36 protein-coding genes and 1 pseudogene are annotated in these 44,076 nt (G+C 40.4%); 34 read left to right on the top strand and 3 right to left on the bottom strand.

All coding sequences use genetic code 11. The features are described 5' to 3' along the window. The first annotated feature begins 198 nt into the window (after nucleotides 1-198). The 18 genes from AC3E9F_RS08085 to AC3E9F_RS08170 all read left to right on the top strand — a co-directional run bounded on the left by AC3E9F_RS08085 (nucleotide 199) and on the right by AC3E9F_RS08170 (nucleotide 16,070). Nucleotides 199-1,473, top strand: a complete 1,275-nt coding sequence (locus tag AC3E9F_RS08085) for a glycosyltransferase (protein ID WP_263394132.1) — start codon at nucleotides 199-201, stop codon at nucleotides 1,471-1,473. Continuing rightward, complete coding sequence (locus AC3E9F_RS08090; RefSeq protein WP_263394131.1) at nucleotides 1,470-2,450, top strand: NAD-dependent epimerase/dehydratase family protein; 981 nt, start codon at nucleotides 1,470-1,472, stop codon at nucleotides 2,448-2,450. Before AC3E9F_RS08085 ends, AC3E9F_RS08090 begins: the two co-directional genes overlap by 4 nt. Beyond that, nucleotides 2,425-3,240, top strand: coding sequence for an MBL fold metallo-hydrolase (locus AC3E9F_RS08095; protein WP_263394130.1), 816 nt, complete (start codon nucleotides 2,425-2,427; stop codon nucleotides 3,238-3,240). Before AC3E9F_RS08090 ends, AC3E9F_RS08095 begins: the two co-directional genes overlap by 26 nt. Continuing rightward, a complete protein-coding gene (locus AC3E9F_RS08100; protein WP_263394129.1) occupies nucleotides 3,218-4,480 on the top strand; it encodes a F390 synthetase-related protein in 1,263 nt (420 codons plus the stop codon). Before AC3E9F_RS08095 ends, AC3E9F_RS08100 begins: the two co-directional genes overlap by 23 nt. 14 nt (nucleotides 4,481-4,494) lie before the next feature. Then, on the top strand, nucleotides 4,495-5,439 hold the full coding sequence (locus AC3E9F_RS08105) for a 3-oxoacyl-[acyl-carrier-protein] synthase III C-terminal domain-containing protein (protein ID WP_263394128.1): 945 nt from the start codon (nucleotides 4,495-4,497) through the stop codon (nucleotides 5,437-5,439). 172 nt (nucleotides 5,440-5,611) lie between these two features. Continuing rightward, nucleotides 5,612-7,144, top strand: a complete 1,533-nt coding sequence (gene cls / locus AC3E9F_RS08110) for a cardiolipin synthase (protein ID WP_263394127.1) — start codon at nucleotides 5,612-5,614, stop codon at nucleotides 7,142-7,144. Nucleotides 7,145-7,400: 256 nt separating this feature from the next. After that, the gene (locus AC3E9F_RS08115) at nucleotides 7,401-7,691 is read left to right on the top strand and encodes a thiamine-binding protein (protein ID WP_263394126.1); all 291 of its coding nucleotides are present in this window, start codon (nucleotides 7,401-7,403) and stop codon (nucleotides 7,689-7,691) included. Beyond that, nucleotides 7,654-8,412, top strand: a complete 759-nt coding sequence (locus tag AC3E9F_RS08120; protein ID WP_263394125.1) for an ABC transporter permease — start codon at nucleotides 7,654-7,656, stop codon at nucleotides 8,410-8,412. Before AC3E9F_RS08115 ends, AC3E9F_RS08120 begins: the two co-directional genes overlap by 38 nt. Before the next feature lie 35 nt (nucleotides 8,413-8,447). Further along, on the top strand, nucleotides 8,448-9,455 hold the full coding sequence (locus tag AC3E9F_RS08125; RefSeq protein WP_263394124.1) for an ABC transporter substrate-binding protein: 1,008 nt from the start codon (nucleotides 8,448-8,450) through the stop codon (nucleotides 9,453-9,455). Beyond that, nucleotides 9,455-10,183 carry an ABC transporter ATP-binding protein gene (locus tag AC3E9F_RS08130; protein WP_263394123.1) on the top strand — a complete coding sequence of 243 codons (729 nt, stop codon included), beginning with the start codon at nucleotides 9,455-9,457 and terminating at the stop codon, nucleotides 10,181-10,183. The genes AC3E9F_RS08125 and AC3E9F_RS08130 overlap by 1 nt, the downstream gene beginning before the upstream one ends. Before the next feature lie 106 nt (nucleotides 10,184-10,289). After that, nucleotides 10,290-10,634, top strand: coding sequence for a hypothetical protein (locus AC3E9F_RS08135; RefSeq protein WP_263394122.1), 345 nt, complete (start codon nucleotides 10,290-10,292; stop codon nucleotides 10,632-10,634). 50 nt (nucleotides 10,635-10,684) lie between these two features. Further along, the gene (locus AC3E9F_RS08140) at nucleotides 10,685-10,960 is read left to right on the top strand and encodes a hypothetical protein (protein ID WP_263394121.1); all 276 of its coding nucleotides are present in this window, start codon (nucleotides 10,685-10,687) and stop codon (nucleotides 10,958-10,960) included. A 151-nt stretch (nucleotides 10,961-11,111) separates the two neighbouring features. Further along, the gene (locus tag AC3E9F_RS08145; protein ID WP_263394120.1) at nucleotides 11,112-11,372 is read left to right on the top strand and encodes a hypothetical protein; all 261 of its coding nucleotides are present in this window, start codon (nucleotides 11,112-11,114) and stop codon (nucleotides 11,370-11,372) included. 149 nt (nucleotides 11,373-11,521) lie between these two features. Continuing rightward, on the top strand, nucleotides 11,522-11,761 hold the full coding sequence (locus tag AC3E9F_RS08150) for a hypothetical protein (RefSeq protein ID WP_263394119.1): 240 nt from the start codon (nucleotides 11,522-11,524) through the stop codon (nucleotides 11,759-11,761). Nucleotides 11,762-11,788: 27 nt separating this feature from the next. Continuing rightward, complete coding sequence (locus AC3E9F_RS08155) at nucleotides 11,789-12,100, top strand: DUF7675 family protein (protein ID WP_317852509.1); 312 nt, start codon at nucleotides 11,789-11,791, stop codon at nucleotides 12,098-12,100. Nucleotides 12,101-12,325: 225 nt separating this feature from the next. Beyond that, nucleotides 12,326-12,784, top strand: a complete 459-nt coding sequence (locus AC3E9F_RS08160; protein ID WP_263394117.1) for a CtsR family transcriptional regulator — start codon at nucleotides 12,326-12,328, stop codon at nucleotides 12,782-12,784. 6 nt (nucleotides 12,785-12,790) lie between these two features. Further along, nucleotides 12,791-15,223 carry an ATP-dependent Clp protease ATP-binding subunit gene (locus tag AC3E9F_RS08165; RefSeq protein WP_263394116.1) on the top strand — a complete coding sequence of 811 codons (2,433 nt, stop codon included), beginning with the start codon at nucleotides 12,791-12,793 and terminating at the stop codon, nucleotides 15,221-15,223. Between the two features lie 73 nt (nucleotides 15,224-15,296). Further along, the gene (locus tag AC3E9F_RS08170; protein WP_263394115.1) at nucleotides 15,297-16,070 is read left to right on the top strand and encodes an NUDIX hydrolase; all 774 of its coding nucleotides are present in this window, start codon (nucleotides 15,297-15,299) and stop codon (nucleotides 16,068-16,070) included. Between the two features lie 42 nt (nucleotides 16,071-16,112). Here AC3E9F_RS08170 and AC3E9F_RS08175 read toward each other — a convergent pair. Then, nucleotides 16,113-16,344 (bottom strand): annotated as a pseudogene (locus AC3E9F_RS08175) (hypothetical protein). A 282-nt stretch (nucleotides 16,345-16,626) separates the two neighbouring features. Here AC3E9F_RS08175 and AC3E9F_RS08180 point away from each other — a divergent pair. Both AC3E9F_RS08180 and AC3E9F_RS08185 read left to right on the top strand, forming a co-directional pair. Continuing rightward, complete coding sequence (locus AC3E9F_RS08180) at nucleotides 16,627-17,313, top strand: hypothetical protein (RefSeq protein WP_263394114.1); 687 nt, start codon at nucleotides 16,627-16,629, stop codon at nucleotides 17,311-17,313. A 122-nt stretch (nucleotides 17,314-17,435) separates the two neighbouring features. After that, the gene (locus AC3E9F_RS08185) at nucleotides 17,436-18,122 is read left to right on the top strand and encodes a YoaK family protein (RefSeq protein WP_263394543.1); all 687 of its coding nucleotides are present in this window, start codon (nucleotides 17,436-17,438) and stop codon (nucleotides 18,120-18,122) included. A gap of 52 nt (nucleotides 18,123-18,174) precedes the next feature. On the opposite strand, the gene dusB is transcribed toward AC3E9F_RS08185, so the two are convergent. Next, the gene (gene dusB, locus AC3E9F_RS08190; RefSeq protein ID WP_263394113.1) at nucleotides 18,175-19,155 is read right to left on the bottom strand and encodes a tRNA dihydrouridine synthase DusB; all 981 of its coding nucleotides are present in this window, start codon (nucleotides 19,153-19,155) and stop codon (nucleotides 18,175-18,177) included. After that, nucleotides 19,142-20,014 carry an Hsp33 family molecular chaperone HslO gene (hslO, locus tag AC3E9F_RS08195; RefSeq protein ID WP_263394112.1) on the bottom strand — a complete coding sequence of 291 codons (873 nt, stop codon included), beginning with the start codon at nucleotides 20,012-20,014 and terminating at the stop codon, nucleotides 19,142-19,144. The genes dusB and hslO overlap by 14 nt, the downstream gene beginning before the upstream one ends. Nucleotides 20,015-20,269: 255 nt before the next feature. Here hslO and AC3E9F_RS08200 point away from each other — a divergent pair, with 255 nt between their 5' ends. The 14 genes from AC3E9F_RS08200 to AC3E9F_RS08265 form a co-directional block, all read left to right on the top strand. Continuing rightward, nucleotides 20,270-20,428, top strand: coding sequence for a teichoic acid D-Ala incorporation-associated protein DltX (locus AC3E9F_RS08200; protein ID WP_490672990.1), 159 nt, complete (start codon nucleotides 20,270-20,272; stop codon nucleotides 20,426-20,428). 15 nt (nucleotides 20,429-20,443) lie between these two features. Then, nucleotides 20,444-21,994, top strand: a complete 1,551-nt coding sequence (gene dltA / locus AC3E9F_RS08205) for a D-alanine--poly(phosphoribitol) ligase subunit DltA (protein WP_263394110.1) — start codon at nucleotides 20,444-20,446, stop codon at nucleotides 21,992-21,994. Continuing rightward, complete coding sequence (dltB, locus tag AC3E9F_RS08210; protein WP_263394109.1) at nucleotides 21,991-23,235, top strand: D-alanyl-lipoteichoic acid biosynthesis protein DltB; 1,245 nt, start codon at nucleotides 21,991-21,993, stop codon at nucleotides 23,233-23,235. Before dltA ends, dltB begins: the two co-directional genes overlap by 4 nt. A gap of 13 nt (nucleotides 23,236-23,248) precedes the next feature. Beyond that, entirely contained in the window at nucleotides 23,249-23,488 is a 240-nt protein-coding gene (gene dltC, locus AC3E9F_RS08215) for a D-alanine--poly(phosphoribitol) ligase subunit DltC (protein ID WP_049495407.1), read from the top strand. Then, on the top strand, nucleotides 23,481-24,749 hold the full coding sequence (dltD, locus tag AC3E9F_RS08220; protein ID WP_049495404.1) for a D-alanyl-lipoteichoic acid biosynthesis protein DltD: 1,269 nt from the start codon (nucleotides 23,481-23,483) through the stop codon (nucleotides 24,747-24,749). Before dltC ends, dltD begins: the two co-directional genes overlap by 8 nt. A gap of 247 nt (nucleotides 24,750-24,996) precedes the next feature. Further along, entirely contained in the window at nucleotides 24,997-25,437 is a 441-nt protein-coding gene (gene adcR / locus AC3E9F_RS08225; RefSeq protein WP_214262903.1) for a zinc-dependent transcriptional regulator AdcR, read from the top strand. Beyond that, on the top strand, nucleotides 25,437-26,141 hold the full coding sequence (locus AC3E9F_RS08230; protein ID WP_214262902.1) for a metal ABC transporter ATP-binding protein: 705 nt from the start codon (nucleotides 25,437-25,439) through the stop codon (nucleotides 26,139-26,141). Before adcR ends, AC3E9F_RS08230 begins: the two co-directional genes overlap by 1 nt. Beyond that, nucleotides 26,134-26,940: a metal ABC transporter permease gene (locus tag AC3E9F_RS08235; RefSeq protein ID WP_263394108.1), complete on the top strand. Its 807-nt coding sequence runs from the start codon at nucleotides 26,134-26,136 to the stop codon at nucleotides 26,938-26,940. Before AC3E9F_RS08230 ends, AC3E9F_RS08235 begins: the two co-directional genes overlap by 8 nt. Nucleotides 26,941-26,949: 9 nt before the next feature. Further along, nucleotides 26,950-28,452 (top strand): zinc ABC transporter substrate-binding protein AdcA, encoded by a 1,503-nt coding sequence (locus AC3E9F_RS08240; RefSeq protein ID WP_263394107.1) that lies wholly within the window; start codon nucleotides 26,950-26,952, stop codon nucleotides 28,450-28,452. Between the two features lie 130 nt (nucleotides 28,453-28,582). Beyond that, entirely contained in the window at nucleotides 28,583-29,437 is an 855-nt protein-coding gene (locus tag AC3E9F_RS08245) for a VOC family protein (RefSeq protein WP_263394106.1), read from the top strand. A gap of 175 nt (nucleotides 29,438-29,612) precedes the next feature. Further along, nucleotides 29,613-31,625 carry a DUF2079 domain-containing protein gene (locus tag AC3E9F_RS08250; RefSeq protein WP_263394105.1) on the top strand — a complete coding sequence of 671 codons (2,013 nt, stop codon included), beginning with the start codon at nucleotides 29,613-29,615 and terminating at the stop codon, nucleotides 31,623-31,625. Between the two features lie 363 nt (nucleotides 31,626-31,988). Continuing rightward, nucleotides 31,989-35,591: a DNA-directed RNA polymerase subunit beta gene (gene rpoB / locus AC3E9F_RS08255; protein ID WP_490672991.1), complete on the top strand. Its 3,603-nt coding sequence runs from the start codon at nucleotides 31,989-31,991 to the stop codon at nucleotides 35,589-35,591. 32 nt (nucleotides 35,592-35,623) lie between these two features. Then, nucleotides 35,624-39,271 carry a DNA-directed RNA polymerase subunit beta' gene (gene rpoC / locus AC3E9F_RS08260; RefSeq protein ID WP_490672992.1) on the top strand — a complete coding sequence of 1,216 codons (3,648 nt, stop codon included), beginning with the start codon at nucleotides 35,624-35,626 and terminating at the stop codon, nucleotides 39,269-39,271. 257 nt (nucleotides 39,272-39,528) lie between these two features. Beyond that, nucleotides 39,529-44,076: CshA/CshB family fibrillar adhesin-related protein (locus AC3E9F_RS08265; protein WP_490672993.1), on the top strand; the 4,548-nt coding region annotated here is incomplete at its 3' end.

Genomic DNA, 44,076 nt, shown 5'->3' on the forward strand with positions numbered 1-44,076 from the left:
GTCAACATTTTGATTGAGGCAGATGCCTTTTTTTATTTTTAAATAAAAAGTAATTATGTTCTTAAATCATCATTTATCTGTAAAATTACATTACATTTCCTTATATGTTTTGTTTCGTTTCCATTTCAAAAACTAATAATCTGGTGAAGAATTATCCTAATGATAGTTCTTTTTTTTTATTTTTGGTATTCTAGACATATGAAAAGAATCAGAATTGATGTTGTTGTTGTTCCTTTAAGTGGACATTTGTATCCAACAATGAATTTATTAGTACCTTTACTGAATAATCCTCAGTATGAGATTCGTTTATTCACAGGTCCTCAGAAAAAAGAAGTTGCTGAAGTTGCTGGTTTCACTGTTGTTCCTATACTAGAGAATCACATCGAAGAGTTTGAACGCGCAGCAAATAATGATCAGCAATTAGGAGTTTTGTCAGCCTATCATCAACTTTCTGAAAGTATTGATTTAATTAATTTAGTTTCGGATCAATTATTAGAAGAGTGGAGTAAAAATCGACCAGATATTGTTATTGCTGATTTTATTACTTTGTCTGGTGGTTTGGTGGCTAATCAACTTGGAATTCCCTGGATAACTACTATGGCTACACAATTTGTTTTAGAAACTACTGATGGGCCTCCTTGTTTTATTGGTGGCATGGGGAGTCCAAAGAATTTTTGGCAGGCTACAATACAATTTTTGGGGAGAAAAGCAACTCGTATAGTGAAACGTATTGTATCTTTTTCATTCCGTGATCGTTTAAAGAGATATAAATTCAAAGTATATAACCAACTCGGTCAGGAGACAATTTATTCTCCTTATTCCATTCTCGCTATTGGCATGAAAGAATTAGAACTTAAAAAGGAATTTCCAGAGCATTTTCGTTGGGTGGGCCCATCAGGAGCTTCAGTTGAGGCAGGAGAGGATTATCCTTTAGATTTGTCTCCTTTTATGGAGCGAAAGAAAGTTTTGATGACTTGCGGTACACAACTAGCTTGGGCAAAAGAAAATCTTATTTATCAAGCTAAGCAACTTGCAAAAGCTCATCCTGATTGTCACTTTTTTGTAACTCGTGGTGTAGGTGGAGAGGCCTTCCAATGTGAAAAACTCATGGAGAATCTGTCCCTTGTTTCTTATCTCCCTTATAAGGAGTATATCCCTCAGATGGATTATGTCATTCATCATGGTGGAGCTGGAATTTTTTATCAATGCATTATTTATGGTAAGCCAGCTTTGATATTACCTCATGATTATGATCAATTTGATTATGCCGTTCGTGGGGTTGAGGCCGGTATTGCTTTTACAGCTAAAAGAGATAATAGCGAGGCCATTGGACAAGCCTTTGAGAAACTGTTAGCTATAGAAAATTGGCCAGAATTAGAGACTTTGCGCCAGGCAGCACAGTCTTATCATCCGACGGAAATTTTGGAGAGTGAAATTCATCGTCTGCTAGCGGATAAGGAGAAAGAAAAATGAAAACAGTTTTAGTAACTGGAGCAACAGGTTTCTTGGGTAAATATGTAGTAGAAGAATTAGTAGATCATGGTTATCTAGTGCGAGCTTTTGGCAGAAATAGAAAAGTTAGTTACTCCTTAGAGAATTCTTCAGTCAGTTTTTTTAAAGGGGATTTGACCAAAGCTGAGGATGTGGCAGAAGCTTGTAAGGGAATGGATATGGTCGTTCATGCGGGAGCTCTGTCAACAGTTTGGGGCCCGTGGGAAGATTTTTATCAGGCCAATGTTTTAGGGACTAAACATGTTCTTGAAGCTTGTCGTCAAGCTGGAATTCAGCGCTTAGTCTATGTATCCTCGCCAAGTATTTATGCTGCTCCCAAGGAGCAGTTGGCTATCAAAGAAAGTGATGCTCCAGAGGAAAACAATCTCAATAACTATATCCGTAGTAAATTAGCTTCGGAGAAACTCTTTAAAGATTATCCAGATGTTCCTAGTATCATCTTGAGACCTCGTGGACTTTTTGGGATTGGGGATACCAGTATTTTGCCACGGGTGATCAACCTTAGTCAAAAAATAGGAATTCCTTTGATTGGAGATGGGCGTCAGCTCATGGACATGACTTGTGTGGAAAATGTAGCTTTGGCAATTCGTTTGGCTTTGGAAGCTCCAGAAGCAAAAGGTGATATCTATAACATCACTAATGGCGAACCAAGAGCTTTTAGGGATTTGCTGGAGGAAAGTTTGACAGGTTTGGGTTATCCAATCAAATATAGAAAAATTCCAGCAACTCTATTATCGGGAATTGCCAGTAGTTTAGAGTTTCTTTATAAGACTCTGAATCTTAAAGGGGAGCCAGCCCTGACACGCTATACCTATTACCTGCTTCGCTATAGTCAGACTCTTGATATTAGTAAGGCTGAGAAGGAACTGGGTTATCATCCAAAAATAAGTATTTCAGAAGGGATTGAGCAATATGTCCAAGATTATCGAAAGCATTGAGTATTTCCCAGCAGGATATTGTACAAGTTATGCTGGTTTGCTCTTTAAGGGTGTCAAGAATAGAAAGATGACTTTTCCAGCGGGTGTCTTTTTAATCAAGCATAAGGAAAAGGGCTATCTGCTTTACGATACTGGCTATCACTATGATATTAAGAGGAAACTTCGTTATGGTTTTTATCGTCTAGGAACTCCAGTTCAAATGACGGAGGAGGATCAGATTTCACATTTGCTGGAAGCTAAAGGAATAAAGCCAGAAGACATTAACTATGTCTTGCTATCTCATTTACATCCAGATCATCTAGGAGGGGCTAGCTTCTTTCCTCATGCAAACTTTATCCTGACTCAGGAAGTGTATGATGTTTATAAGAAACCAAAACTAAAAGATTTAATTTTTAAAGAATTTTTACCGGCTACTTTTGAGGAGAGGTTGACAGTTATTAAGGCAGATCAGCAAAATGCTAACTTTAACTATCGGCCTACCAAGGATCTTTTTGGAGACGGAAGTATCCTTGTAGCTTCGATAGATGGTCATGCCAAAGGGCAAGCTTGTCTCTTTATTCCAGACTATCATCTCTTTATCGCGGCAGATCTTTGTTGGGGAATAGACCTCTTGCCTTATACCAAGCAGATGCATCTGATTCCTTCCTTGGTTCAAGATAGCAAGACTGACTATATCAAGGGAACAGAGTTACTGGAAGAAGTCTTGAGAGACGGCATTGAGGTAGTTGTCAGCCATGACCCTGTAGAAAGGATTGAGCGGATTTTGTATGAAAAAAATAACCTTTCTTAAAACGTTTATCCAAACTCGGTGGCTTCATCATTTTAAATCTCGAGACGCTTTAGAAAACTATCAGAAAAAGCAACTAGCTGCCTATATGGCCTTTCTTAAACGTGAGTCGCCTTATTTTAAAAATGGGGTACCTAGCGACTTTGACCATATGGACAAAGCTTTTATGATGGCTCATTTTAATGAGCTCAACACCCAAGAAGTGGATCGAGACGAGGCCTTGGCTTTGGCTATCGAAAGTGAAAAGACTCGAAATTTCACAGAACTTAAAGGAGAAATAGCTGTCGGTCTTTCTTCAGGGACATCCGGGCATCGGGGAATCTTTATTACAACCGAAAAAGAGCGAAGTATGTGGGCGGCGGCAATCCTAGCCAAGATGTTGCCTAAAGGTCAACTTTTTGGACACCGCATCGCCTTTTTCCTCAGAGCGGATAATGAACTCTATCAGACAATCAATACGGCACTCATTCGTTTAGAATACTTTGATATTTTCAAGAATACAGATGAGCATATAGAGCGTCTCAATAGTTATCAACCGACTATTGTAGTGGCACCTGCTTCTATGTTGATTGAATTGAGCAAGCGCCTAAAAGCCGGAGAGCTAAAGATTCATCCGCAAAAAATCGTATCGGTGGCAGAAATATTGGAAGATAGTGATAAAGAACGGATTGCTGATGCTTTTTCTCTATCCATTATTGACCAAGTCTACCAGGCAACCGAAGGTTTTCTAGCTTGTACTTGCCCTGCTGGAAATCTTCATCTCAATGAAGATATCATATTTGTAGAAAAACACTATCTGGACGATCGACGTTTTTATCCAGTGATTACAGACTTTAAACGAAGCAGTCAGCCTGTTTATCGCTATCAGCTCAACGATATCTTAGTTGAAAATCCTGAACCTTGCCCATGTGGATCTCATTACACAAGGATTGACAAGGTCGAAGGTCGATCTGATGATATTTTCTACTTTGAAGGGCTAGATGGAGGTCAAGTCACGATTTTTCCTGACTTTATCAGACGTTGTATTCTCTTTGTGGAGAATGTCGGAGATTACCAAGTCAAACAACATTCTGAGAAGTTAGTGGAAGTTTGTCTGAGTCGGAGGGACGAGCAAGTTGAAACAGCGATTACAGAGCAGTTTCGACTCTTGGCGCAACAAAAAGAGTTTAAAACACCTGAAATAAAATTTTCAGATTATCACTGGGATACAAGTCGTAAACTCAAACGTATCCAACGTTTATGAAAGGACAAAAAGTTATGACAGAAGTAAAAAGACATGTAGAAATCGCAGGCTATGGAGTTTGCCTTCCAAAAAATACAGTGCAATTTAAAGATCAGACTCGTCATCGTGTGGTTGAAAATGAAGAAACGCAACTCGATTTGGCGGAAGCGGCTATCCAAGCTGCACTTAAAAACGCAAATTTGAGTATGAAAGACATTGATTGCCTTGTATCAGCTAGTGCGGTTGGTGTTCAGCCTATTCCTTGTACAGCAGCTTTGATTCATGAACGTGTGGCAAACGGGCTCTCTATCCCAGCTATGGATATTAATACGACTTGTACAAGTTTTATCTCTGCTCTATCAACTATGTCACATTTGATTGAAGCAGGAGAATATGATCGCGTTTTGATTGTATCTAGTGAAGTTGGTAGCTTGGGGCTTAATCCAAAGCAAAAAGAAAGTTTTGAACTCTTTAGTGATGGGGCAGCAGCCTTTATTTTCCAAAAAAGTAATCAGGACAAAGGAGTTATCGCTAGTCTCCAACGCACTTGGTCAGAGGGAGCTCACGATACAGAGATTCGTGGAGGTTTGACTTCGTATCAACCAAAAGAATACTCTGAAGCGACTAAGACAAATTTCATGTTTGACATGAAAGGCAAGAAAATCCTCTTGCTTTCTGCTCGTGTTATTCCAGAGATGTTCCAAGAATTCCAAGAGAAATCGGGTATTTCTAAAGATGCTGTAGACTATATTATTCCTCACCAAGCTAGTCGTGCTCTTCCTTTGGTTATGGGAAAACTGGGAGTAGATGAAGATAAGTACCTGAATCTTGTTACTGATTATGGGAATATGGTTTCCGTTGCGGTACCTTTTGGTTTAGCTTATGCACTTGATCATGGTTATGTAAAAGAAGGAGATACCATCTTCTTGATGGGAACTGCAGCTGGTATGACGGTCAATATGTTGGCTTTGAAATTGTAAAATAAAAGCAGGCACATATAAGTGGCCTGCTTTTTAAATTAATTTTAAACGTAGGACCCATCGGCCTATACAGAAAAAGCTTGATAACTTTTACGAAACTAAGTATACTAGAAGGTAACAAGCGTTTTCAGACGTTGAATCAGGGAGTAGACTTAGAAATTGAGAGGGAAATATGGGAATCAGAAAATTTCGCTTATTAATGTCCAAGTATGGTTTTAGTATTACGATTATCCTTATAGAATTAGTTCTTGTTTTCGGAATTATTCTTTACATGAGCCAGATTGCTCCGATTATTTGGGTGACTCTTGTATTTTTAATTAGCGTCGCAACGGTTATAGCGATTGTCAATCGTTCGATGTCACCTGAAAGCAAAGTGACTTGGTTGATTGTGACCTTTGTACCTGTGTTTGGTCCACTGCTTTATCTCATGTTCGGTGAGAGAAGACTATCAAAAAAAGAACTGAAGCAACTCCAAGAATTGAATTCTATTGCATTTCATGAGAATAATGGGCGCCAACTCCATTTGCAACTACAGGAGACAGACAAACCAGCTTACGGAATTATCAATGCCTTGCTACATATGGATAGTAATGCAGAAGTCTATGACCATACAGACTCACAATTCTTTGCTAATGGAGAAGAAATGTGGCAACAGATGCTGGAGGATCTTAAAAGAGCTGAAAAGTTTATTTTTCTTGAATACTACATTGTCGAAGAGGGCTTGATGTGGGATAGCATACTCGAAGTTCTGGAAGAAAAGGCAGCTCAGGGAGTCGAAGTCAAGATGCTCTATGACGACATCGGTTGTATGGTGACTTTGCCTGGGGATTATACTGTTTATTTGCGGTCTAAAGGGATTGATGCTCATAAATTTAATAAGGTGATTCCTCGTATGACAGTGGCCTATAACAACCGTGACCACCGGAAAATCTTGGTCATTGATGGGCAGATTTCCTACACTGGTGGAATCAACCTTGCAGACGAATATATCAATCATATTGAACGTTTTGGTCACTGGAAAGATAGTGGGATTCGGATTGATGGTCCGGCGACTCAAGCATTTACCAGACTATTTCTCATGAACTGGTACATCAACCGTGGGGAAATCAGTGACTTTGATCAGTATCATTTGGAAAATCAGACACGATTTGGTAGCGGTCTTTGTATCCCATACGGCAGTGGTCCTAAGCCAATCTATAAAACGAAGGTAGGGAAGATTGTTTATCAAAATCTAATTAACCAAGCAGAGGATTTTGTTTATATCACAACGCCTTATCTCATTATCGATTATGATTTAACAGAGGATATAAAAAATGCGGCGATGCGAGGCGTAGATGTGAGAATAGTCACGCCCCATATACCGGATAAAAAACTCATTCAACTTGTAACACGGGGAGCTTATCCAGATCTTTTATCTGCGGGTGTTCGCATTTTTGAATACACACCTGGTTTTATCCATAGTAAGCAAATGATTGTTGATGATCGATTCGCGGCTGTCGGTACTATTAACTTGGATTATCGTAGCTTGGTTCACCACTATGAAAATGCAGTACTACTCTACAAAACAGAGTCAATAGCGGATATTCGCAAAGATTTTGAAGGAATTTTTGAACAATCTCAAGAAATCTTCTCGGATACCATAAATCCTACATGGTATCAAATGATAATTAAAGAAGTCACGCAGTTATTTGCACCGATGCTTTAATTGAAAGAGACGGGAAACCGTCTCTTTTTCTGTAAGCAGTTTCCTTGACATCTTATTTTTTTTGCGTTATCATATTCCATATAATATATGGGAGTCTGTGTACAGTCTGAGAGGAAGTGTTAAACTTCGACCGCACCTGATCTGGGTAATGCCAGCGTAGGGAACGAATACTTGGCCTAATTTTGCACCTTTTTCATATATGAAAGAGGTTTTTCTTTTTTTACAAAGAAAAACTGTAACTTAGAAGGAGGTTTTAATGAAAGCAAGCATTGCTTTACAAGTCCTGCCCCTGTCACAAGGGGTTGACCGCATAGCTCTTATCGATCAAGTCATTGCCTATCTGCAAGCTCAAGGAGTAACCATGGTGGTGACACCCTTTGAAACAGTTTTAGAGGGAGAATTTGATGAGCTCATGCGTATTCTCAAAGAAGCGATAGAAGTGGCAGGCCAAGGAGCAGACAATGTCTTTGCCAATGTGAAAATAAATGTAGGAGAGATTTTAAGCATTGATGAGAAACTTGAAAAGTATAATGAGACGGCATATTAGCCTACTAGGATTTTTGGGTGTCTTGTCCGTTTGGCAGTTGGCAGGCATTTTTAATCTATTGCCTAAATTTATCCTTCCAACTCCACTTGAGATCCTCCAGTCTTTTGTTCGTGACAGAGAATTTCTTTGGTACCATAGTTGGGCAACCTTGAGAGTCGCCTTACTAGGTTTGGTGCTGGGTGTCTTGATAGCTTGTATCATGGCCGTCCTTATGGATAGTCTGAGTTGGCTCAATGATTTGATTTATCCTATGATGGTGGTTGTCCAGACCATCCCGACCATTGCCATAGCTCCTATCCTAGTGTTATGGTTGGGTTATGGGATTCTGCCAAAGATTGTCTTAATCATCTTGACGACTACTTTTCCTATCATTGTCAGCATTTTAGATGGTTTTAGGCATTGTGATAAGGATATGCTGACCTTATTTAGTCTGATGCGTGCAAACCCTTGGCAAATCCTGTGGCATTTTAAAATCCCTGTCAGTCTGCCCTACTTTTATGCCGGTCTGAGGGTCAGTGTCTCCTATGCCTTTATCACTACAGTGGTATCTGAGTGGTTGGGAGGCTTTGAAGGACTAGGTGTCTACATGATTCAATCCAAGAAACTGTTTCAGTATGACACCATGTTCGCGATTATTATTCTGGTATCACTGATCAGTCTTCTAGGTATGAAGCTAGTCGATATCAGTGAAAAATATGTGATTAAATGGAAACGTACTTAAAATAGAGCGTTTTAAAAAGAAAAGAGGAAATAAAAATGAAGAAAACATGGAAAGTGTTTTTAACGATTGTAACAGCTCTTCTAGCTGTCGTGCTTGTGGCTTGTGGCCAAGGAACAGCTTCTAAGGATAACAAAGAAGCAGAACTCAAAAAAATTGACTTTATCCTAGACTGGACACCCAATACCAACCATACAGGGCTTTATGTAGCCAAAGAAAAAGGTTATTTCAAAGAAGCTGGAGTGGATGTTGATTTGAAATTGCCACCAGAAGAAAGTTCATCTGACTTGGTTATCAATGGTAAGGCGCCATTTGCTATCTATTTCCAAGATTACATGGCTAAGAAATTGGAAAAAGGAGCAGGTATTACTGCCGTTGCAGCGATTGTAGAACACAATACATCAGGGATTATCTCTCGTAAGTCTGACAATATCAATAGTCCAAAAGACCTGGTTGGGAAGAAATACGGAACTTGGAATGATCCAACTGAGCTTGCGATGTTGAAAACCTTGGTAGAATCTCAAGGTGGAGACTTTGACAAGGTTGAAAAAGTACCAAACAACGACTCAAACTCGATTACACCGATTGCCAATGGCGTTTTTGATGCTGCCTGGATTTACTATGGTTGGGATGGAATCCTTGCTAAATCTCAAGGTGTAGATGCTAACTTCATGTATTTGAAAGACTATGTGAAAGAGTTTGACTACTATTCACCAGTGATCATTGCAAACAACGACTATCTGAAAGACAACAAAGAAGAAGCTCGTAAAGTCATCCAAGCTATCAAAAAAGGTTACCAATACGCTATGGAGCACCCAGAAGAAGCGGCTGATATCCTGATCAAAAATGCCCCAGAACTCAAGGAAAAACGTGATTTCGTTATCGAATCTCAAAAATACTTGTCAAAGGAATATGCTAGCGACAAGGAAAAATGGGGACAATTTGATGCTGATCGCTGGAATGCCTTCTACAAATGGGATAAAGAAAATGGTATCCTCAAGGAAGACTTGACTGATAAAGGATTCACGAACGAATTTGTAAAATAATGACAGAAATTAGACTAGAACACGTAAGTTATGCCTACGACAATGAAAAGATTTTAGAGGATATTAACCTACAGGTAACCTCAGGTGAAGTAGTCTCTATCCTAGGCTCCAGTGGTGTAGGAAAGACTACTCTCTTTAACCTAATTGCAGGGATTTTAGAAGTCCAGTCAGGACGAATCATTCTTGACGGTGAGGAAAATCCCAAGGGGCGCGTGAGTTATATGCTCCAAAAGGATTTACTCCTAGAACATAAGACCGTTCTTGGCAATATCATTTTGCCCCTCTTGATCCAAAAGGTGGATAAGGCAGAAGCCATTGCCAAAGCAGATGAAATCCTTGCTACCTTTCAGTTGACGGCTGTAAGGGATAAGTACCCTCATGAACTCAGTGGTGGGATGCGCCAGCGTGTTGCTTTACTCCGTACCTACCTTTTCGGGCATAAGCTCTTTCTTCTAGACGAGGCCTTTAGCGCTTTGGATGAGATGACTAAGATGGAACTTCATGCCTGGTATCTTGATATTCATAAACAGCTAGGCCTGACGACGCTCATCATTACGCATAGTATCGAGGAGGCCCTCAATCTCAGTAATCGCATCTATATCTTGAAAAATCGCCCTGGTCAGATTGTTTCTGAAGTCAAACTTGATTGGTCTGAAGGCGAAGACAAGGAAGTTCAAAAAATTGCCTACAAACGCCAGATTTTAGCGGAGTTGGGCTTAAATAATTAGAAATGAAGAGAGTTGGTGAAGTTTATACTTTGCCAGCTCTCTTTTGCCTTTTAAAAAAGGGAAACTAACTTGCGAGAAGGAACTAAAAGGGCTATAATGAAGAAAAATGAAACATGGTTTAAAAATGGGATTTGATAAAGATTTTATAGAAAAGGTTTTTTCTGACGGAAAAGATAGAGTGAATAGAGCTATTTTTGTAAAACCGGAAGAACTTATTGAAATATCCGATGAAGAGCTAAGTTATTTTGGCGAGGGTATTTTTTATTGTTTACCTCGTAATCAGTATGTAATGGATAATAAAGATAAAATTAGACAAAAATATAAATTATCTAAAGAAATGCCTAAAATAAATGGCATTCCTTTACCAACTTTTTTAAAAATGAGATCATGGGATAGAATTAGAAAGACCAAGCCAACCTTAAAAGAAATCATCAGGATGATTGAAAAATGATGATTCAGTGTAGGTGAAGTGTTGTCTTATAATTAGAAAGAGGAGTTGTTATGAGATACAGTCAACAAGTATTAGATATGCTAAAAAGAGGTGTAAGTGGTGATGTTGATGATTACTATGACTTTTTTCTTGAGATCACTGCTAAATTAGGCGAAGATGAGGCTTTTGCTGACGGTTTGATAGCAGAGAATGAACCTCTTTTTGATGTTATTAATGATGAACAAATGTATTATTTCTATGTCGAAGAAGATACAGAGAACAGAGAATTGTGCCAAAATTTTTTAAAGACTTACTATGAAAAAGCAAAACAACTAGTAGATAGCTAAATTTGGGCTTATCTTGTTCTTTGAGTTTATAGGTGGAATGGTATTGTATGAAAAAAGAAGAAATTAAAAATATATAGGCGCAGATCTTGAATTAAATGTTAATGGCCGAGGTACTTACTTTAAATCAAGTATTTGTGTAGTAGGTAATTATATGAGAAATAGAATCATTGCTGTTTACAGAATTGCAAATCGTTTGGTCTCTATTACAGTTGAAAATCCAGACTTTTCTGAATTAAGAGTTAATCAATTTGTAAAAATTGGAGACAAAGAGTATAGGATAAATAGTCTCCCTTTTGTGGATTCAACCCCACCAAAATCTTTTTTTGAAATGGATACATTTGCAATTGACTACACAGAGGATGAATTGATGAATAAAGTGGCAGTATTTACGCTATCGGATAGTCAATCATAGTGTGTTACACAGAAACTATAGCAATCAATCCGTTCAATGTGTCAAAATGTATTATAAATCTAAAAAATGAAGACGGTGGCTTGAAAGAATCAGGGCAAGTTGTGTGGTACTAAATGACTTGAGCGACTTTAGAATATAGGAAAAAAGCAATGCTTAAACTAATTAAAATTTTTAATTCTAGTATTTTAGGATATTGGTATATTCCTGAAAACCGTGACCCAGGTATGATTGAGATTGATGAGCAAACTGGTGAAGTTACAGTTGCTATCGAGTCAAATTATGATAAAGAACTTGGGGCACCCTATTATGCAAACAAGGCTCGTGGAGCGGTGAAGCAGATGTGGGATAGAGGAGAATTACCAAGCGAGAAATCATTTACCTGGTGGTAATTTTAAGAGATAACAAAAAGTGATTAAATAATGTTAAATAATGAATTAAATGACTACAGCAAACAAGCCCCATTCGATGAAATAGATGAAATAGATGAACCCATTTTTTCGGAATCTAATCTTGAAGGGTACAGTGATTTTTACAAAGATAGTGAAGAGTCAAAAGTTTGGTGGATTTATAGAATAGGTGTTATAGGAGAGTTTCTGTTCAGCTTTGATAAGAAAAAAATTTATAACCTTTTTCTTGACTATCCTCACAATATGACGGAAGAAGAAGTTAGAATTTTTGATAGCGAAAATCCTTTCTGGAGAGATTTTTTCTCAGATAGGAAGTTATGAACTATTTGTTTCGATTGGGAATTTTTTTGCTATCAAGGCCCTTTTAAGGGCTCTTTTTTGTGGACTTTTTAAGGAACTTTAAAGAAAAACCAAGGTGTCTTAATACCATCGTATTTTTAAGGAAATCAGTATTTTCAAGGTCTTAGCCCTAAAAATTTGACTTATAGAGTCTTAAATGATAGTATAGTCAAAGATGGTCAAAGTTGAAGAAGGAGGTAGCAAGCTATGAAATTTAAAAATACATCGGACCATATTGAAGCCTATATCAAGGCGATTTTAGAACAATCTGGTATCGTAGAATTGCAACGAAGCCAGCTAGCGGATACCTTTCAAGTCGTACCTAGCCAGATTAACTATGTGATTAAGACTCGTTTTACAGAGAGTAGAGGCTATCTAGTTGAGAGCAAACGTGGTGGCGGGGGCTATATTCGCATTGGTCGAATTGAATTCTCTAACCATCATGATATGCTTCGTGATTTGTTGTATTCAGTGGGTGATGAGGTGAACCAAGTCATCTTTGAAGATGTTTTAAGACTCTTAGTCGAACAAGAACTCATGACCCGCCAAGAGATGAATCTATTATTAGCTACGGGGACAGACCGAATTCTAGGTGAGGAAGCTAATCGTATTCGTGCCAATATGCTTCGTCAGTTGTTGCATGAAGTAGATAGAAAAGGAAAATAAAACGACATGAAATATTCAAAAGCATTGAGAGAATGTATCGATAGCGCCTTTCTGGTAGCGAGTCGCTTTGGTGCAGACTACCTAGAATCATGGCACCTACTGATTGCCATGGCCAATCATAGCTACAGTGTTGCCGGAGCAACTCTCAACGAATTCCCTTATGAGATTGATCGTTTAGAGGAAGTCGCTGTAGAATTAACAGAGGCAAACTATAACCACAAGGAAGATTACCAGGAACTTCCCTTCTCCTACCGCTTAAATGTCTTACTATTAGAAGCGGAACATATTGCTTCAGTTGTTCATGCCAAAGCATTGGGTACTGAGCACCTTCTATACGCTATCTTGCATGACGGCAACGCCCTAGCAACTCGCATTCTGGAAAAAGCAGGTTTCTCCTATGAAGACCAGAAGGACCAAGTCAAGATTGCAGGGCTTCGTCGTAGTCTTGAAGCGCGTGCTGGTTGGACAAAGGAAGATTTGAAGGCTCTGCGTCAGCGCCATCGCTCAGTTGCAGATAGGCAAAATTCTATGGCCAATATGATGGGCATGCCTCAAAGCCCAAGTGGTGGATTGGAAGATTACACTCATGATCTTACAGAACAAGCCCGTTCAGGGAAATTAGAGCCAGTCATCGGGCGTGACCAAGAAATCTCTCGTATGATTCAAATCTTGAGTCGAAAAACAAAAAACAATCCAGTTTTAGTCGGAGATGCAGGTGTTGGTAAAACGGCTCTGGCACTTGGTCTTGCGCAACGAATTGCCAACGGAAATGTACCTGATGAAATGGCTAAGATGCGTGTCCTAGAGCTTGATTTGATGAATGTGGTTGCGGGGACCCGTTTCCGTGGAGACTTTGAAGAACGTATGAACAATATCATCAAAGATATTGAGGAAGACGGTAAGGTTATTCTCTTTATCGATGAGCTCCATACTATTATGGGGTCTGGAAGTGGTATTGATTCGACCTTGGATGCGGCCAATATCCTGAAACCTGCCTTGGCACGTGGAACTCTGAGGACTGTCGGAGCGACTACTCAGGAAGAATACCAAAAACACATCGAAAAAGATGCGGCCCTTTCTCGTCGCTTTGCAAAAGTGATGATAGAAGAGCCGAGCGTGGCTGATAGTATGGCTATTTTGCAGGGCTTGAAAGCAACTTATGAGAAACACCACCATGTTCAAATTACAGATGATGCAGTAGAAACAGCTGTCAAAATGGCCCATCGCTATTTGACCAGCCGTCACTTGCCAGACTCAGCGATTGATCTTTTGGATGAAGCGGCAGCAACTGTCCAAAATAAATCGAAACATGTCAAAAAAGATGAGTCAGGTTTAACACCAGCTGATAAGGCCTTGATGGATGGAAAATGGAAACAAGCAGCTCAGCTCATTTCAAAAGAACAGGAAGTTCCAGTCCATAAAGATCTAGTAAAAGAATCTGATATTTTGACAACCTTGAGTCGCTTGTCAGGTATTCCAGTTCAAAAATTGACACAAACGGATGTCAAGAAGTATCTCAACCTTGAAACTGAGCTGCATAAACGGGTTATCGGACAGGAACAAGCGGTATCTAGTATCAGTCGTGCCATTCGGAGAAATCAATCGGGTATCCGCAATAACAAACGTCCGATTGGTTCCTTTATGTTCCTTGGACCGACAGGTGTTGGTAAAACTGAATTGGCCAAAGCCTTGGCAGAAGTTCTCTTTGATGACGAGTCTGCTCTTATCCGTTTCGACATGAGTGAGTACATGGAGAAATTTGCAGCCAGCCGTCTCAACGGAGCTCCTCCAGGTTATGTAGGCTATGAAGAAGGTGGAGAGCTGACCGAGAAGGTTCGCAACAAACCATATTCAGTTTTGCTTTTTGACGAGGTAGAAAAGGCTCACCCAGATATCTTTAATGTTCTCTTGCAGGTCTTGGATGATGGTGTCTTGACGGACAGTAAAGGCCGTAAGGTTGATTTTTCAAATACCATCATTATCATGACGTCGAACCTTGGTGCGACAGCTCTTCGTGATGACAAGACAGTCGGTTTTGGAGCTAAGGATATTCGTTTTGATCAGGAAAATATGGAAAAACGGATGTTCGAAGAGTTGAAAAAGACTTACCGTCCAGAGTTCATCAACCGTATTGATGAAAAAGTTGTCTTCCATAGCCTATCAAGTCAAGATATGCAAGAAGTGGTTAAGATTATGGTCAAACCATTGATTGCGAGTCTCGCAGAAAAAGGAATTGACTTGAAATTTCAAGCTTCTGCCCTTAAACTTCTAGCTCAGAAGGGATATGATCCAGAGATGGGAGCTCGCCCACTGCGCAGAACCCTGCAAACAGAAGTAGAAGACAAACTAGCAGAGCTCCTTCTTACAGGTGAACTGAAAGAAGGTAAGACACTTAAAATTGGTGTCAAAGCAGGTCAATTGAAATTCGACATTATATAAAACAAGAACTATGAATCTATAATTTGTAGATCCGCCCTCTTTATTGCCATCAAAAGCAGAAAGGAAGTAGAAGATGATGAATCAGATAATTCCAACCGGGATGACAGAAAAAGAGTACTTTGAAGTTCACGCTAGTCAAGCTGAATTTTTAGACTGGTACCACAAGCAAGCACTCCCTCAGTATGAAAAACCAAGCGTGACTGTGGATATGGTAGCCTATTGCTTTGTAGAAGGGAAAATGAAACTCTTTCTGATTCGTCGGAAGGCACACCCTTTTCAAAATTGCTTAGCGCTAGTTGGTGGTTTTATGGATAAAGGGGAAGATGCTGCCCGTTCTTGTCAGCGTGAGGTAAAAGAAGAAATCAATCTTGATCTTCCACTGGAAAAGATTGAGCAGCTAGTGACAGTATCTACTCCTGGTCGTGATCCCAGAGGGTGGACAGTTACCATTGCCCACTTGGTTTACCTACCCAGTCGAGCTCTTGACTTGGCTAAGGCAGGAGATGATGCAAAAGAAGTCGTTCTTGTGGATGTCGATTTTCACACAGGCAAGTGTTACTTGGATGGTAAAGAACTTGAGGAGAAGGACTTTGCATTTGACCACTTATCCATTATTCAAACATCCATCCAGAAGATTCAAAAAGCTATCGATTATGACCCTCGTTTCCTTTATTTACTAGAGGATGAATTCACAGTGGATGATGGTTTAGCTCTCATTGAGACTCTAAGTCCAGGCAAATCATGTACGAGTGATAGTTTCTTGATGAAATACAGTGATCGTTTAGAGGAAGTTGGATTTAAACGGATTCCTCAGAAGGAAGTCATTACCATTTATCGATTGAAATAAAAAGCGAGGTCGGAATTTTTTCCGACCTCTTTTTCTTATGATTTAAGGATGTTTATCTTTATTAGAATTGCTCATAAATCGAATGAATAAATCTTTGTATTTATATTTTAAATAGGTTTCGTGTAAATACAATAAAGCTACATAGACAATCATGAAAATGGCAGTTAAGTAAAACAAATCAAATGTTGTTTGAGCGTAATGAGTAGCACCCCCCATAAGAACAGAAAGCAGCTAAAATCAACCAAGGAAGATACTTGTAATAGTTTCTTAACATAAGCCCACACCTCCAATATCCTATTTCAATTTTATTATAGTCCTTCAAGAAAAAAATGCAAGCGATTTCACTTATAAAATATATTATTTTAGTAGGAAAAATTTTCCTGTTTTTTAAAATCATTTACGAATAAAAGATATAGGAGGAATAAGAAAATAAATGTACTCAAAAATAATTCTAAAAAATTTTAGATAAATAGTTGACAGAATCAAAAACAAATATTACAATATTGTTACAAAAATATTTCTAAACATTTCAAAAACATTACATAAGGAGTGTAAAATGAAAAATAAAACTTCTATCAAATTGATGGCCGCAACTGTACTCGCTTCAACCTTGTTATTAGGAGCTTGTGGTAATCAGAAAGAGAACACTGCGAGTGATAGTTCTAGTAAGACAACACAAGCATCTTCTAGTTCTAAGGCAAGTTCTTCAAGTAAAGATAACAAGACTCAGAAGTCATCAACTACATCAGAAAACACTAAGTCATCATCTTCTGATCAGTCAAGGTCTACTGCTAATCAATCGCAAGCAACAACGGCACCAGAAACAAAGCAGAGCCAAGAATTTTCCACTAAGCAAAGCCCTTCTCAAGCACCATCAAATCAAGAAGGAACACAAGAAAAGCCGAATCAGTCAACTTATGATCCAGCAACTGATCGAAAACTTCAAGACAAGCAGGCAGAACATAACAAACGTTATAAAGGTGTCTTGACTATGGTGGACAAAGATTTTTCGGCTGTGGCTGGAAATTGGAAGGGTACTAATGGCGAAACAATTATAGTTTCACCAAGTGGCCAATTTACAGTAGAATCTGCTGATGGCAAGAAAGAAAACTATTCTATCCAAAGCTATTCTTATACTCTTGATGATGGGAAATACAATGCTGAAGTAGGTGGTGGAAAAGTTATCCAAATTACAACAGGGGCAGATGGTACGGTATCTAGTGTTGTTCTGATTCAACCATAAAAAGCTGTCTCAAATCTTGTCTAGACTTAGATTTATAAAAGAGTAGTTCAACTGTTTTTCACTTAATTTCTCTAATAGAAGTGGTATAATAAATGAATCAAAAGGGAATGAGTGATAAATCAATGGCGGATAAATTAATTTTACCTCAAAATACACGACTCATGGGAGTGTTTCTTGGCTTTATCGGTGGTTCTTTGGATGTGTTCTGTCACATCCAGTACCATAGTTTGGTGGCGACACAGACAGGGAATATTCTCCTACTGATATCAGATTGGCACGATTCACATGTCATCAATACCATGTTGCGGTTCTGCTCCATTATTTTCTTTTCCCTAGGATTTCTGTTTGCATTACACATGAAAGAATATCGCAAAACAGCCTATTGGCGGGTTAAGATGCTGCTTCCCTTATTTATTGGAACTCTTCTTTTGCCCTTCTTTTCTCGATTTCCTTTACTAGAAGTACCTTTTATTGCTTTTGGAACAGGTATGATGATGCTAACATTTACGGGTAGTTTGATTGAAGATCATCCTTATGTCATTTTTATGACTTCTGGAAATTACCGAAAGATGTTGACTGCTTTGTATCGCATCGTTAGAGGAGAAGGAGATGTTCAAGAATATCGTCGCCAAGCCTTGAACTATGGAATTGTTGTAGGGAGTTTCGTTTTGGGGGCAATTAGTTTAGCTGTATCTATGCATTTTTTCCATGAATGGTCTATTTGGATTGTCAGTTTCAATCTGTTTTTGATTATGTCCTACTATATTGCTAGAGTGAAGCAACTAGATTTGCAAGTTGAAAATATATAAAAAGGCAAGGCTCGTTTTTGAGCTTTGCCTTTTTTGTGAGGTGGATAGAAGATTATGCTTTATCTAACTGCAATAGTGCTTCAATCTCTGCTAGAGTACTTGCTTGTGAAATAGCGCCACGAAGTTTAGCGGCTCCAGATGTTCCACGGAGATAGTGAGGAGCTAGGCCACGGAATTCACGGACAGCAACCTTTTCTCCCTTGAGATCAATCAAGCGTTTCAAGTGCTCGTAGGCGATTTTCATCTTGTCTTCGAAGGTCAAATCAGGAAGGATTTCTCCCGTTTCAAAGTAGTGATTGATCTGGTTGAAGAGGTAGGGGTTTCCCATGGCTGCGCGCCCAATCATAACGGCATCAGCACCGACTTCCTCGATGCGTTGTTTGGCGTCTTGAACCGTCCGGATATCGCCGTTGGCGATGAATGGAATTTTTGTCAGAGCTTGTGCTACCTTATGAAGAGTCTCAAGGTCAGCGTGTCCAGTATACATTTGCTCACGTGTACGACCATGCATGGCAAGGGCAGAAACCCCAGCGGCTTCGGCAGCAAGGGCATTCTCAACTGCTAGGGATGGGTCAGACCAGCCCGTACGCATTTTGACAGTGAGAGGAATATCAAGGACTGATTGAACTTTGTTAATAATAGAGTAGATTTTATCAGGATCCTTGAGCCACATGGCACCGGCTTCGTTCTTCACGATTTTGTTGACTGGGCAACCCATGTTGATATCCACGATATCGGTCTTGGTATTTTCTTGAATAAATTCTGCTGCGCGAGCCAGACTATCTTCGTCACTACCAAAGAGTTGGATAGAAACTGGATTCTCTCCTTCATCAATATGAAGCATATGAAGGGTTTTTTCGTTGTTGTATTGGATACCTTTGTCAGAGACCATTTCCATAACAACGAGGCCTGCGCCAAGTTCTTTTGCGATAGTACGAAAGGCTGAGTTGGTTACTCCTGCCATGGGCGCTAAAACGGTACGATTGGGAATCTCAACATTACCAATCATAAAAGGTGTATTAAGATTTGTCACGAATGAGTTCCTCCAGGTCGTTTTCATCAAAGTTATAAGTCGTTTGGCAGAATTGACAAGTGATTTCCGCCCCGTGGTCTTCCTCCTTCATTTCCTGAAGATCGGAAACTGGAAGGCTAGAAAGAGCATCCATAAAGCGTTCTTTACTACAGTCACATTGGAAACGAATTTCTTCTTCGGACAGACGTTTGTAGGGCTCATCACCATAGATTGCCTTGAGGAGGGCTTCGATATGGTCGTCGCTTTCTAGAAGAGTTGAAATGGCTGGCATCTCTTGGATTCGTTTTTCAAAACGAGCAATTTCTTCTTCCCTGGCCCCTGGTAGAACTTGGAGAAGGAAACCACCTGCGACCTTGACCTTGTCTTCGTCATCTAAAAGGACATTAAGGCCAACAGCAGAAGGCGTTTGTTGACTTTCTGTAAGATAGAAAGCTAGATCTTCACCGATTTCTCCAGAGATAAGAGGCGTCATGGAATTATAGGGATTTCCAGTGCCATAGTCTGTAATCACTAGAAATTGACCGTTTCCGACAAAAGGTCCAACGAGGACTTCTCCTGTTGCAGTCTTTTTAATGTCAACTCCAGGGTTTTGAACGTAGCCTTTGACGTTACCCTTGGTATCGGCGACGGTGATAATGGCACCGAGGGAGCTGGTTCCAAGAACCTTGACAGTCAGTTTGGTATTTCCTTTTTCATTGGCAGCGAGAATTTGGCTGGCGATTAAAGTACGACCAAGCGCTACGGTTGAACTAGCTTGGGTTTGGTGTTTTTCTTGAGCAGTACGGACCGTTTCCGTGCTATCTAGAACAAAAGCACGAAAAGATCCACTTTCTGATATTGTTTTAATAATTTTATCCATAACTACTATTTTAGCATAAAAATGCCCAAAGGGGGAGTGGTGTGTTTGCTAGCCTTTCAAATTGTTTCACTTATAATTGTCAATATTAGGATGGCAAAGAAATTGGGCTTTTTAGAATATTTTTATTGATATCTTAGCTTTCCTTAAAATATGCTAAAATCAACTTCTAAAAAATAGTAAACAGTTGAAAATAAACAAAGTAAAGTGGTAAAATGGGAGCAAGACAAAAAAGTATTGCATGTTTGTGAAAAGATAATGAAAATTTACAGAAAAGAGTCTAATGTGAATAAAAAGAAACCATACTATGTTTTTTTTGGACAAACGGTCCTGTATTTTATTATTTTACTGGGTTTGCTTTACTTCTTTAGCTATCTAGGACAAAGTCAGGGTGGCTTTATCTACAATGAATTCTAAAAGGAGATCCCTACTGTGTCAAACCAACCAATTACTGATATGATCGAGGCGATTGAACGTTACGCCCAATTGCAACCCAACTATCCTGTCTACAATGTCCTTGGAGAAGAGCATACCTATGGCCAATTGAAGGCAGACTCAGATAGTTTAGCAGCCCACATTGACCAAATGGGACTTCCGGAAAAGTCACCTGTTGTGGTCTTTGGTGGACAAGAATATGAAATGTTGGCAACCTTTGTGGCTCTGACAAAATCTGGCCATGCTTATATTCCAATTGACAGCCATTCTGCCTTGGAGCGCGTGTCTGCTATTGTTGAAGTGGCTGATCCAAGTTTAATCATCGCTATCAATGAGTTTCCCATTGAAAACCCAGCTACTCCGATCTTGAACTTGGAGCAAGTCCGTGAAGCTTATGCAGCTCAGAATGCGTATGATTTGCAGCATCCGGTCAAGGGGGATGATAACTACTACATCATCTTTACCTCTGGAACAACTGGAAAACCAAAAGGGGTGCAAATTTCACACGACAACTTGCTCAGTTTCACCAACTGGATGATTACGGACAAGGAATTTGCGACGCCAGAGCGTCCGCAAATGTTGGCGCAACCACCTTATTCCTTTGACTTGTCTGTCATGTATTGGGCACCGACCTTAGCTCTTGGAGGGACGCTTTTTGCCCTTCCATCAGCCATCACTCAAGACTTTAAACAACTCTTTGCAGCCATCTTCTCTCTTCCGATTGCTATCTGGACTTCAACGCCATCTTTTGCAGATATGGCTATGTTGTCTGAAGATTTCAATGCTGAAAAGATGCCAGGCATTACCCATTTCTACTTTGATGGGGAAGAGTTGACCGTTAAAACGGCTCAAAAACTGCGCGATCGTTTCCCAAATGCGCGTATTATCAATGCTTACGGGCCAACGGAAGCAACGGTTGCTTTGTCGGCAGTTGCTATCACAGATGTGATGCTAGCGACTCTTAAACGCTTGCCAATTGGTTATACCAAAGAAGATTCTCCAACCTTTATCATTGATGAGGCAGGAAATAAATTGCCAAATGGTGAGCAAGGAGAGATCATCGTGTCTGGACCGGCTGTTTCAAAAGGTTATATGAATAATCCAGAGAAAACAGCAGAAGCCTTCTTCGAATTTGAAGGACTTCCAGCCTACCATACGGGAGATGTCGGAACCATGACGGATGAAGGTCTTCTTCTTTACGGTGGACGGATGGACTTCCAGATTAAGTTTAACGGTTACCGTATCGAACTTGAGGATGTTTCTCAAAACTTGAACAAATCGAAGTATATCGAATCGGCTGTCGCAGTTCCACGTTATAATAAAGATCACAAGGTCCAAAATCTCTTGGCTTATGTCATCTTAAAAGATGGCGTCAAAGAACAATTTGAGCGCGACATCGATATCACGAAAGCTATCAAGGAAGATTTGGAGGATATTATGATGTCTTATATGATGCCGTCTAAGTTCCTTTACAGAGAGGAATTACCATTGACTCCAAATGGTAAAATTGACATTAAAGGTTTAATTAACGAGGTAAATAATAGATGATGGATTTCCTACAACAGCTACCTCATATTGAGCCGTATGGGAATCCGCAGTACTTTTTGTATGTGATTACTGCCACCTTGCCAATCTTTATCGGTCTTTTATTCAAAAAACGCTTTGCCTGGTATGAAATATTGGTTAGTCTCTTCTTTATCGTCACTATGTTGACGGGTGGCAAGACCAATCAATTGGCTGCCTTAGGGATTTATCTGATATGGCAAATCTTGTTGGTTCTTTTTTACAAGCAGTATCGAAAAACTAAAGACGGGAAATGGACTTTCTATCTCGTTAGTCTGTTATCTTTACTTCCTATCATCTTTGTCAAGGTCCAGCCAGCTATTAATGGAACACAGTCCTTGTTAGGCTTTATCGGAATTTCTTATTTGACTTTTCGTTCGGTGGGAGTCATTATCGAACTCAGAGATGGAGTCATTAAGGAATTAAAGTTGTGGGAGTATTTACGTTTTCTCCTCTTTATGCCGACATTTTCAAGTGGTCCGATTGATCGTTTCAAACGTTTTAATGAAAATTATCAGACGATTCCAGAACGCGATGAATTGATGGATATGCTAGCTGAGTCCGTCCGGTATATCATGTTAGGATTTCTGTATAAATTTATCCTAGCTCATATTTTAGGTGAAATCTTATTACCTCCGCTAAAAAATCTAGCTTTGCAGACAGGTGGTCTCTTTAACCATTATGTGGTCGCAGTCATGTATACATTTGGTTTGGAACTCTTCTTTGATTTTGCGGGTTATTCTATGTTTGCTTTGGCGATTTCAAATCTGATGGGGATTCGTAGTCCGATCAACTTCAACAAACCCTTCTTATCAAGGGATTTGAAAGAGTTTTGGAATCGCTGGCACATGAGTTTATCTTTCTGGTTTCGTGACTTTGTCTTTATGCGCATGGTCATGGTGATGACGAGAAAGAAATTGTTTAAGAATCGAAATGTGACCTCAAGTGTCGCCTATATCCTAAACATGCTCCTTATGGGGTTCTGGCATGGAATAACGTGGTTTTACATCGCCTACGGACTCTTTCATGGGGTAGGTTTAGTGATTAATGATGCCTGGGTCAGAAAGAAAAAAACGCTCAATAAAGAACGTAAGAAAGCAGGACGACCTCCCTTGCTTGAAAATCGTTGGGTTCAGTTGCTTGGCATGGTAGTCACCTTCCATGTCGTGATGGTCTCATTCTTAATCTTCTCTGGATTTTTGAATGATTTATGGTTTAAAAAATAAAAGGAATTAAAAAATGGATATCAAATCAGAAGTTATTGAAATTATTGATGAATTGTTTATGGAAGATGTTTCTGACATGATGGATGAGGATCTCTTCGATGCAGGTGTCTTGGATAGTATGGGAACAGTTGAATTAATCGTGGAAATCGAGAATCGCTTTGATATTCGTGTCCCAGTTACAGAATTTGGTCGTGATGACTGGAATACGGCTAATAAAATCGTAGCCGGTATTGTGGAGCTACAAAATGCTTAAACGCCTGTGGCTGATTTTTGGGCCTGTTTTTATAGCGGGATTGTTGGTTCTTCTACTAATCTTTTTTTATCCAAGTACAAGAAGCCATAATCTGACGGAGGAGAAATACTCTGCGGCTTCTGTAAGTGCAGAGAGCTTTAAGGAGAGAAGCCAAAAAGTAAGAGCTCTTACAGACCCTGATATGCGTTTTGTCCCTTTCTTTGGATCAAGTGAATGGATTCGTTTCGACAACATGCATCCAGGAGTATTAGCTGAAAAGTACAATCGCTCCTATCGACCCTATTTTATGGGGCAGGCAGGTGCTGCTTCACTCAGTCAGTATTTTGGGATGCAACAAATTACGTCTGAACTTGAAAATAAACAAGCGATATTTGTAATCTCTCCACAGTGGTTTACAAAAGAGGATCATGACCCGACTATTTTTCAAACCTATTTTAACAATGATCAGTTGACGGCCTTCTTGGAAAACCAATCTGGGGATGTGGCCACTCAGTATGCGGCTAATAGACTCTTGAAGCAGAACCCAAGCGTACCGATGAAGGGGATTGTTGAAAAGTTAGCTAAAAACGAGCAATTGTCGGACTTTGATCATTCAATCATCACAGCTTCTGCAGAGTTCAATGAAAAACAAGCTGCTCTTTTTGGCCAATTCTCGATTCGAGGTCGATTAAAGTATAAAGATCATATTGAAAAATATTTGAGCAGTCTCCCAGATCAATTTTCTTATGAAGAATTGGAAAATATCGCTCGAAAAGAGGGTGAAGAAAATACAACCAATAATGATTTGGGAATGGAGAACCATTTTTACAATACTCAGTTAAAGAAAGATTTGAAAAAATGGGAAGGGTATCAAAAAAATTACAACTTTCTCAAGTCCTATGAGTACAATGATTTACAGCTAGTGCTTGATCAATTTGCCAAGTCCAAGGTCAATGTGCTCTTTGTTTTTCAACCTGTCAATAAAAAATGGATGGATTATACTGGACTGAGTGAGGAAATGTATCAACACGCAGTTGAAAAAATTCGTTACCAGTTGGAAAGCCAAGGTTTCACCAATATTGCTGATTTCTCAAAAAATGGAGGAGATCCATACTTTGTTAAGGATACGATTCATATTGGTTGGTTAGGCTGGTTGGCCTTTGATAAGGTTGTAAATCCTTTTTTAAGCAATCCAACAACAGCTCCTAATTACCAAACAAATGACCGATTCTTTAGCCAGGATTGGGCTAATTACGACGGTAATATCAAAGATTTTCAATAAATAACCAAAGAGCCTGAACCTTAGTTTGGGCTTTTTGTAATCACAGACTTTTTGCCGAATGCGAGTATAGTAGTGGATTCCTCAATTGAGTAAAGTCCAGTAAAAGAATACATAGAAAATGAAAACATAAAAATTGTTTTCATCTTTTTTCTTGACTCTGTACTAGGATGTGATATACTTAACTAGTAAACAAATAGACTAAAAGTCCTGTAATAATGGAAAAACTATTCGAAGAAAGGGGCAAATCATGAGACAATTAGCAACGGAAATTGATCATTTTTTAAATGAAGTAATCTTGAAAGCTGAAAATCAGCATGAAATTTTGATTGGTCATTGCACGAGTGAAGTGGCTTTGACAAACACCCAGGAGCATATCCTCATGCTCTTATCAGAGGAATCATTGACCAATTCTGAGTTGGCACGTCGCCTTAATGTCAGTCAAGCGGCTGTTACCAAGGCTATTAAATCTTTGATTAAAGAGGGGATGCTGGAAACGTCTAAGGATCCTAAGGATGCTCGAGTGATTTTTTATCAATTGACAGACCTTGCTAGACCAATTGCTGAGGAGCACCACCATCATCATGAGCATACCCTCTCGACGTATGAACAAGTTGTCACTCAATTCTCAGCTAAGGAGCAACAAATTATCCAGCGGTTTTTAACTGCTTTAGTAGGAGAAATCAAGTAATGAGATACATCACAGTAGAGGATTTGTCCTTCTATTATGACAAGGAACCTGTGCTTGAGCACATCAATTACAGTGTTGATAGTGGGGAGTTTGTCACACTCACGGGAGAAAACGGAGCTGCCAAGACGACTCTAATCAAGGCCAGTCTAGGTATTTTACAACCAAGATTTGGTAAAGTTACCATTTCAAAGACCAACACTCGTGGGACAAAACTAAGAATCGCCTACCTTCCTCAACAAATTGCAAGTTTTAACGCAGGCTTTCCAAGTACTGTTTATGAATTTGTCAAATCAGGTCGTTATCCAAGAAAGGGCTGGTTCCGTCGTTTAAATGCTCACGATGAGGAACATATCAAGGCTAGTTTAAACTCGGTTGGCATGTGGGAACATCGGGATAAACGCATTGGTTCCCTCTCTGGTGGGCAAAAGCAAAGAGCAGTCATTGCACGTATGTTTGCGTCCGATCCAGATATCTTTATCTTGGATGAGCCGACGACAGGGATGGATGCAGGGACTAAGAATGAATTTTATGAGCTCATGCACCACAGCGCCCACCATCATGGCAAGGCTGTTTTGATGATTACTCATGACCCAGAAGAAGTCAAAGACTACGCAGATCGCAATATTCACCTTGTCCGAGACCAAGATTCACCATGGCGTTGCTTCAATGTCCATGAAAGTGACCAGGAGGTGGAGCATGCTTAATCTACTGTCTTATGATTTTATGCAGCGAGCCTTTTTGGCAGTTATTGCCATGAGTCTCTTTTCACCAGTTCTTGGGACTTTTCTCATCTTGCGCCGTCAAAGTCTCATGAGTGATACTCTCAGTCACGTCTCGCTTTCGGGTGTTGCCTTTGGTTTGGTTTTGGGGATTTCTCCGACCATCTCAACCATTGTGATCGTTTTGATTGCGGCGGTCTTTCTTGAATACTTGCGTACAGTTTATAAAAGCTTTATGGAGATTGGGACAGCCATTCTCATGTCTACAGGACTTGCAGTTTCACTTATTGTGATGAGTAAGGGGAAGAGTTCTAGTTCGATGAGTCTGGATCAGTATCTTTTTGGTTCTATTGTGACTATTAGTCAAGAGCAGGTCATTGGGCTCTTTGTCATTGCAGCGGTAGTGTTAATCTTGACCTTCCTATTTTTAAGACCTATGTATATTCTAACTTTTGACGAGGATACAGCTTTTGTAGATGGATTGCCTGTACGCACCATGTCTATTCTCTTTAACATGGTGACGGGTGTGGCTATTGCCCTCATGATACCAGCAGCGGGAGCACTTTTGGTATCGACTATTATGGTTTTGCCAGCAAGTATTGCTTTGCGTCTAGGTAAAAACTTTAGTTCTGTGATGATTCTTGCTAGCGTCATTGGTTTTCTAGGCATGGTTGCGGGACTCTATATTTCCTATTATGCAGAGACGCCTCCTAGTGCAAGTATCACCATTATCTTTGTAGTTGTCTTTTTAGTAGTCAGCATCCTCAAACGTTTTATCAAATAGGAGAAGCACATGAAAAAACTAAGCCTACTTTTGGCAAGTCTTGTGACCTTGTTCTTAGTCGCTTGTTCTAATCAAAAACAAGCAGATGGGAAATTAAATATCGTCACAACTTTCTATCCTGTCTACGAATTTACCAAGCAAGTAGCAGGAGACACAGCCAATGTTGAACTCTTAATCGGGGCTGGAACAGAGCCACATGATTATGAACCATCACCAAAGGCAGTCGCTAAAATTCAAGACGCTGATGCCTTTGTTTATGAAAATGAGAACATGGAAACATGGGTTCCAAAGCTTTTAGATTCACTAGATGAGAAAAAAGTAAAAACAATTAAGGCTACTGGAGATATGTTGCTTCTTCCAGGAAGTGAAGAAGAGGAAGACCATGATCATGGCGAAGAAGGTCATCATCACGAGTATGATCCTCACGTGTGGTTGTCTCCTGCGCGTGCCATTAAGCTTGTAGAGCATATCCGTGACAGTTTATCAGCTGACTATCCAGATAAGAAGGCGACTTTTGAGCAAAATGCAGCAGCCTATATCGAAAAACTACAAGCCTTGGATAAATCCTATACTGAAGATCTTTCTAGTGCTAAACAAAAGAGTTTTGTGACTCAGCACGCTGCCTTTCGTTATCTAGCCTTGGACTACGGACTTAATCAAGTCTCTATCTCAGGTCTGTCGCCAGATGCTGAACCGTCAGCAAGTCGCTTGGCAGAATTGACCGAGTACATCAAGAAAAACAAGATTTCTTATATCTACTTTGAAGAAAATGCCTCTCAAGCTTTAGCCAATACTCTTTCAAAAGAAACAGGAGTGAAGTTAGACGTTCTGAATCCTCTGGAAAGCCTGACCGAAGAGGACATGAAGGCTGGAGAAAACTATGTCTCTGTCATGGAGAAAAACCTCAAGGCACTCAAGCAGACAACTGATCAGGCAGGAGCAGAGATTGAACCAGAAAAGGCAGAGGAAACTAAAACCGTTCAAAATGGCTACTTTGAGGATGCAGATGTTAAGGACCGTACCCTAAGTGATTATGCTGGCAACTGGCAGTCTGTCTATCCTTTCCTTGAGGATGGGACTCTTGACCAAGTATTTGACTACAAGGCTAAATTGACTGGTAAGATGACCAAGGATGAGTATAAGGCTTACTATCAAAAGGGCTACCAAACAGATGTGACCAAGATTAACATCACGGATAATACTATGGAATTCATCCAAGGTGGTCAAAGTAAGAAATATACTTACAAGTATGTCGGCAAGAAAATCTTGACTTATAAGAAAGGGAATCGTGGAGTACGCTTCCTCTTTGAAGCGACTGATGCGGACGCTGGGCAATTCAAGTATGTTCAGTTTAGCGACCACAATATCGCTCCGGTCAAGGCAGAGCATTTCCATATCTTCTTTGGAGGCACTAGCCAAGAAGCCCTCTTTGAAGAGATGGACAACTGGCCAACCTACTATCCAGATAACTTATCTGGTCAGGAAATTGCTCAAGAAATGTTAGCTCATTAAATCCAAACAATCCTTCCTACATGGGGAGGATTTTTCTTGTGTTATCAGCGTTGAGCATCTGGATTGACATTGGTTAAGAAGGGTGTATAATAATTGTAACAAAAAAAGTTACAACAAAGAGAGGTTTTCTATGGTTTACCAATATAATAGTCAGATTTATTTGGCTGAAGTAGCTTTAAATGTTAAGAGCTTAGAAAGTCAGACAGCATTTTATCATCAGTTGCTTGGGTTGGAGATTTTGAATCAATCGGAAAAAGAAGTTCTTTTAGGTGCCGGTGGAAAACCGCTAGTTCGGCTAATTAAGACGGATGACATTAGCAATCCTAAGCAAAGTTATGGTCTTTATCATATGGCACTTCTTTTACCGACTCGTGAAGATTTGGCTAATGTTTTTAAACACTTGTTAGACTTAAAGATTCCATTAGTTGGTGGAGCTGATCATGGCTATAGTGAGGCTATCTATCTAGAAGACCTGGAGGGCAATGGCATTGAACTCTACAGAGACAAGCCTGTGACCGAGTGGGATATTCGAGAGGACGGGCGAATTATTGGGGTGACAGAAGAGCTGTCTGCCCAAGACATCTATGAACTAGGCAAAGAACTGGATCCTTTTGTCATTGCAAGTGGCACTCGCATGGGCCATGTTCATCTATCTGTTAAGAATAGTCGAGAAGCGAGCTCTTTCTATCAAGAGTCTCTAGGTCTTGAGGATAAATTCACGATTCCACATGCCAGTTGGATAGCATCAGGGGATTATCATCATCATTTGGCCGTCAATGAATGGGGTGGTAAAAACTTAGCTCCTCGTGAGCATGGAATGATAGGTCTTGCCTACTATGCGGTTGAAGTTGAGAACAAGGAGGAATTATTAAAAGTATTTGCTCAATCTCAAACTAGCAAGGCCATAACTCAGTGGCTTTCGTCTGCAGAGTTTAGTGTGACCGACAAAGATGGCATTGTTACGCGAGTTAGAGTAGGGAATTAAACAAGAGCAGTTCAGACTACCTTATCAGTAGGTTGAACAGTTCTTTTTTATTCTGGTTTTTCGATAATGAAAAATGGAGGTTATGACATTGATAGTGTTGTAAAAGATTCAAAAAGGGATAGAAGGAAGGGCAGGATTATGATACAATTATTTTATTATTAGGAGGATTATTACTGTGGAAAAAGTATTAGGGAATATTTTTGAAAAACGAAAGCAATTTTTGTCGTATGGTCTGGGGGCATATTTAATAGTCATTTTGCTTCATTTATTGCACTATGCACCACAAGACATTTTTCTAAGTCTAAATTCTGGACCTGTTTTTGACAAAATCTTGGTTTTTCTCATAGCAGCTATATTCATTGGGGTAGTGGAAATAGAATCATCCCTCAATATTCGTAGGATTAATATTCTTATATCTTGTCTAGTCTTATTTTTTGCTGTATATAAAAGTATTTCATTTTTCCTAGCGTTAGGGATACTACTTTTGGCATTGCTTCTCTTTGTCTTTTTTAAGCTCAAAGGTGAATCCTTGTCTTTCTTGTATTTGTTTACGATAGTAGGCGCGATTCCCCGTCTATTAACCTTAGTTGATTCCAATTTTAATGATGCAGCACTCGGTTTTCATGCCGTTGATTTAACGACTACTAGATTTTACACACTGATTTGGCCAATCATTTTAGCAGTGATTCTCTCTGCTGTACTGATTTTTCTTTTTGTACAATTGCCAGTAAAAGAATTTTTAGAAGAACATAAAAAGTTAGTATGGTTAGCGGTTCTGTCACTTAGTATTGCTTATGTTCTCTATCTTTGTGTCGTTGTGTATTATAAAGTCAAAACAATTGAGGTGAGCACCTTTGACATCGGTATCTTTTCTCAAATGTTTGAGCGTATGAATACAGATTGGACTCCGATTACAACATTGGAGAGAGACCGAGTACTTTCGCATTTTGCGGTACACGTGTCTCCAATCTTTTATCTAATGCTTCCGTTTTATAAATTATTCCCATATGTAGAAACGCTAGATATTTTACAGGTTTTAGTTGCTTTTTCTGCAATTATTCCTCTGAAACTATTACTTCCTAAATTCAAACTATCTAAACTAACAAATATATTGATAGTAGCATGGTTTGTTTTATTCCCTGTTATAACAACTGCAGGCGGGACTCATCTCCATGAAAATTGTTTCCTAACCGCTTTGATCTTCTGGTTGTTTTATTTCATTGTTTCTGAGCGAAAACTGGGTATTATCGGTTCGACTTTGCTACTATTACTGGTAAAAGAAGATGCATTTATCTATGTGATTAGCATTGGAGCCTACTTCCTCTTACAAAAACGATTCATCTTATCAAAAACCACAAGACTGCGGATTTTGTTAGTAGATATTGTTTTACCTATTGTTTATTTTATGTTTGCGATGTATCTCTTGAGTGTTTACGGCGAAGGAGGTATGGTCTCTCGTTTTGACACTTATCTACAGAATGGTGAGAGTGGACTATTCATGGTCTTGAAAAATCTCTTGACCCATCCAGAATATGTGATCAGTACAATTTTTACCGCTAAGCGATTAGGTTATCTGTTCCTAATGCTTGCTCCGCTTTGTTTCCTACCTCTTGTTCAACGAAATTGGGAAAATTATATATTAGCTCTACCGCTTGTTGTCATAAATTTATTGCCCAATTGGCCTTATCAATATGACATCGGTTTTCAATATAGTTATGGTAGTGCAGCCTTACTTTTTCTAATGGCTTTACTCTCTCTAGAAGAACTTCAAATCAACAAAATTTTGCAAGAAAAGTTTGTTGTTCTTACCGTTGTGGTAGGTATTGTTGTATCTGGAATGCTATTACACCAGTTGACGCATAAATGGAGCTTTAATATCGGCTATTATCATCAAAACAAACAAAATTTTGATGATATACGATACACCTTAGAGAGTCTGCCGGCTGAATCTTCAGTAGTCGCTGAACATCCGTACACATCAGTTCTCAGAAAACACCAAAAATTATATGATATTTTCTATCACAACGGTCAGAAAGTGGATTCGTCTATAGATTTTGTAGTTATTCCGAGAAAAAGTAAGGATACTAGCGAACTCTATGTTGAGCTGATTAAGCAATATGAAAGCTTAGGCTACAAGGAAAGCAGTTATTCTTCGAATGAAATTTTCATCTTAGAAAAACCACAGTAACTTCGGAACATGAAAACTCCCTTTTCAGAAAACAAACCACTTCTATACTAAAGTAAGAAAAAATGGTTCAAAGGTCTTGAAAAATCAGAGAAAATCAGGTATAATATGAGTAATCATTTGTCGTAGGTTTTGTCTGAAATATTGTCCGGACAAGGCTCACAGCAGTTAAATCTCCTGAAAAAAGTCAGATTTAACTGCTCTTTTTGTGCTTTTTTTCGGTATTTTTTGCATCTGTAACAGAGATTTAAAGATTCTGAAAAATTAGTCAAAGGGGATAAGTTGATAGGGGTTTTAGAACCATTTAACGATATTTATTTGCTTAGGTAACTAAGCTTGGAACTTTATTTACAAAGGAGAATCATCTTGGCAGGACATGACGTTCAATACGGGAAACATCGGACCCGTCGTAGTTTTTCAAGAATTAAAGAAGTTCTTGACTTACCAAATTTGATTGAAATTCAAACTGATTCATTCAAAGATTTCCTAGACCATGGTCTAAAGGAAGTGTTTGAAGATGTATTGCCAATTTCAAACTTTACTGACACTATGGAGTTAGAGTTTGTTGGCTACGAAATCAAAGAACCAAAATACACGCTTGAAGAAGCTCGTATCCATGATGCAAGTTACTCAGCACCAATCTTTGTAACTTTCCGCTTGATCAACAAAGAAACAGGCGAAATCAAAACTCAAGAAGTCTTCTTTGGTGATTTCCCAATCATGACTGAGATGGGTACTTTTATCATCAACGGTGGTGAACGTATTATCGTATCACAGTTGGTGCGTTCTCCAGGTGTTTACTTTAATGACAAGGTAGACAAAAACGGTAAAGTGGGCTACGGTTCAACTGTTATCCCTAACCGTGGAGCTTGGTTGGAACTTGAAAGTGACTCAAAAGACATCGCCTACACTCGTATCGACCGTACTCGTAAAATTCCATTTACGACCTTGGTTCGTGCACTTGGTTTCTCAGGTGATGATGAGATCTTTGATATCTTTGGTGACAGCGAATTGGTTCGTAACACTGTTGAAAAAGATATCCATAAAAACCCAATGGACTCTCGTACAGACGAAGCTTTGAAAGAAATTTATGAGCGTCTTCGTCCAGGTGAACCAAAAACTGCTGAGAGTTCACGTACCTTACTTGTGGCTCGTTTCTTCGACCCACGTCGTTATGACTTGGCAGCCGTTGGACGTTACAAGATTAACAAGAAATTGAATATTAAAACTCGTTTGCTCAATCAAACAATCGCTGAACCATTGGTGGACCCTGAAACCGGTGAAATCTTGGTTGAAAAAGGTACTGTAATGACTCGCGATGTCATCGAAAGTATCGAAAGTCACTTGGATGGTGATTTGAACAAGATTGTCTACACTCCAAATGACTCAGCTGTTTTGACAGAACCAGTTGTTCTTCAAAAATTCAAGGTTGTGGCACCAACTGATCCAGACCGTGTTGTAACAATCATCGGCAATGCAAATCCAGAGGATAAAGTTCGCACGATCACTCCTGCAGATATCCTCGCTGAGATGAGCTACTTCCTCAACTTGGCTGAAGGTATCGGTCGTGTTGATGATATTGACCACCTTGGAAACCGTCGTATCCGTGCTGTTGGTGAATTGCTTGCCAACCAAGTACGTCTTGGACTTTCACGTATGGAACGTAATGTTCGTGAACGTATGTCTGTTCAAGATAACGAAGTATTGACACCTCAACAAATCATTAACATCCGTCCAGTGACTGCAGCGATCAAAGAATTCTTTGGTTCTTCACAATTGTCACAGTTCATGGACCAACACAACCCGCTTTCTGAGTTGTCTCACAAACGTCGTTTGTCTGCCTTAGGGCCTGGTGGTTTGACACGTGACCGCGCTGGATATGAAGTGCGTGACGTGCACTACACTCACTATGGTCGTATGTGTCCAATCGAAACACCTGAAGGACCAAACATCGGTTTGATCAACAACTTGTCTTCATACGGGCACCTTAACAAGTATGGTTTCATTCAAACACCATACCGTAAAGTTGACCGTGCAACTGGTAAAGTTACCAACGAAATTGTTTGGTTGACTGCCGATGAAGAAGATGAATACACAGTAGCTCAGGCCAACTCTAAATTGAACGCAGATGGAACTTTTGCTGAAAAAGTTGTCATGGGACGTCACCAAGGGGTTAACCAAGAATATCCAGCATCAAGCGTTGACTATATGGACGTTTCTCCTAAGCAGGTAGTTGCCGTTGCGACAGCATGTATTCCTTTCTTGGAAAACGATGACTCCAACCGTGCCCTCATGGGTGCCAACATGCAACGTCAGGCTGTTCCGTTGATTGATCCTAAAGCGCCTTTCGTTGGGACTGGTATGGAATACCAAGCAGCCCATGATTCAGGAGCTGCAGTTATTGCACAACATGGTGGTAAGGTTACCTATGCGGATGCGGACAAAGTAGAAGTTCGCCGTGAAGATGGTTCCCTTGATGTTTACCACATCCAAAAATTCCGTCGTTCAAACTCAGGTACTGCTTATAACCAACGTACCCTTGTTCGAGTTGGCGATGTCATCGAAAAAGGTGACTTTATCGCTGATGGACCTTCTATGGAAAAAGGTGAAATGGCGCTTGGACAAAACCCAATCGTTGCCTACATGACATGGGAAGGTTACAACTTCGAGGATGCCGTTATCATGAGCGAACGCTTGGTGAAAGACGATGTTTACACATCTGTTCACCTCGAAGAATACGAATCAGAAACACGCGATACAAAGCTTGGGCCTGAAGAAATCACTCGTGAAATTCCAAACGTTGGTGAAGATGCCCTTAAAGACCTTGACGAAATGGGTATTATCCGTATTGGTGCTGAGGTTAAAGAAGGAGATATCCTTGTAGGTAAAGTAACACCTAAGGGTGAAAAAGATCTTTCTGCTGAGGAGCGTCTCTTGCACGCTATCTTCGGAGACAAGTCTCGTGAAGTGCGTGATACTTCCCTTCGTGTACCACACGGTGCCGACGGTGTCGTTCGTGATGTTAAAATCTTTACACGTGCAAACGGTGATGAATTGCAATCTGGTGTGAATATGCTTGTTCGCGTATACATCGCTCAAAAACGTAAGATTAAGGTCGGAGATAAGATGGCCGGACGTCACGGGAACAAAGGGGTTGTCTCTCGTATCGTTCCTGTAGAAGACATGCCTTACCTTCCAGATGGAACTCCAGTCGATATCATGTTGAACCCGCTTGGGGTACCATCACGTATGAATATCGGTCAGGTTATGGAGCTTCACCTTGGTATGGCGGCTCGTACTCTTGGTATTCACATCGCAACACCAGTCTTTGACGGAGCAAGTTCTGAAGATCTTTGGGACACTGTCAAAGAAGCAGGTATGGATAGCGACGCTAAGACGATCCTATACGATGGTCGTACTGGTGAACCATTTGATAACCGTGTGTCAGTTGGTGTCATGTACATGATCAAACTCCACCACATGGTTGATGATAAATTGCACGCTCGTTCAGTCGGACCATACTCAACCGTTACACAACAACCACTCGGAGGTAAAGCTCAGTTTGGTGGACAACGTTTCGGTGAGATGGAGGTTTGGGCGCTTGAAGCCTATGGTGCGTCAAATGTCCTTCAAGAAATCTTGACTTACAAGTCTGACGATATCAACGGACGTTTGAAAGCTTATGAAGCCATTACAAAAGGAAAACCAATTCCAAAACCAGGTGTTCCAGAATCATTCCGAGTTCTTGTAAAAGAATTGCAATCTCTTGGTCTTGACATGCGTGTCCTTGACGAAGACGATCAAGAAGTGGAACTTCGTGACCTTGATGAAGGAATGGACGAAGATGTCATCCACGTAGATGACCTTGAAAAAGCCCGCGAAAGAGCAGCTCAAGAGGCTAAAGCAGCCTTTGAAGCAGAAGAAAATGCAAAAGCGGAAACAACAGAAGAAGCTGCTGAACAAGAATAAGCAGTTCACTTATAATAGAAAGGGAAGAAATAGTGGTTGATGTAAATCGTTTTAAAAGTATGCAAATCACACTAGCTTCTCCAAGCAAAGTCCGTTCATGGTCTTATGGAGAAGTCAAAAAACCTGAAACAATCAATTACCGTACGTTGAAACCAGAACGTGAAGGACTCTTTGACGAAGTGATCTTTGGTCCTACAAAAGACTGGGAATGTGCTTGTGGTAAATACAAACGCATTCGTTACAGAGGGATTGTTTGTGACCGTTGTGGTGTTGAAGTAACGCGTACAAAAGTTCGTCGTGAACGTATGGGACACATCGAGTTAAAAGCTCCTGTATCTCATATCTGGTATTTCAAGGGGATTCCAAGCCGTATGGGCTTGACCCTTGATATGAGTCCTCGTGCCCTCGAGGAAGTTATCTACTTTGCTGCTTACGTGGTGATTGATCCAAAAGATACACCACTTGAGCACAAGTCTATCATGACAGAGCGTGAATACCGTGAACGCTTGCGTGAGTTTGGTCATGGTTCATTCGTTGCCAAAATGGGTGCCGAAGCTATCCAAGACCTCTTGAAACAAGTAGATCTTGAAAAAGAAATTGCTGAACTCAAAGAAGAGTTAAAAACAGCTACTGGACAAAAACGTGTCAAAGCTATCCGTCGTTTGGATGTTTTAGACGCTTTTCACAAGTCTGGCAACAAGCCTGAGTGGATGATTCTCAACATCCTTCCAGTTATTCCACCAGATCTTCGTCCAATGTTGCAGTTGGATGGTGGCCGTTTTGCCTCATCTGACTTGAACGACCTTTACCGCCGTGTTATCAACCGTAATAACCGTTTGGCTCGTTTGCTTGAGTTGAATGCACCAGGTATTATCGTTCAAAATGAGAAGCGTATGCTTCAAGAAGCGGTTGACGCTTTGATTGACAATGGTCGTCGTGGTCGTCCAATTACAGGACCAGGTAGCCGTCCACTTAAATCATTGAGCCACATGCTCAAAGGTAAACAAGGACGCTTCCGTCAAAACTTGCTCGGTAAACGTGTTGACTTCTCAGGCCGTTCCGTTATCGCCGTTGGTCCAACTCTTAAGATGTACCAATGTGGTGTGCCACGTGAAATGGCAATCGAGCTCTTTAAACCATTCGTGATGCGTGAAATCGTTGCGCGCGATATCGTGCAAAACGTTAAAGCGGCTAAACGCTTGGTAGAACGCGGAGATGAACGCATCTGGGATATCCTCGAAGAAGTTATCAAAGAACACCCAGTACTTTTGAACCGCGCACCTACCCTTCACCGTTTGGGTATCCAAGCCTTTGAACCTGTCTTGATTGACGGTAAAGCCCTTCGCTTGCACCCACTTGTCTGTGAAGCCTACAATGCCGACTTTGACGGTGACCAAATGGCCATCCACGTACCGCTCTCAGAAGAAGCCCAAGCAGAAGCTCGTATCTTGATGCTTGCTGCTGAGCATATCTTGAACCCTAAAGATGGGAAACCAGTTGTTACTCCATCTCAGGACATGGTTTTGGGTAACTACTACTTGACTATGGAAGAAGCTGGTCGTGAAGGCGAAGGTATGGTCTTCAAGGACCGTGACGAAGCTGTCATGGCTTACCGTAATGGTTATGTTCACCTCCACTCACGTGTTGGTATCGCAACAGATAGCTTGAACAAACCATGGACAGAAGAGCAAAAACACAAAATCTTGCTTACAACTGTTGGTAAAATCCTCTTCAACGATATCATGCCAGAAGGACTACCTTACTTGCAAGAGCCAACAAACGCTAACTTGACAGAAGGTGTTCCGGCGAAGTACTTCTTGCCATTAGGTGGAAATATCAAGGAAGCTATTGAAGGACTTGAACTCAACCCACCATTCAAGAAGAAAAACCTTGGAAATATCATCGCTGAAATCTTCAAACGTTTCCGTACGACAGAAACATCTGCCCTACTTGACCGTATGAAGAACCTCGGCTACCACCACTCAACTCTTGCAGGTTTGACAGTAGGTATCGCCGATATTCCAGTCGTTGAAGACAAGGCTGAAATCATCGAAGAATCACACAAACGTGTAGAACAAATCACAAAACAATTCCGTCGTGGTATGATCACAGATGACGAACGCTACAATGCTGTTACAGCTGAATGGCGTGCTGCCCGTGAAAAACTCGAGAAACGTTTGGTTGCCAACCAAGATCCTAAGAACCCTATCGTTATGATGATGGACTCTGGAGCCCGTGGTAACATCTCAAACTTCTCACAGCTTGCCGGTATGCGTGGTCTGATGGCTGCTCCGAACGGACGTATCATGGAATTGCCAATCCTTTCAAACTTCCGCGAAGGTTTGTCAGTACTCGAAATGTTCTTCTCAACTCACGGTGCCCGTAAAGGTATGACCGATACGGCCCTTAAGACAGCCGACTCAGGTTACTTGACTCGTCGTTTGGTTGACGTTGCCCAAGACGTTATCATTCGTGAGGATGACTGTGGAACTGACCGTGGTCTCTTGATCCGTTCTATTACTGAAGGTAAAGAGATGATTGAGTCTCTTGAAGAACGTCTCAATGGTCGTTACACTAAGAAAACTGTTAAACACCCAGAAACTGGTGCAGTTATCATTGGTCCAAATGAATTGATCACAGAAGACAAGGCTCGTGAAATCGTCAATGCCGGTGTTGAAGAAGTGACTATCCGCTCTGTATTTACATGTAACACTCGTCATGGTGTCTGCCGTCACTGTTATGGTATCAACTTGGCGACTGGTGATGCGGTTGAAGTTGGTGAAGCAGTTGGTACAATCGCTGCCCAATCTATCGGGGAACCTGGTACACAGCTTACAATGCGTACCTTCCACACGGGTGGGGTTGCCTCAAATACCGATATCACTCAGGGTCTTCCTCGTGTCCAAGAAATCTTCGAAGCCCGCAATCCTAAAGGGGAAGCGGTCATCACAGAAGTCAAAGGGGAAGTTACAGCAATCGAAGAAGATGCTTCAACTCGTACTAAGAAAGTCTTCGTTAAAGGCGAAACTGGAGAAGGCGAATACGTGGTACCATTTACAGCCCGTATGCGTGTAGAAGTTGGCGATCAAATCTCTCGTGGTGCAGCATTGACAGAAGGTTCTATCCAACCAAAACGTCTCCTTGCTGTACGTGATGTCTTGTCAGTTGAAACCTACCTCCTCGGTGAAGTACAAAAAGTTTACCGTAGCCAAGGGGTAGAAATCGGTGACAAACACATCGAGGTAATGGTTCGTCAAATGATCCGCAAAGTTCGTGTCATGGATCCAGGGGATACAGACCTCCTCATGGGTACACTCATGGACATCAACGACTTTACAGATGCCAACAAAGATGTTCTTATCGCAGGTGGTGTTCCAGCAACTGGTCGCCCAGTCCTTATGGGAATCACCAAAGCCTCACTTGAAACAAATAGTTTCTTGTCAGCAGCTTCCTTCCAGGAAACAACTCGTGTCCTTACAGACGCAGCTATCCGTGGTAAGAAAGACCATCTCCTTGGACTTAAAGAAAATGTTATCATCGGTAAGATCATCCCAGCGGGTACTGGTATGGCTCGCTACCGTAACCTTGAACCACAAGCAGTCAACGAAGAATCCCTCCTTGCAGATTCACAAGAAGAGCAAGTGGATGTCCTAGTTGAGACTGTTGAAACAAGTGAATAATCTTATTTAGTTAAAAGAGGGGCTTACCCCTCTTTTGGCATGTTTAGGCACTGAAAATTATATGTAATTTTTCTGAAAAAATGACAATTAATTGAAATTAAGTTAACTTAATTTCATCTCTCAAAATGATGAGCATAATACTTTGATTTTAAGTATAATAGTGCTAAAATAAGACGTTGCATGTTTAGGGTTTTTGAAAAACAATGCATAAAATATAACAATATATACACTCCCTAAAGGGTATTGGAGGTAAAATCATGAAAAATGATCTGTTTAACGACCGAATTAGTCGATTTTCGATTCGTAAACTTCATGTAGGAGTTTGCTCGGTCTTACTCGGAACGTTAGTGATGCTCGGAACGGCTACAGGTGTTGGAGCTGATGAAGTAAAAGAAGAAAAACAAGCTGACGGAGTTGCAGCTAAAACAGAAGTTGATAAGGCAGAAACTCCTCAAACTACAGAAGCAGCACCTGCTAAAGAAGTAACTTATCAAGCAGAAGCAGCACCTGCAGTTTCTACTGAAGTAAAACCTGAGCTTAACAGCGACAAATTGGCAGCTTACGTTGCTGAAATTGAAGCAAACTTGGCAAATGGTAAATACAGCAACAAGACAGACGAGAGTGTTGAAATCCTTAAAGTAGCTCTTGCTAATGCTAAAAATGCACTTAGTTCTGCTACAAGTCAAGCTGAGTTGGATGCGACTTATCAATCACTTGTAACAACTGTCAATGCTAAACTTAAAAACAAAGAAAAAGTTGTAGCTGAAGAAAAAGTAGCAACTGCTGATAAGACAGAAGCAACAACTGGAAAACCTGCAGAAAACACAAAACCAGCTGAAGGTACAAACTCAATTGCGAATACAGGTAAAAATGACCCTCGTAATGGTAAAGAGATTGACAAGAATACTGCCTTCCGTGCAGATACAGCAGCTACTACTGGAGTTGGGGCAGATGTTGTAGACGCAACATCAACTCCAAAGGTAGAAAAACCGGGATTTACGACAAATATTAATGCTGCTGACCTAGCCAGCCAAATTTCATGGCTAGACTTTGGTGATGTAGCCAACTGGACAGGAACAACGACGACATCGAGTGGGAATCTTGCCCTTCAAGTTGGTGCTACCTATACTAAGGAAATTATGCCGGGTTATGTGGTTACCATCAAAGTAAAATCTTTGAAACCCTTCCAAGCGACTGAAATCTACAAAAAGCGTTTAGAAGACCGAGGAGCGACAGCTGCTGAAAAAGCAACCTATGATCCAAATGCAAAAAATGGTTATGTGAATGGAAATGGGAATCAGTCGTATACTCTGCCAGCATTTAATGCCGGTGAAGAAGCTAAAGTTATAGCAGATGCTCAAACCCGTTGGACAGAAATAAGAGGTGAAGGCATCAATACTGGGACTAAAAAAACAACCATCAGTTCCGAGTTTGACGGTGGGAATATCGGTGTTCAGTTTGAAGTTTCTGCAACCTTCCGTGGAAAAGTGGTCAAACCTGCCATTGTCATGGCGGATGGTGAGTCTGCTAACCCTGGTGAATTGGTTATGTTCGCCACAAACGGAGAAGGTTGGCAACATATTGGTGAGTGGTATAAATATGGAAATAAATCTACTAAAACTTATATTCCACAAGATACAGACAATTTATTTGGTCCAAATCCTACCACTAAAATAGATGGCTTGAATTTCTATGCGGTGAACCTTAATCAACTTCGTAATAGTACTCAAGTCGGACCAGACAAAAAAGCAGTTGCTTGGAAATATTATGGAAGTGCCGATTTAACAACTGCAGGTCTCGGAACAGGAGTCTTCGGACCAAATATTTCTTCAAGTAGTGTTGCTGTTCCCCTTGTTATGACACGTGGGGCTTCTGAAGTTGGTTTATATATCGCTTCAGGTGGGAAACAGGCAGCTATGCTTGGTTTCTTCCCACTTGATGAAGGAGATGCTCCTGAATCATACGGCAAGGCAGTTCATTCAATTGCAACTGTTGATGGGATTACCGGTAAGAAAGTAAACCAACCTTATCTCGGCCACTTGAGTCCTGATATGGATGAAAACAATACTCTTGATTGGACGGGTGATGACAAGGCGACCACTGCGGATGAAGGCATCGACCAATTGCTTCCAGGTGATCTTAAAGGGAAAACCAATGAGCTGATCAAGATGGACCGTACCAAACCAGGTAATTATAAGATTTCTGTTGAAGCACATACTGGAGGAGCTGCGCAGGCAAATATCTATGGTTGGGTTGACTTCAATCAAAATGGAACCTTCGATGAAGATGAACGGTCTGATTTAACAACCATTACCCAAGATGGAACGGCTACGTTAAGATTTACAAAGAGTAAAACCTATATTGATCCTAGTGTCAATGAATTGGGTGTTCGGATCCGTATCGCTAAGAATGCTAAAGAAATTGAGAGTCCAACTGGTATGGCCTTTTCAGGGGAAGTTGAGGACTTCAAGACTCAAATCACCCATCCACCAAAAGGAGAATTCAAAGAAACAACTGGTCCTCAAGGTGCTAAACAAACTGCAACTGTAGCCTTTACTGCTCGAGGTTTGCAAGGCTATAGCTTAACTGAATCAGCAAAAATTGATGAAACAGTAGCACCATACATTGTCGATGCAAATGGGAACAAGGCTACTTTGGATGCTGAAGGCTACTATGTCGTACCAGGTCAAGGTAAATATAAGATTACCGCAAATGGTAAAGACGTAGATGTGGAATTCATCCCAGAAGATCACTTCCTTGGAACAGCTGATGGAATTTCAATCCGTCGTACAGATAGTAATGGCTACGATACTGGTTGGTCAACTAAATTCCCAGATAAGGAAGCCAACGTTGATACAGTATTAAAAACAATGGATGGTCTTTACATCCCAACAGTAACTCCAAGTGAAATTGAAGGTGTTGATAAGACTTCAACTGATGTCCAAGGCGCAACTCAAACAGGTACACCAACTTTTAACACAACTCTTACAAATGCTAATGGTGAAAAGATTGCTGTCACTCCAAGCTTGGAGTATCCTGCTAAACTAGTGGACCCAGCAACTGGACAAGTCACCAACGCAACTTCTGTAACAGTAGCGGGAGAAGGAACATACTCAATCAATGATGCTACAGGAGAAGTTACCTTTGTTCCAGAACCAGGATTTACTGGTACTGCAAAAGGTATTACTGTATCATTGACTGCACCTGTCGGAAGAGATAAAGATGGAACAGTTCGTGATGAATACCTCAAGACTGCTACGGCTAAGTACACACCAACTGTAACTCCAGTTACAATCACACCAACAGATAAAGTGTCTGAGGACGTCCAAAACGTTCCACAAACTCAAACTCCTACATTTGAGTTGAGCAACGATAAGACTGCGAAAATCACAAGTAAGAAATTGGTAGATCCAGCAACTGGTCAACCTACTGATGAAACTACTGTGACTGTTCCAGGAGAAGGAACTTACACTATTGATCCTACTACAGGAGCGGTAACATTTACGCCAGAAAAAGACTTTGTCGGTACTGCAAAAGGAGTAACTGTTCAGGCAACTGCTACTATTACAAATGCTAATGGTAAGACTGCAACCATCACTGCTGAAGCAAGCTACACACCAACTGTAAAATCAGCTGCTCCAACAGCGAAACCAGCTACATCTAAAGATATCCAAGGTGCAACTCAAACAGGAACACCAACCTTTGCAGGTTCAACTGTTACTGTAAACGGTGAAGAAAAAGCTATCACTATTAAAGATAACAGCTACACACTTTTGGATAAAGATGGTAATGAAGTTACAACTACAACAGCTTATGCTGAAGATGGAACAACACCAATCGGTACATTCACAATTGACCCAGCAACTGGTACTGTAACCTTCACACCAACTGATAAATCTTATACAGGTAAGGTAACACCAGTTAAGGTTCAAGCTGAAAGCTCAAACGGAATCAAAGTTGATACAACTTACACTCCTGAGATTGTTCCAGTAACACCAACTGCAACACCAGCTGAAACTACTGACATCCAAGGTGCAACTCAAAAAGGTAAGCCTGAATTCAAGGGCGGAACTGTTACAGTTGATGGAGTAGAAAAAACTGTTCCAATCAACGAAGATGTTCCAGCAACATTTGAAGATGGATCTACAACTAAGACTGTTGAAGGTGTTGGTACTTACACAGTAGCACCAGATGGAACAGTAACATTTGTTCCTGAAAAAACATTTGTTGGTAAAGCTCCATCAGTGACAGTTGTTCGTGAAGATATGAACGGAACAAAAGCTTCTGCAACATACACACCAACAGTAACCCCAGTAACACCAACAGCTGAAGATGCTACTTCAACTGATAAACAAGGTCAAACACAATCAGGTAAACCAACATTCACACCAGGTAACTCAAACGTACCAATGGATGATGATGTTCCAGCAACATTCGAAGATGGTTCAACAACTAAGACTATCCCAGGTGAAGGAACATACACAGTAGCACCAGACGGAACAGTTACATTTGTACCAGAAAAATCATTCACAGGAACAGGAACAGGCGTGACTGTTAAACGTGTAGATAAGAACGGTACCCCAGTAACAGCTAAGTACACACCAACTGTAACTCCAGTAACACCAACTGCAACTCCAGCTGAATCAGTTGCACCTCAAGGTGTGGTTCAAACTGGTACTGTTACATTCACAGAAGGTGACCCAGTTGCACCAATCGACAAGGATACCATTACTCTTCTTGACGAAAATGGTCAACCAGCAGCTTCAGTAGATGCTAAATCACCAGAAGGTAAAGTTATCGGTACC

Source organism: Streptococcus sp. SCPM-O-B-15277 (M60) (assembly GCF_058200335.1).

What these genes read in the sequence shown, in the direction of transcription:
- AC3E9F_RS08235 (WP_263394108.1), top strand. Translation starts at nt 26,134, where the DNA reads ATGCTTAATCTACTGTCTTATGATTTTATGCAGCGAGCCTTTTTGGCA.
- AC3E9F_RS08170 (WP_263394115.1), top strand. Translation starts at nt 15,297, where the DNA reads ATGATGAATCAGATAATTCCAACCGGGATGACAGAAAAAGAGTACTTT.
- AC3E9F_RS08085 (WP_263394132.1), top strand. Translation starts at nt 199, where the DNA reads ATGAAAAGAATCAGAATTGATGTTGTTGTTGTTCCTTTAAGTGGACAT.
- AC3E9F_RS08125 (WP_263394124.1), top strand. Translation starts at nt 8,448, where the DNA reads ATGAAGAAAACATGGAAAGTGTTTTTAACGATTGTAACAGCTCTTCTA.
- adcR (WP_214262903.1), top strand. Translation starts at nt 24,997, where the DNA reads ATGAGACAATTAGCAACGGAAATTGATCATTTTTTAAATGAAGTAATC.
- dltD (WP_049495404.1), top strand. Translation starts at nt 23,481, where the DNA reads ATGCTTAAACGCCTGTGGCTGATTTTTGGGCCTGTTTTTATAGCGGGA.
- dltC (WP_049495407.1), top strand. Translation starts at nt 23,249, where the DNA reads ATGGATATCAAATCAGAAGTTATTGAAATTATTGATGAATTGTTTATG.
- dltB (WP_263394109.1), top strand. Translation starts at nt 21,991, where the DNA reads ATGATGGATTTCCTACAACAGCTACCTCATATTGAGCCGTATGGGAAT.
- AC3E9F_RS08145 (WP_263394120.1), top strand. Translation starts at nt 11,112, where the DNA reads ATGAGAAATAGAATCATTGCTGTTTACAGAATTGCAAATCGTTTGGTC.
- AC3E9F_RS08240 (WP_263394107.1), top strand. Translation starts at nt 26,950, where the DNA reads ATGAAAAAACTAAGCCTACTTTTGGCAAGTCTTGTGACCTTGTTCTTA.
- AC3E9F_RS08200 (WP_490672990.1), top strand. Translation starts at nt 20,270, where the DNA reads ATGAAAATTTACAGAAAAGAGTCTAATGTGAATAAAAAGAAACCATAC.
- AC3E9F_RS08160 (WP_263394117.1), top strand. Translation starts at nt 12,326, where the DNA reads ATGAAATTTAAAAATACATCGGACCATATTGAAGCCTATATCAAGGCG.
- AC3E9F_RS08230 (WP_214262902.1), top strand. Translation starts at nt 25,437, where the DNA reads ATGAGATACATCACAGTAGAGGATTTGTCCTTCTATTATGACAAGGAA.
- AC3E9F_RS08095 (WP_263394130.1), top strand. Translation starts at nt 2,425, where the DNA reads ATGTCCAAGATTATCGAAAGCATTGAGTATTTCCCAGCAGGATATTGT.
- AC3E9F_RS08165 (WP_263394116.1), top strand. Translation starts at nt 12,791, where the DNA reads ATGAAATATTCAAAAGCATTGAGAGAATGTATCGATAGCGCCTTTCTG.
- AC3E9F_RS08245 (WP_263394106.1), top strand. Translation starts at nt 28,583, where the DNA reads ATGGTTTACCAATATAATAGTCAGATTTATTTGGCTGAAGTAGCTTTA.
- cls (WP_263394127.1), top strand. Translation starts at nt 5,612, where the DNA reads ATGGGAATCAGAAAATTTCGCTTATTAATGTCCAAGTATGGTTTTAGT.
- AC3E9F_RS08100 (WP_263394129.1), top strand. Translation starts at nt 3,218, where the DNA reads ATGAAAAAAATAACCTTTCTTAAAACGTTTATCCAAACTCGGTGGCTT.
- AC3E9F_RS08105 (WP_263394128.1), top strand. Translation starts at nt 4,495, where the DNA reads ATGACAGAAGTAAAAAGACATGTAGAAATCGCAGGCTATGGAGTTTGC.
- hslO (WP_263394112.1), bottom strand. Translation starts at nt 20,014, where the DNA reads ATGGATAAAATTATTAAAACAATATCAGAAAGTGGATCTTTTCGTGCT.
- AC3E9F_RS08090 (WP_263394131.1), top strand. Translation starts at nt 1,470, where the DNA reads ATGAAAACAGTTTTAGTAACTGGAGCAACAGGTTTCTTGGGTAAATAT.
- AC3E9F_RS08150 (WP_263394119.1), top strand. Translation starts at nt 11,522, where the DNA reads ATGCTTAAACTAATTAAAATTTTTAATTCTAGTATTTTAGGATATTGG.
- AC3E9F_RS08115 (WP_263394126.1), top strand. Translation starts at nt 7,401, where the DNA reads ATGAAAGCAAGCATTGCTTTACAAGTCCTGCCCCTGTCACAAGGGGTT.
- AC3E9F_RS08130 (WP_263394123.1), top strand. Translation starts at nt 9,455, where the DNA reads ATGACAGAAATTAGACTAGAACACGTAAGTTATGCCTACGACAATGAA.
- AC3E9F_RS08135 (WP_263394122.1), top strand. Translation starts at nt 10,290, where the DNA reads ATGAAACATGGTTTAAAAATGGGATTTGATAAAGATTTTATAGAAAAG.
- AC3E9F_RS08185 (WP_263394543.1), top strand. Translation starts at nt 17,436, where the DNA reads ATGGCGGATAAATTAATTTTACCTCAAAATACACGACTCATGGGAGTG.
- AC3E9F_RS08180 (WP_263394114.1), top strand. Translation starts at nt 16,627, where the DNA reads ATGAAAAATAAAACTTCTATCAAATTGATGGCCGCAACTGTACTCGCT.
- AC3E9F_RS08140 (WP_263394121.1), top strand. Translation starts at nt 10,685, where the DNA reads ATGAGATACAGTCAACAAGTATTAGATATGCTAAAAAGAGGTGTAAGT.
- AC3E9F_RS08120 (WP_263394125.1), top strand. Translation starts at nt 7,654, where the DNA reads ATGAGAAACTTGAAAAGTATAATGAGACGGCATATTAGCCTACTAGGA.